We start from the raw sequence: 57,671 nt of genomic DNA, 5'->3' as shown, positions 1-57,671 counted from the left end.
ACCGTGGGTGCCGCGCAGCCCGCCGCTGCCGCCGGCGGCCTGCAGCAGGTCACCGGCTTCGGCACGAACCCCGGCAACCTGCAGATGTACGAGTACGCCCCCGCCGATCTGCCCGCGGGCGCGCCTCTGGTGATCGCCCTGCACGGCTGTACGCAGACGGCCAACGACTACTACACCAACTCGGGCTGGCCGAAATACGCCGACCTGTGGAAGTTCGCCGTGGTCTTCCCGCAGACCACGTCCGCCAACAACGCGCTCTCCTGCTTCGGCTGGTTCGATCCGGCCGAGGACACCCGGGGCAAGGGCGAAGCCGCCTCCATCGTGCAGATGGTGGAGCACGCTAAGCAGCAGTACGGCTCCGACGGGCGGCGGGTGTACGTCACCGGACTGTCGGCGGGCGGCGGGATGACCGCAGACCTGCTGGCCGCGTACCCGGACGTGTTCGCGGGCGGTTCCGTGGCGTCCGGCCTGCCCGCGCAGTGCGCCACCAGCCAGGCCGCCGCCTCCGGCTGTCAGACGGGCCCGCAGAAGCTGACCCCCGCCCAGTGGGGCGCCAAGGTCCGCGCCGGTTACCCCGGCTACACCGGCCCATGGCCGCGGGTCGCCATCTGGCAGGGCACGTCCGACTACACGGTGTACCCGGCCAACGCCACCGCGCTGCGGGACCAGTGGACCGATGTGTGGGGCATCGGCCAGACCCCGTCGAGCACCGACACCCTTCCCGGCAACACCACCCGCAGCGTCTACAACGACGCCTCCGGGAACCCCGCGGTGGAGACGTACTCCATCTCCGGCATGGGCCACGGCCTGGCCGTCTCCCCCGGCTCGGGGACCGATCGGTGCGGGTCCACGGCCGCGTACTTCCTGAACTCGATCTGCTCGTCGTACTACACCGGCGTCTTCTGGGGGCTGGACCAGGGCGCACCCGGCGGCGGCGAGAACCCGCTCCCGGCCCCCTCCGGTCTGACGGTCACCGGTGTCACGGGCACCGGTGCCTCGCTGTCCTGGAGCGCGGTGACGGGAGCCTCCTCGTACGCCGTCTACCGCAACGGCACCGAGGTCGGCCGGCCCACGTCGACGGCGTTCACCGACACGGGGCTGTCCGCCGGGACCGCGTACCGCTACACCGTGGCGGCCGTCGACGGATCGGGGGCGGTCGGTACCGTCTCGGCCGCGGTGACGGCGACCACGACCGGCGGGACGGGCGGCGGCGCCTGCTACACGGCGACCAACTACGCCCAGGTGGCGGCGGGCAGGGCGCACACCACGGGCGGCTATGTGTACGCGAACGGGTCCGAGCAGAACATGGGCCTGTACAACGTGTTCGTCACGCACACCCTGCGGGAGTCACCGGCGGGCTACTTCGTGATCGCCGACACCGGCTGCACCGCGTAGTACCCGTCCGTCGACGGTGCGGCCCGACGGTCCCGCGTCGGGCCGCACCTCGCGCTCACGCTCCCGCCAGGGGGCGGAGGCTTAAGGGCTGTCCCGCAATCCCCGGCGGGCCCACGACGACAGCCACGGCGCCTCGCCGCGTCGTCGGAACGCCCGAATACGACCGGCACGAAGACGCCCCTCCGCCTCGCGATGCACCGCGTCCGACGCCGCGCGCCGATCCACCAGGGATTACGGGACAGCCCTCAGTCCTCCGGCGGGAACACCACCTCGCCGGAGTCGAGCAGCGTCAGCGTGATCGCCTCGACGGGACACCCCTCCGCGGCCGCGAGCACCTGCTCGTTGGCGTCCGTCTCCGGGACGTCCGGGTGCGACTGCCGGGCGGAGTCCAGCCGGAAGCCGTCCGGGGCGTGGTTCACGCACATCCCGGAGCCGATGCAGACGCTCCGGTCGACCTCCACGTGCCAGCGGTCCCCCATCACGCCTCCTGCGGTCCGGGCTGCGCCGGCTGGTACCCGGCGGGCAGATGGATCATCTTGTGCTCGAAGTACTCGCCGTACCCCTCGGGGCCGAACTCCCGTCCCAGACCGGAGTTCTTGTAGCCGCCGAACGGACCGAGCATGTCGAGACTGAACGTGTTGACGCTGTACGTGCCGGTTCTGACCCGGCGGGCGATGTCGATGCCGCGCTCGGTGTCGGCGGTCCAGACGCTGCCGCTGAGCCCGTACTCCGAGTCGTTGGCGATCTTCACCGCCTCCGCCTCGTCGCCGTACGGCAGCAGGCAGATGACCGGGCCGAAGATCTCCTCGCGGGCGATGCGCATGGAGTTGTCGACGGATCCGAAGAGGGTCGGCTCGACGTACCAGCCACGCTCCTGGGAGGCCGGACGGCCGCCGCCCGTAAGGATCTTGGCGCCTTCCTCCTGGCCGATCCGGATGTAGTCGAGGGAGCGCTGCTGCTGACGCCGCGCGACCAGCGGGCCGAGCTCGGTGGCGGGGTCGAGCGGGTCGCCGACCTTCAGCGCGCCCGCCGCGGCGGCGAACGCCTCGGCGATCTCGTCGTAGCGGGAGTGCGGGACGAGAATGCGGGTCTGGGCGACGCACGCCTGGCCGTTGATCATCCAGGCGAACGGGACGATGCCCGCGACGGCCGCGCCGAGATCGGCGTCCGGGAGGATGACGGCGGCGGACTTGCCGCCCAGTTCCAGGGTGACCCGGGTGAGGTTGCGCGAAGCGACCTCCATCACCCGGCGGCCGGCCGCGACGGAGCCGGTGAACGACACCTTGTCGACGCCCGGATGCCCGACGAGGTACTCACTGACCTCGCGGTCCGCCGGGAGGATCGACAGCACGCCCTCGGGGAGCCCGGCCTCGGCGGCGATCTCGGCCAGGATGTAGGCGTCAAGGGGCGATTCGGGCGAGACCTTGAGGACGGTCGTGCAGCCGGCCAGCAGCGCGGGCGCCAGTTTGGCGGCGGCGGTGAACTGCGGGACGTTCCACGGCACGACGGCCGCGACGACGCCGACCGGCTCCCGGCGCACCAGCAGCGGCCCGAGGACGCCGTCGCGCCGTTCCTCGTACGGGAAGGTACGGGCGACGGTGATCGCCGCGTCCCACACCATCATCGCGGCGAGTGCCTGCACCATCACACTGGAGCTGTACGGGGTTCCGTTCTCGGAACTGATGACGCGGGCGATCTCCTCGTACCGCACGGCGAACGCGTCCTTGATCCGCGTGATCACCTCGATCCGCTCGTCGAGGGAGGCCCGGGGCCAGGGCCCTTCGTCGAAGGCCCGGCGGGCGGCGTCGACAGCGCGGTCCACGTCCGCCTCACAGGCATGCGGCACCCGGCCGATGACCTGCTCGGTGTGGGGCGATATCACCTCGATGACGTCCTGGCCGAGCGGATCGACCAACTCCCCGCCGATGAACAGTTTTCCGTGTTCGACAAGCTCGGTCATGGCTGCTGCCTCCCGCGACCCGGCACGTACCGACTCCGCACCTGACTCCATACCTGACTCCGCGTCAGAACTGATACCAGTTCCAGTTCCAGGAGTCCACGGATCCGACGGCGATCGACCTCGGGTGAATAGTCGACCAGGGCTACTACTGGAACGAGTTCTCGTTACAGTGGATGCGGCGCAGCACAGCCGCATGCCGGGACGAGAGATGGGGACCTCATGACACAGGTGACCGAGCACGGCGGCGGCGTGTGGTCCATCAAGGTCCCCATCCCGGACAACCCGCTCGGCCACACTCTGGTGCACGTCCTGGACACCGGCCGCGGCCCGGTGCTGATCGACACCGGCTGGGACGACCCGGAGGCCTGGGACACCCTGGTCGCGGGCCTCAGCACCGTCGGAGTCGCCATCACCGACATCCATGGCGTGGTCATCACCCACCACCACCCCGACCACCACGGCCTCTCCGGCCAGGTCCGCGAATCATCCGGGGCGTGGATCGCGATGCACGCCGCGGACACCGCGATCGTGCGCCGCACCCGCGAGTCCGAACCGGGCACCTGGCTCACCTACCTGGCGACGAAACTCACCGCGGTCGGCGCCCCCGAGGAGCACCTCGCCCCACTGCGCGCCGCCCGCGCCACCGGCCGGATGCGCACCCTGCCCGGCCTGCGCGCCGCACTCCCGGACCGCGAGATCGTCCCCGGCGAACTGCTCGACCTGGCGGGCCGCCGGCTCCGGGCGGTCTGGACACCGGGCCACACCCCCGGCCATGTCTGCCTGCATCTGGAGGAGGACCACCCGGCGAACCTGCCCGGTCGCGGCCGGCTCTTCTCCGGCGACCATCTGCTGCCCGGGATCAGCCCGCACATCGGGCTGTACGAGGACCCGGACGATGCGACCGTCACCGACCCGCTGGGCGACTATCTCGACTCGCTGGAGCGCATCGGCCGGCTGGGGGTCGCCGAGGTGCTGCCCGCCCACCAGCACGCGTTCCCGGACGCGGCCAGGCGCGTACAGGAACTCCTCGACCACCACGAGGAGCGGCTGACCGGCCTGCTCGCGCTGCTCGCCACCCCGCTCACGCCGTGGCAGCTGGCGGAGCGGATGGAGTGGAACCGGCCGTGGGAGCAGATCCCGCACGGCTCACGGAACATCGCGGTCTCCGAGGCCGAGGCGCACGTCCGCCGACTGGTGAAGCTGGGGCGCGCGGAGGCGATGACGGGGAGCGACCCGGTGACGTACGTCGCCGTGTGAGGGGTTCGCCGACCGGCGATCCCCTCCGGCACCGGCCTCTCCCACCGCCGCGTCCCGCCCGGCCCCACGGGTGACGTACGTCGCTGTTCCGGGCGGCCCTCCGCCCGGAGGGGCGGGCTACGCACCGGTAGAGTGTCGGAGTCGTCATCATGCCCGTTCAGGGGGAAGCCGGTGCGAATCCGGCACTGACCACGCAACCGTGAGCCGCTGACACAGCGGTGAGTCGGAATGCCCTGTCCGCGGTCGTGACCGGCTCGCGTCACCGGAACCCCGGTGACCGGCACCGTCGAGGCATACGGGGCCGGAGCCTGGTGCCTGAGTGTGCCTGTGCCCGGTTCCCACCGCAGGAGAGGCCCAGCCCACCATGACCGTTCGCCGCACCGCAGCAACGCTCGCCGCCACCGCCACCGTGCTCTGTGCGGCCGCTGCCCCGGCCGCGGTGGCGGCGCCGTCGCCGTCGCCCACCCCGTCCGTCGCACTGCCGTCCGGGCTGTACGGCACCAAGGACCCGACGTACGACGGGGTCTGGAGGCAGTCGCTGGCCTTCATCGCCCAGCGGCTCGAAGGGGTCACCCCCGCGGCCGCGGCCGTCGACTGGCTGGTCGCCCAGCAGTGCGACAGCGGCGCCTACGCCTCGTACCGCGCCGATGCCGGAAAGCCGTGCGACGCGAAGACCATGACGGACACCAACGCCACCGCCGCCGCGGTCCAGGCACTCGCCGAGGTCGGCGGACACGGCGACGCCGCCGACAACGGGGTCGCCTGGCTGAAGTCCGTGCAGAACGAGGACGGCGGCTGGGGTTACAACCCGGGCTCGCCCAGCGACGCCAACTCCACCTCGATCGTGATCGGCGCCCTGGCCAAGCGGGGCGAGCGGCTCGGCGATGTGACGACCAAGGGCGGCAGGACGCCGTACGACGCGCTGCTCGCGCTGGCGATCCCGTGCGGCGGCAAGGACGGCGGCGCGTTCGCGTACCAGCCCGACAAGGCCGGCAAGCTCGTCGCCAACGCGGACGCCACCGCGGCCGGTGTGCTCGGTTCCATGGGCAAGGGGCTGGCCGCCTGGAACAATTCCGCGTCCGAGGACAAGGCGCCCACCTGCCACAAGGGCGCCGTCGTCAAGCCCGAGCAGGCCGCCCAGAACGGTGCCCACTATCTCGCGGGTGCCCTCGCGAAGACCGGCCACCTGAACCAGCCCCCGATGCCGGGCACCACCGACACCACCGAGCAGCCCGACTTCGGCAACACCGCGGACGCGGTCGTCGCCCTGGCCGCCGCAGGCCACCAGGACAAGGCGGCCGACGCGCTCGGCTGGCTGAAGAAGAACGCCGCGCCCTGGGCGGCCGAGAACGGCCCCGCCGCCTACGCCCAGTTGGTCGTGGCCGCCCACACGACCGGTGCCGATGCCCGCGACTTCGGCGGTGTCGACCTCGTCGAGCGGCTGAGCGCGACCGGACCGAAGCCGGCCGCCGTCCACACACCCTCGCCGGCCAGCAGCGACTACGCGGCACAGGACGGCACCAGCGACGACGCCGGGCTCGGCGTGTGGTGGCTCGTCGGTATCGGTCTCGCCGCCGGTGCCGGCGTCGGCTTCCTCATCAGCAGCCGCCGGAAGACCCCGCAGCTGTGAACCGGGCGGGGAATCGATCCGGGTGGCCGGCGACGGGCGCCCTGCTGCTCGTTCTCGGCGCCGTCCTGACCGTGCTCGGCGCCGGCACCGCGCACGCGGCCGGCTACCGCTACTGGTCGTTCTGGGAGGGCAAGGGGACGAACTGGGCGTACGCCACCCAGGGCCCGTCGCTGGTCCGGCCCGACGACGGTGCGGTGCAGGGCTTCCGGTTCTCGGTGAGCGAGGACTCCCAGGACTCGGCGAAGCCGCGCCGCGCCCCCGAATTCGCGACGATCTGTGCGGACACCCCCGCCAAGGACGGCACCAAGCGGATCGCGCTCGTCATCGACCCCGGCACGGCCGCGGACGCACCTGACGGGGAGACGCCACCGGCGCCGCGTACCGCATGCGCGCAGGTCGCCGAGGACGCGAGCGCCGCGGAGGCCCTCGCTTCCGTGGCCAAGCCGCTGCGCTACAGCAGCGAGGCGCTGCTCTGCGCGATCTCCGGCTATCCGGCCTCGGGCTGCGGTGACCAGGTCTCCGGCACTGGGCACGCCGACGGTACGTCGCAGGCGCCCGCGAGCCCGTCCGCCTCGGCCCGCCCGGGGAGCGGCCGCGGCGGTCCGTCCGCCGGGGTGCTCGCCGGTGTCGCCGCCGTCCTTCTGCTCGGCGTCGCCGCGGTCGTGCAGGCCCGCCGCCGCCGAGGATGACCGTCTCCGCCGGCCCGGCCCGGCCGGTCCCTGCCCTGCGCGCCCCCGAGGCGACCCGCAGCAACGCCGTGCCCGCCGGGGCCTGGTGGCTGTGGGCGCTCGGGCTGGCCACCGCCGCCTCCCGGACCAGCAATCCACTGCTGCTCGGGCTGCTCGTGGGGGTGGCCGGCTACGTCGTGGCGGTACGCCGGACCGATGCGCCGTGGGCCCGTTCGTACGGGGCGTTCATCAGGATCGGGCTGTTCGTCGTCGGCGTGCGGCTGCTCTTCTCCGTGTTTCTCGGTTCGCCGATCCCCGGTACGCACCCGGTCCTCACCCTGCCCGAAGTCCCGCTGCCCGACTGGGCGCAGGGCGTGAGGATCGGCGGCCGGGTCACCGCCGAACAGCTGCTCTTCGCGCTGTACGACGGGGCGAAGCTCGCCACCCTGCTGATCTGCATCGGCGCGGCGAACTCGCTCGCCAACCCGGCCCGGCTGCTGAAGTCGCTGCCGGGCGCACTGTACGAGGCGGGCATCGCGGTCGTCGTCGCGATGACGTTCGCACCGAACATGGTCGCCGATGTGGTGCGGCTGCGCACCGCACGACGGTTGCGGGGCCGCCCTGCCGGTGGCATCAAGGCCGTCCTGCAGATCGGACTGCCGGTGCTGGAAGGTGCGCTGGAGCGGTCGGTGGCGGTGGCGGCGTCGATGGACGCACGCGGATACGGGCGTACGGCACAGGTGCCGCGCGCCGTCCGGCACACCACGAACGTCCTCACGCTCGGCGGGCTGCTGGGCGTCTGCGCCGGTACGTACGCTCTGCTGGCCTCGCAGGGTGCGGTGTACGGGCTGCCGCTGCTGTTCGCCGGGCTCGTCGCCGCGATGGCCGGGCTCCGGCTCGGCGGTGCCCGCTCGGTCCGCACCCGCTACCGGCCCGACCGGTGGGGGGCGAGGGCCTGGCTGGTGGCCGGGTCGGGTGCGGTGGTCGCGGCGGCGATGATCTGGGCGGGCAGCGCCGACACGGAGGCGCTGCACCCCGGAGTCGTACCGCTGGCGGCGCCGGTGTTCCCGCTGTGGCCCGCGGCGGCGGTGCTGATCGGGCTGTTGCCCGCGGTGGTGGCGCCCGCGCCGCCCGTTGTGGCCGCCGCGAACTCCGAGGAGAGCCAGTGATCCGGTTCGAGCAGGTGTCGGTGCAGTACGAGGGGGCGGCGCGCCCGACCCTGTCCGGGGTCGATCTGACCGTCCCCGAGGGCGAGTTGGTGCTGCTCGTCGGCCCGTCGGGGGTCGGCAAGTCGACGCTGCTGGGCGCCGTCTCCGGTCTCGTACCGCACTTCACGGGCGGCACACTGCGCGGCAGGGTGATGGTCGACGGCCGTGACACCCGTACCCACAAACCACGCGAACTCGCCGATCTGGTCGGCACGGTGGGACAGGACCCGCTCTCCCACTTCGTCACCGACACCGTCGAGGACGAGCTGGCGTACGGCATGGAGTCGCTGGGACTCGCCCCCGACGTGATGCGCCGGCGGGTAGAGGAGACCCTCGACCTGCTGGGCCTCGCCGGGCTGCGCGACCGGCCGATCGCCACGCTCTCCGGCGGCCAGCAGCAGCGGGTCGCGATCGGTTCGGTGCTGACCCCGCACCCCAAGGTCCTGGTCCTCGACGAACCGACGTCCGCGCTGGACCCGGCGGCGGCCGAGGAGGTCCTCGCGGTGCTCCAGCGGCTGGTGCACGATCTGGGGACGACGGTCCTGATGGCGGAGCACCGCCTGGAACGCGTCGTCCAGTACGCGGACCAGGTCGTCCTGCTGCCGTCGCCCGGTGCCGCACCGGTGATGGGCGCCCCCGCCGACATCATGGCGGTCTCCCCGGTCCACCCGCCGGTGGTGGCCCTGGGCCGGCTGGCGGGCTGGGACCCGCTGCCGCTGTCGGTACGCGACGCACGGCGCCGTGCGACGGATCTGCGGGAGCGACTGGCCACGGCCGAACCGCCGCCGCCCGCTCCGTCGGCGCCCGCCGCCCCGACGCCGCTGCCCGCGGCCGCTCCCGTCCGCCGTGGTCTGTTCGGGCGGCTGCGCACACCCGCCCCCCGGCCCGCTCCCGAAGCTGCGGTGGAGGCGATCGCCCGGGTCGAGGGCCTGGGGGTACGGCGCGGGCGCGTCGAGGCACTGCGCCGGGTGACGCTCTCCGTCGCACCGGGCGAGACCGTCGCCCTGATGGGCCGCAACGGCGCGGGCAAGTCCACGCTGCTCGCCGCCCTCGTCGGCCTGGTCGGGCCCACCACGGGCACGGTCCTCGTCGGCGGCCGGGCCCCGCACCGCACGCATCCGCGCGACATGGTGCGCCGGGTCGGGCTCGTACCGCAGGAACCGCGCGATCTGCTGTACGCGGACACGGTCGCCGCCGAGTGCGCGGCGGCCGACACCGACGCGGGCGCGGCGGCGGGCAGCTGCCGGGCCCTGGTCTCCGAGCTGCTTCCCGACGTACCGGACGACACCCACCCCCGCGATCTCTCCGAGGGGCAGCGGCTCGCCCTGGCGCTGGCCGTCGTGCTGACCGCACGGCCCCCGCTCCTGCTGCTGGACGAGCCGACGCGCGGTCTGGACTACGCCGCGAAGGCCCGGCTCATACGGGTGCTGCGGGGTTTGGCGGCCGAGGGCCATGCGATCGTCCTGGCCACGCACGACGTGGAGCTCGCCGCCGAGCTGGCCCACCGGGTGGTGATCCTCGCGGACGGGGAGATCGTCGCGGACGGCCCGACCCGGCAGGTGGTGGTCTCGTCACCGGCGTTCGCGCCGCAGACCGCGAAGATCCTCGCCCCGCAGGAGTGGCTGACCGTGACGCAGGTGCGCGGGTCGCTGGAGGCAGGCGCATGAGCGGCCGCCGAAGCCGCCCCGTACGACTGGGCCCCCGCGCGATCGCCGCACTCCTCCTCGTCAGCGCGATCGGCGTCGTCTCCATCGGCTGGCCGCTGCTCGCGGACGCGGACTCCGGTCTCGCCCACTCCCAGGACGCACCGTGGCTGTTCGCCGCACTGCTTCCGCTCCTGGTCGGTGTGGTCGTCGCCACCATCGCGGACTCCGGCCTGGACGCGAAGGCGGTGGCGATGCTGGGTGTGCTCGCCGCCGTCGGCGCCGCACTGCGTCCGCTCGGCGCCGGTACGGCGGGCCTGGAGCCGATGTTCTTCCTGATGGTGCTGAGCGGCCGGGTGCTGGGCCCAGGCTTCGGCTTCGTGCTCGGCTCGGTGACCATGTTCGCGTCCGCCCTGCTCACCGGCGGGGTGGGCCCATGGATGCCGTTCCAGATGCTGTCGATGGGCTGGTTCACGATGGGCGCCGGCCTGCTGCCGGCCCCGGACCGGCTGCGCGGGCGGGCCGAGCTGCTGATGCTGGCGGCGTACGGCGGTGCGGCGGCGTTCGCGTACGGCACGGTGATGAACCTGTACGGCTGGACGATCGTGCCGGGCCTCGGCTCGGGCATCTCGTTCCACCCCGGTGACCCGCTGCCCGAGAATCTGGTCCGGTTCTTCGCGTACTGCCTGGCCACCTCACTCGGCTGGGACCTGGGCCGGGCCGTGCTGACCATGGCACTGACCCTCACCATCGGCTCCACGCTGCTGAAGGCGCTGCGAAGGGCCACGCGCCGCGCATCCTTCGAGGCCCAGGTCACATTCGACGGTCCCGAAGGCGTGAAGGCGCCCACAGGACCTTAGTCCTCCACTACCGGGGGTAGTAGCGTTTCCGGCCGCAGATGGAACCCACTTCACCGCCTCCGACCTGCTATGGAACCTTTTGGGGTGGTTAGGGACTTTTGGTCCCTGATGCGAGGCAAGACCGTATCAGGGGTCATTGCCACGGTTGAACGCCGCGGCTAACACTGGTCACGTCGCCGAGCACCGCAAGCGTTCACCGGAACGGAACGCGGTCAACGAGCACCGGGTCCCGCACTGTTGGACCCGGTCCGCGACTCCCCCGTCCCCAACGGTTAGGTTCGCCTGTGTCGTTCGTCCGTAACCTCCTCGCCCAGCCCCGCACCGCTCGCCGCAAGGCCGTCGTCGCCGGAGCCGCCGCGGTCCTCGGCGCCACCGGTCTGGGCCTCGGCGTCACCCCGGCCATGGCCGCACCGGCGTCCGCCGCCACCGGCGTACAGGGCACGGCGCGAGCGATGATCGGCAACGAGGCGCAGTTCCAGTGCTTCAGCAACATCGTTTCGCACGAGAGCGGCTGGAACCCCAGCGCGACCAACGCCTCTTCGGGCGCCTACGGCCTGGTCCAGGCCCTGCCCGGCTCGAAGATGGCCTCGGCCGGCGCCGACTGGAAGACCAACCCCACGACCCAGATCAAGTGGGGCATGGACTACATGAACTCCCGCTACGGCAGCCCGTGCGCCGCCTGGACGTTCTGGCAGGCCAACCACTGGTACTGAGCCGGTGGCAAGCAGCTTCACACGAAGGCCCCGACCGGGTTCCGGTCGGGGCCTTCGGCCTGCCCGGACGGCGTGACCCCCGGCCGGGGAGCACCTGACAACACCCCCGGCCGGGGGTCGCCCTCAGAGTCGCTGGATGATCGTGCCGGTGGCCAGCGCCCCGCCCGCACACATGGTGATGAGCGCGAACTCCTTGTCCCTGCGCTCCAGTTCGTGCAGTGCCGTGGTGATCAGACGGGCCCCGGTGGCGCCCACCGGGTGGCCGAGCGCGATGGCCCCACCGTTGACGTTGACCTTCTCCAGATCCTGGTCGAAGACCTGCGCCCAGCTCAGCACCACCGACGCGAACGCCTCGTTGATCTCGACGAGGTCGATGTCCCTCAGCGACATCCCGGCCTTGCCGAGCACCGCACGGGTCGCGTCGATCGGCCCGTCGAGGTGGAAGTGCGGGTCGGAGCCGACCAGCGCCTGGGCGACGATCCGGGCACGCGGCTTGAGCTTGAGCGCCCGGGCCATCCGCTTGGAGGCCCACATGATCGCGCAGGCGCCGTCGGAGATCTGCGAGGAGTTGCCCGCGGTGTGGATGGCGGTGGGCATGACCGGCTTGAGCCGGGCCAGCCCCTCCATGGTGGTGTCCCGCAGCCCTTCGTCGTGGTCGACGAGGCGCCACATGCCCTGCCCCGCCGCCTGCTCCTCCTCGGTGGTCGGCACCTGGACCGCGTACGTCTCCCGTTTGAAGCGCTCCTCGGCCCAGGCCACGGCCGCCCGCTCCTGCGAGATCAGCCCGAGCGAGTCCACGTTCTCCCGCGTGAGGCCCCGTTTGCGGGCGATGCGTTCGGCGGCCTCGAACTGGTTGGGCAGATCGACGTTCCACTCGTCCGGCCACGGCTTCCCGGGGCCGTGCTTGGAGCCGCTGCCCAGCGGTACGCGCGACATGGCCTCGACACCGCAGCTGATACCGACGTCGATGACTCCGGCGGCGACCATGTTCGCAACCATGTGGGAAGCCTGCTGCGAGGAGCCGCACTGGCAGTCCACGGTGGTGGCGGCGGTCTCGTACGGGAGTCCCACGGTGAGCCAGGCGTTGCGCGCCGGGTTCATGGACTGTTCGCCGGCATGGGTGACCGTGCCGCCGACGATCTGTTCGACGCAGTCGGCATGGATGCCGGTGCGGCCGAGGAGTTCACGGTAGGTCTCACCCAGCAGATAGGCGGGGTGCAGATTGGCGAGCGCGCCTCCACGCTTGCCGATGGGGGTGCGTACGGCTTCGACGATGACGGGTTCCGCGGCCATGAGCTCGTCCTCTCCTCGCACTTCCGCAGGGGGCGTCCCGGCGCCCACGGAAGGAACTAGTACGCGTTCTAGTTCTGCAAGCAGTCTTATGAGGCTTACCCCCGGTACGCAAGAGCCGTGCACGCACCTTGCACCCACTTCCTGCCTGGCGCACCGGCCTTCACGCAACAGATCCGGCCATGACCCTTGCGAGTTGTAGAACTCGTTACTACCTTTCCGGCAACTTCTGATGGGTCGTCAGGCATGGCTCGGGCGGCCCTCGGACCGACCTGGAGTTGCCGATGCCCTGCCCTCATCTGCCCGAAGGGTTCGACTTCACCGACCCCGACCTGCTCCAAGCCCGCATCCCGTACCCGGAGTTCGCCCGGATGCGGGAGACCGCCCCGGTCTGGTGGTGCACCCAACCGGCCGGTATCTCCGGTTTCGACGACGAGGGCTACTGGGTGGTCACCCGGCACGCGGACGTCAAGTACGTCTCCACACACCCTGAGCTCTTCTCGTCCTACACCAACACGGCAGTCATCCGCTTCAACGAGTCGATCAGCCGCGACCAGATCGAGGTCCAGAAGCTGATCATGCTGAACATGGACCCGCCCGAACACACCCGGGTCCGCCAGATCGTCCAGCGCGGCTTCACGCCCCGTGCGATCCGGTCCCTGGAACAGGCCCTGCGCAGCCGCGCCCGCTCGATCGTCGAGACGGCGCTCGCCGCGGCCGACGACGACGGCTCCTTCGACTTCGTCACCAACATCGCCGTCGAACTCCCGCTCCAGGCCATCGCCGAGCTCATCGGCGTACCGCAAGGGGACCGGTCGAAGATCTTCGACTGGTCCAACAAGATGGCCGCGTACGACGATCCCGAGTACGCGATCACCGAAGAGGTCGGCACCGAGGCGGCCATGGAGATCGTCTCGTACGCGATGAACCTGGCGGCGGATCGCAAGGAGTGCCCGGCCAAGGACATCGTCTCCCAGCTGGTCGCCGCGGAGGGCGAAGGCAACCTCTCATCCGACGAGTTCGGCTTCTTCGTCATCCTGCTCGCCGTCGCCGGCAACGAGACCACCCGTAACGCCATCAGCCACGGCATGCACGCCTTCCTGACCCACCCCGACGAATGGGAGCTGTACAAGCGCGAGCGCCCGGAGACGACCGCCGAGGAGATCGTGCGCTGGGCCACCCCCGTGGTCTCCTTCCAGCGGACCGCCACCCAGGACGTCGACCTGGGCGGGCAGCGGATCAAGAAGGGGGACAGGGTCGGGCTGTTCTACTCCTCCGCCAACAACGACCCCGAGGTCTTCGAGAACCCGGAGGCCTTCTCCATCTCCCGGGACCCCAACCCCCATCTCGGCTTCGGTGGCGGCGGCCCGCACTTCTGTCTCGGCAAGTCCCTCGCCGTCATGGAGATCAACCTGATCTTCAACGCGATCGCGGACGTGCTGCCGGACCTGCGACTGGTCGGCGACCCGAGGCGGCTGCGCTCCGCCTGGCTCAACGGGATCAAGCAACTGCAGGTCAGCACATCGGACAAGGCCGGTACGCCCACCGGCTGACCGGTTCGCGGATTCGGGCGGCGGGGGTCTTCCCCCCTACGCCCCGGCCCCCGCCGCCCGTCCGCGCCCCGCGTCCGGTCCGCAGCCGCTGCCCGTCCGCCCCCACCGCCTGCCTGCACCACCCCGCTCCGGGAGGCGCAGGGGCGTACGAGGATCATGGCGGCCATGCACGCCCTGCTCTCCGGCTTCGCCCCCATCTGGACGCTCACCGGCATCGGTTACGTGGTCGGCCGCAGCGGCCTCCTCGGCGAACAGGCGGAAGCAGTGCTCGGCCGGTTCGTCTTCCACGTGGCCATGCCCGCGGCTCTGTTCGTCATGGTCTCCGGCGCACGCCTGGACGCCTTCGCCAACTCCTCGATGGTGGCCTTCGCCGCAGGCACGGCGCTCGTCTCCGCCCTCGGCTTCGTCCTGGCCCGCCGCCTCTTCGGCCGCAAGACCGCCGACCAGGCGATCAGCAGCATGGCGTCCGGCTACGTGAACTCCGCCAATCTCGGCATCCCGGTGGCGGTCCAGGTGCTGGGCGACGCCTCGTTCGTCGCGCAGATCATCCTGTTCCAGGTGCTGCTGGTCTCCCCCGTGATCCTGACACTGCTGGACACGGGGACGGGGGCCGTCTCCGGAAAGGGCGTCACCTTCCGGAGGATGCTGACCATGCCGGTCCGCAACCCGATCATCATGGCCTCGATGTTCGGCGTCGCCGTCTCCGCGATCGGGCTGCGACTGCCGACCACCGTCACGCACTCCTGCGATCTGCTCGGCGCGGCAGCGGTTCCCACGGCCCTGATCACCCTCGGCCTGTCGTTGAACGGACGCCCGGCGGCGACCGGCGCACGGTCGGAGAGCGTGGCGGATTCCGGGGAGCGTGCGGAGGTGGGAGTCGCCGTCGTGCTGAAGACGCTGGTCCAGCCGCTGATCGCGTTCCTCGTCGGCGGCCCGCTGCTGCGGCTGCCGGACCATCAGCTGCTGGCCGTGGTGGTGTGCTCCGCGCTGCCGACGGCCCAGAACGCCTTCATCTACGCCCGCCAGTACGGTCTGGACACCAGGCTCGCCCGCAACTCCGTCGTCGCCTCCACGGTCGCTTCCATGGCCACCCTGTCGTTCGCCGCCTGGGCGCTGGGGCCGTCCCACTGACCGCCCCTTGGGCTGTTCGAGTGAGGGGTGAGCTGTTCGAGTGGCGGGCTGCCCGGGACAGGCGGATGCTGGGTAAGCGGCGATCCACGCCGAAGGGGTGCCGGACGACACAGGTCGTTCCGGCACCCCTTCGGCACACGTGCAGCCGCTCGCTCAGGTCTTGCTGCCCACCGTCTCGCCGGTCGCCTCCGGGGAAGCTGCCCGATCCGCCGCGGACGGGTGCCGTTCCGCCCCGGCTGCCCGGTCCACCACCGGTTGCAGCTTCCGTGGTCCCGCGAGGACATGAGTGAGCACGAAGCCGAGCGCGATGACCAGCGCCCCGCCCACCGCGTCGAGCACCCAGTGGTTGGCCGTGGCGACGATCGCCGAGACGGTGAACAGCGGGTGCAGCAGCCCGAGCGCCTTCATCCACAGCTTCGGGGCCAGCATCACGATCATGACGCCGCACCAGAGCGACCAGCCGAAATGCAGCGAGGGCATCGCCGCGTACTGGTTGGTCATCGAGGTGAGCGTCCCGTAGTCCGGCTTCGCGAAGTCCTGGACGCCATGGACCGTGTCGATGAAGCCGAGCCCCGGCATCAGCCGCGGCGGCGCCAGCGGGTACAGCCAGAAGCCGAGCAGCGCGACCAGGGTGGCGAAGCCGAGGGTGGAGCGGGCCCAGCGGTAGTCCGCTGGGCGTCGTACGTACAGCACACCGAGGATGGCCAGCGGCACGATGAAGTGGAACGTCGAGTAGTAGTAGTCGAAGAAGCTCTTCAGCCAGCCGATCTGGACGACCGTGTGGTTGGCCCAGTGCTCGATGTCGATGTGCAGCCACTTCTCGAGCGAGTGGATCTGCCGGCCGTGCGCCTCGGCGGTGGGGCGACCGGCCGTCGCCGCCAGCCTGACGTGCGCATACGCCGAGTAGACGACCCGGATCAGCAGGAGTTCCAACAGCAGGTTGGGACGGCTGAGCACCCGTCGCCAGAACGGCAGCAGCGGCACGCGGCTCCAACGGGCCGGAACCGGGACGGCGTAGTCCGTGGGGACCGGCCGCTGCCAATACGGCGAGGTGCGCGGCAGGAACGGCGCTGCGCAGGCGGCGCCCAGCGCAGCGAGGAGGAGCACGTTGTCCCGCACCGGGAAGGCGACCGGGGTGTTCGGCAGAAGTATCTTCCCGGGCAGCGTGATCACGAGCACCACGATGGCCGGCCACACCAGCCGGTCTGAGGCCCGCTCACCGGCCCGGCCGACCACGGCAAGGAGCACCCACAGCAGCTGGTGCTGCCAGGCGGTCGGCGAGACGGCGACGGCGACACAGCCGGTCACGGCGACGGCGAGGAGCAGCTGGCCGTCGTTCGCGTACCGCACGGCGCGCCGCAGCCCGACGTAGCAGACGGCGGCGGCCAGCAGCAGGAACAGCACTACCTCGAGCGGGCCCGCCAGGCCGAAGCGGAGCAGCGCACCGTGCAGCGACTGGTTGGAGAGGCTGTCCGCGCTGTCGCCGAGTCCGGCGCCCGCGACATGGTGCACCCAGTACGACCATGAGTCGTGCGGCATCACGGCCCAGGCCAGCGCGGTGCAGGCGGCGAACGCGGTGCCGCCGGTCACTGCGGCCCGGCGGCGGCCCGTCAGCCAGAGCAGGACGGCGAAGAGCAGCACGGTCGGCTGGAGCGCGGCCGCGATCCCGATCAGTACGCCGGACGCGCGTTCTCCCCGGGCCACGAAACAACCCAGCAGCACCAGCAGGACCGGCAGGATGCTGGTCTGGCCGAGGTGGAGGGCGTTACGGACCGGCAGGGACAGCATCAGCAGGCTGATCGCGACGGGGGCGGCCAGCAGGGCGGTGCGACGGGAGACGGGCCCCGGCAGGGCGCGGGCCGCGACCAGGCCGAGTGCGGCGACGAGCAGCAGCGAACCGAAGGTCCAGGCAACGCCGAGGCTCTGTTCGGCCGTCCGCGCCAGCGGTTTCAGTACCAGCCCGGCGAAGGGGGTGCCGGTGAACCGGTCGCTGTCGTAGAGCGATCCCGTCACATGCAGGACCCCGTTCTCACCGATCCACGTCTCCAGATCGGTGAGCCGTTCGCCCGGCGGCTGCCGCAGCACCACCGCCATCTGCCGTCCCGCAAGCAAGGCGACAACCAGCCAGAGCACAGCCCGGGCTGCCCCGGTCCTCGCCCCCGTCGCCGCGTTTCCGCGCACACTGTGCTCCGCATTCGCCACGCTGCGCCGACCCTCCCACCGTTCATCCACCGTCCTCGTCCCAGGACGTGCTGTGAAACCTTCGCATTGCGCTATGAGGTAGACACAATCAACCCCCTCTGCGCCTGACTGTCACCCCGCTTTTGTCCGAAGGAATGCTCGGATCGCCGATCGGCCCCGGACGCAGCGGCCGGAACCGGATCCTTCACCCGTACGTCTGTCCCCGTGATCGACGGGCGCACGGTCACGACGGTCTCGGTCTCGAAACCCTCACCGCGCCGGTCCCGGCCACCCGGCACCACTTCTGGCCACGCTCCGGGGACTGGCCGTTCGCCGGTTCGGGTGACGGTACGGCCGCGTCCGCACCGTCCGCGGCCGCACCGCCGGTGACGGTCGTCGGCAGGGAGCAGCTCGGCCCGTTCGACGTGGCGCGCCTGGCGGCGACCGACCCCGAGGCGCTGCAGACGTGGCTGAAGCGGAACGGTTTCGAGCTGCCCGACCGGCTGGCGACCGCGCTGCAGCCGTACGTCGACCAGAAGTGGGAGTACGTGGCGGTCCGCCTCGCTCCCCGGGACGAGGACGCGCTTCTGCTGGGCGAGCTCGACCCGCTGCGACTGCGCTTCGCCAGCTCCCGGCTGGTCTACCCGATGCGGCTTTCGAAGCTCGCCTCGACGCCTCAGTCGCTGGGCCTCTACGTGCTGGCAGCGCACCGGATGGAGCCGGGCGGTCCGATCGGCGGGGACGCGCCCCGGGTGACGTACGCGGAGAAGTTCACCCCGTCCACTTCGCCCGCCACCTCGACGGAGGCGATCCGGAATCTGGCGGCCGGCCGGCCGGTCTTCATCACCGCCATCGAGCAGTCCTTCCCTCGCCCGGAGCTGATCGACGGCGATCACGAACTGCACGCGGCCGCCGCCGACACCCCGTACCGGACCATGACGTACCGCAACGAGCTGCTGACCGTGGGCGGCGTCCCGGCCTGGGTGCTGTCCCTCCTCGGCGCCGTGCTGGTGGCGGCTGTGGCGGCGCTGTCCGTCTCCCGGTCGCGGCGGCGACGGCCGGTGCCGCCCCCGCCGCCGGTCACCGTGCCGCCACCGTTGGCGTGAACGCGGCCACGAGGGGATCACGAACAGCTGTGCGCGGGGTGAAGCGCGGTACGGAGATCCGGCACCGCCCCATCCGCGAGACCTGCCGCGCGGGCGGACCGCGGTCAAATCGTTTGGCTCCCGATCATGCACAGGTCACAATCACGCACATGACCTGGATTGTCGCCCCGGACCGCTTCGACTCCCCCGACTCCACCGCGCTGCGCCGGGACTACTACGACGAGGTCGCCAGCCGGTACTGGGGGCGGCCGGCGACCGCCCGGGAGATCGACGAGGGACTCGCCGACGACGGTGTCGAGCGGCTCGTCCCACCGACCGGTGAGTTCGTCGTCGGCAGGTTCGACGGGAATCCGGCGGCCTGCGCCGGGCTGCTCCTGATCGACGCGGACGTGGCGGAGCTGACCCGGGTGTTCGTGCGCCCGCAGTTCCGCGGCACGGGCGGCGGCGGGCTGCTGCTGGCGGCCGTCGAGAGCGCCGCGCGTGCGTTCGGCGTACGGCGGATCCGGCTGGACACCCGCAACGACCTGGTGGAGGCGCGCGGACTGTACGCCAAACACGGCTACTCGGAAGTCCCGGCGTTCCACCGGAATCCGTACGCGGAGCACTGGTTCGCCAAGGAGCTGTAGGCCGGGCGAGGCCGCCCCGGATCGGGTGACGCCTGCCGGGCCGCGCCGGGATCGGGCCGCCCGGCTCAGGCCGCGTGGTCCCGTCTCGGCTCCGGACCGTGCGGCTGTTCCTCTTTCGATCCACACGTCTCGGCGGTCAGCTCCTCCACGAGTTTGCGCAGATCGCTCGGCCGTTCCGGCCCCCACCAGTCGCCCAACAGCTCGGCCAGCGACTCCTCGCGGGCCTGCGCGAGCTTCATCACGACCTCCGAGCCCTTGTCGGTGAGCACCAGCTGCACCCCTTCACGCCGGGCCAGACCTCGCTCCTCGAGCTGCCGCGCCGCGTCACTGATCACGCGCAGCGGCACCGGGATGGTGTCGGCGAGCAGCCCGGGTTCGACGGTGCCGTGCCGTTTGACGCGCAGCAGCATCCAGCTCGCCGCGGGCAGCAGGTCGTACCCCGCACGCTCGGTGATCTTCACATAGGCATCGCGTCGCCCCTCGCGGGTCGCGAGCACCGACAGGGCCCGCGCGCACTCGTCGTACGAGGACCGCTCGACCGGGTTGGACGCCAGGGTCTCGGTGCTGTCGGGGGCCGTCACCGAGCCGCGCAGCTTGTCCTCCTTGAGGAACCAGGCGAAGGCGAAGGCGACCAGGACGACCGGGGCGGCGTACAGGAAGACATCGGTGATCGACGTGGAGAACGCATGGAGCACCGGGGGCCGCAGTGCGGGCGGCAGTTGGGCGATGGCGCGCGGGTCGTCGGCCAGCCGGCCCGCGTCGACGCCGGGTGGCAGGGTGATGCCGGAGAGCGCCGCGCCGAGTTTGTCGGTGAGCCGGTTGGTGAAGATCGTGCCGAAGATGGCGACACCGAACGAGGCGCCGATGGAGCGGAAGAACGTCGCCCCGGAGGTGGCCACGCCCAGGTCCTCGTAGGTGACGGCGTTCTGCACGACCAGCACGAGGACTTGCATCACCAGACCGAGCCCGGCACCGAAGACGAAGAAGCAGGCGCTCATCTGCCCGGTGCTGCTGAACTCCGTGAGCCGGTGCAGGAGCATCAGCCCGATCGCCGTGATGCCGGTGCCCAGGATCGGAAAGACCTTCCAGCGGCCGGTACGGCTGACGATCTGGCCGGACACGGTCGATGTGACGAGCAGGCCGGCGACCATCGGCAGCAGGTGCACACCGGACATGGTCGGCGTGATGTTGTGCACGACCTGCAGGAACGTCGGCAGATAGGTCATCGCACCGAACATCGCGAAGCCGATGACGAAACTGATGACGGCGACGAGACTGAACGTGCGGATCCGGAACAGCTTAAGCGGCAGGACGGGTTCGGCGGCGCGCCGCTCGGCGTACACGAATGCGATCAGCAGCAGCACGCTGACGACGGAGAGCCCGATGATCTGTGCCGAGCCCCAGGCCCACGTGGTGCCGCCCAGTGAGGCGACCAGGACCAGACAGGTGGCCACGGCGGCGATGAGGAAGGTGCCCAGGTAGTCGATGACGTGCTTGGCCTCGCGGACCGGGATGTGCAGCACTGCGGCGATGACGAGCAGCGCGACGATGCCGATCGGCAGGTTGATGTAGAAGACCCAGCGCCAGCTGAGGTGCTCGGTGAAGAGGCCGCCGAGCAGCGGTCCGAGGACGCTCGTCATGCCGAAGACCGCACCGAACAGGCCCTGGTACTTGCCACGTTCACGCGGGGGGACGAGGTCGCCGACGATCGCCATCGAGAGCACGATCAGACCGCCGCCGCCGAGGCCCTGCAGAGCACGGAAGCCGATCAGCTGCGGCATGTTCTGGGCCATGCCGCAGAGTGCGGAGCCGACGAGGAAGATGACGATGGCGATCTGGAAGAGCTTCTTGCGCCCGTACTGGTCGCCGAGCTTGCCCCAGAGCGGGGTCGCGGCGGTCGACGCCAGCAGATAGGCGGTGACCACCCACGACAGGTGCTCCAGGCCGCCGAGATCGCTGACGATGGTCGGCAGTGCGGTGGAGACGATGGTCTGATCGAGTGCGGCGAGCAGCATGCCGAGGAGCAGGGCGCCGATGGCGACAAGGACGGTCCGCCGGGAGCGGGTTTCGCCGGGAGCCGGCGCCGGGGGGCTCAGCTGGTTGGCCATAAAACTCTCCTCGGGTCCGCTACATCCCCATCCTGGCCGCAGTGGACCGTTATGGCCTGTTGGGGCGTCATCGCGGCGGGCTGCATAATCGCAGGCAGTTCAAGGGGAGGGGACCCACGAAATGACCGGACAGGTATGCCCGGAGTGCGGTACGGACAACAGATCGACGGAGAGACCGGACGGGACACCGGAGGGGAGACCCTCCGCCGGGCCCGGCTGCGGATGCGCGGAGCGGGCGGCGCGACGGGCCGCCGCGCAGGCGGAGACGGCGGCGGCGGAGGACTTCGATCCGCTGCGGATCAGGCCGTACGTGTCGCTGGGGGGCGACGGGACGGCGGCCGACGCGATGACGGCCGACCCGCCGTCGGGGAACGACGCGGCCACGACGATGCCGCTGTTCCTCGACCGCGAGGCGATGGCAGGTCCGGCGCCCGCACCGCAGGGGAGCGCCGGAGGGCCGGAGCCGCGCTACGGGACCAGGGACGCCACGGACACCATGGACGCCCTGGGCGGGGTGGATCCGGTGCAGCCGCGCCGTCGCCGCCCGTTCGCGGCGGTCGCCGTGGGCGCCGCCGTGGTCACGGTGGTGGGCACTGCGGCGTTCGTCGGCGGACTGTTCAGCGGGGACGGCAAGGGGGGCGCCGACGGCGAACAGGCCCTGCCGAGCACCGTGGTGTCGGCCGCCCCCGATGCGTCCCCCTCACCCGATGTGTCGACGTCGGCGTCCGCGTCTCCGTCCGCCTCGCCCTCGGTCTCCGCATCGCCGTCAGCATCCGCCTCCGCATCGGCGTCGGCGAGCGCCTCGCCCTCCCCGTCCGCCACCTCGTCGCGCCCGGCCGCACCGTCGGCCCCGGCCTCCCCCGAGGAGTCCGCCGGAACGTCGTCGGCCCCGTCGATCGCGCACCCGCACGGTCGCACGCTGCAGCACGGCGACCACGGCCCCGCGGTGGCCGAGCTGCAACGGCGGCTGCAGGAGGTGTGGCTGTACCGGGGGCGCGACGACGGCGACTACACGGGCCAGGTCGAGCACGCGGTGAGCGTCTATCAGTCGTACAAGTCCATCGAGGGCGATCCGGCCGGCGTCTACGGTCCGAACACCCGGCGCGCGCTGGAGGCGGAGACGACCGGCCGCGGCCGGTCCTGACGGCAGGAGGGTCCCCCACGGCGGGGATTCGCTTTCCCGGGCAGCTTTTTGTATCGTGAGGGAACAAAGTAGCCCTCGCCCGCACTCCCTGACCGGCGGGCGGGGCTGCTTGTTCCCTTCACCCGCTTGTTCGCGTCACCCCGCGCTGCCCTCCTTCCCCCCGCCTGGAGACCGCCGATGCCGGCCACCGTCCTCACCGCACGTGCCCTCCTGCTCGACATGGACGGCACCCTCGTGAACTCCGACGCCGTGGTGGAGCGCTGCTGGCGGCGGTGGGCACTGCGGGAGGGCCTGGACCCGGAGGCCGCGCTCAAGGTGGTCCACGGGCGCCAGGGGTACGCCACGATGGCGGTACTCCTCCCCCACCGCCCGATGGAGCAGAACTACGCGGACAACCGTGTGATGCTCGCCGAGGAGACCGCCGACACCGACGGAGTGGTCCCGATCGGCGGCGCCCCCGCTTTCCTGGACGCGATCGCCGCGCTCCCGCACGCCCTGGTGACCTCGGCGGACGAGGCGCTGGCCCGGGCCCGGATGACGGCAGCCGGACTGCGGATGCCGAGCATCCGCGTCACGGCGGAATGCGTCGGCGCCAGCAAGCCCGACCCCGAGGGTTTCCTCAAGGGCGCGGCCGAACTGGGCTTCGCTCCGGCGGACTGCATCGTCTTCGAGGACTCGGAGGCCGGCATCGCGGCGGGCCGGGCGGCCGGCATGCGCGTCGTGGGCGTCGGCCCGCGCGCCGCGGCGCTGGCGCCGGACGCACACGTCGTGGATCTGACACAGATCCGCGTGGCGGCGTCGGCCGACGGCTCGATCCAGCTGCACATCAGCGCCCCTCAGTAGCGTCCGGCCGATCGGCCGGGGACATCTCCTGAGCCTTTCCCCGGGCGGGCTCAGTCCCGGTACATCCGTCCGCGCGCCACGAGTTCAAGGACCGTCGCGACGGCCACCGCCTGTACGGCCATCAGCGCGACCAGCACGAACAGCTGCACGGCCCCCGCCTGAACCGGTGAGGCGCCGCCCAGCAGCATGCCCACGAACGCCCCGGGCAGCGTGACGAGCCCCACCGTCCGCGTCTGGTCCAGCCCCGGCAGCAGCGCCTCCGACGCCGCGGGCCGGGCGATCTCCATCCGCGCGTCGCGGTCGAGCAGCCCGAGCGCCATCCCCGCCTCCACCTCCCCGCGCCGCATGGTCAGTTCGTCCAGGGCGCGCCGACCGCCGAGCACGGTCGCGGTGAGCGCACCTCCGATGAGGATGCCCGTGACCGGGATCAGCGCGAGGCCGCGGACCGGCAGGAGTCCGGTGAGCAGCAGGACGCCGACCACCGGCGCGACCCCTGCGGCGATCGGCAGGGCCGCCCACCACCAGGTGCGGTTCGCGGTGATCCGGCGCCCCGCGGTCCGTACCGCGACCGCGTACATCAGCACCAGGAAGCCGAGCAGCGCCGGCAACGAGCGGACCACCCAGCCGATGAGCAGGGAGACGGCGGCGAGTTGGACCGCGGCCCGCAGCCCGGCCAGGGCGATCTCGCGCGACCGGCCGAGCGAGGCCACGGCGGCGACGACGGCGGCCGCCGCGAGCAGCAGGGCGAGGACGACACCGAGCGTGATGTTGACCGGAAGCAGCACGCGGCCACCATAGGACGGCCCCACTCCGGCTCCCGGTACGAATCGGCCTTCCACATCCCCGAACTGTCGGTGCGTCAGCCCTGTCACACCCCTTGATGTGACGTGCACATGTCGCCACTCTGTTACCTGGCGCCCACCCCGCAGAAACCTGGCGCCGCCACGATGGCCGGGTCCACGGGTCGCCCGTCCAAGATCCCCCCACATCAAGGGAGTTCGCATGTCAGGTGTCTACGCGCGTCGCATCGGCGTCGTCGTCGCATCCGCCGCACTCGCCGCAACCAGCGGACTGCTCACCGCGCCCACGGCACAGGCAGCGATGCCCACGCCGGTCGCCGCGTCCACCGCCCGCACCTACCTCAGCCAGCTGACCGTCAAGGCGGAAGGCTCGTCGAGCGGATACAGCCGGGACCTGTTCCCGCACTGGATAACCCAGTCGGGCGCCTGCGACACCCGTGAGGTCGTCCTGAAGCGGGACGGCACGAACGTGACGCAGAACTCCAGCTGTACGGCCGTCAGCGGCAGTTGGTACTCGGAGTACGACGGTGCCACCTGGACCGCCGCCTCCGATCTGGACATCGACCACATGGTCCCGCTCGCCGAGGCCTGGCGCTCGGGCGCGAGCAGCTGGACCACCGCGCAACGCCAGTCCTTCGCCAACGACCTGACGCGCCCGCAGCTCATCGCGGTCACGGACAACGTCAACCAGTCCAAGGGCGACCAGGATCCGTCGACGTGGCTGCCGTCCCGCACCGCCTACCGCTGCACGTACGCGCGCGCCTGGGTACACGTGAAGCACTACTACAACCTGACCGTCGACTCGGCGGAGAAGAGCGCGCTCCAGTCCGTTCTCAACGGCTGCTGACCGGAACCGCTCACCCCTCCCCCGCCGTTCCGTACGGTACGGAGCCCGCTCGCACGCGACGGGCTTCGTCCGTACGCGCACGGGCCCCGTCCGTACGGAACGACGCGAGGAGGACACCTCATGGCCGGACTGCGCCTGGGACCACTACTGCGGTACGTCGACTGGGAGACGGGTTCCACCGCGACCGTCTGGGTCGAGGCCGACCGGCCGACCACGGCCGAAGTCCGGTGCGCGGACGGCGCGTCGGGCTCCTCCCGGACGTTCGCGATCGCGGGTCACCACTACGCGCTGGTGGTGGTGACGGGCCTGACACCGGGTTCGACCACGGCGTACGAGGTGCTGCTCGGCGGCCGTAGGGTCTGGCCGCTCGAGGACTCCGGCTTCCCCGCGAGCACGATCACCACACCCCCGATATCCCCCGCGGCGGACGGGAACGCGGAGCCGACGCCCGTCCGGATCGCCTTCGGCTCCTGCCGCTGGGCCGCTCCCCCCATCGGCGAGCGCGACGCCGCCGGCCCCGACGCGCTCGACACGCTTGCCGCCCGGCTCGCCGCCGACCCCGGCGCCGCACGCCCTGACGTACTGCTCCTCCTCGGCGACCAGGTGTACGCGGACGAGACGTCGAAGGCGACCCGCACCCGCCTCGCCGCGCGCCGGGACCTCGCGGAGCCGCCCGGCGCCGAGGTCGCGGACTACGAGGAGTACACCCACCTCTACGACGAGTCCTGGCGCGACCCCGAGGTGCGCTGGCTGCTCTCCACCGTCCCCAGCTGCATGATCTTCGACGACCACGACGTGGTGGACGACTGGAACACCAGCGCCGCATGGCTGGCCTCCGTACGTTCGACCCCCTGGTGGCACGAGCGGATCGTCAGCGGACTGGCCTCGTACTGGGTCTATCAGCACCTCGGCAACCTCTCCCCCGCCGACCTGGCCGCCGATCCGGTCTACGCGGCCGTACGCGCCGATCCGGACGGCACCGAGGTGCTGCGCCGTTTCGCCGCCGAGGCGGACGCCGACCCCACACGCACCCGCTGGAGCTACCGCCGCGTCTTCGGCCGAGTACGACTGCTCATGGTGGACACCCGGGCGGCCCGCGTACTCGACGAGGAGCGCAGGTCGATGCTCGACGACAAAGAGGCGCACTGGGTACGCGAGGAAGCCCTCGCCGACCCCGGTTCGTACGACCACCTCCTGATCGGCACCTCGCTGCCGTGGCTGCTGCCCCCGCTCATCCATGACGCGGAGGAGTGGGACGCCGCGCTGTGCCGGGGCGAGCGCGGCGGGCCCGACGGGCGATGGGCACGGTTCGGCGAGAATCTGCGGCGCCGCTCCGACCTGGAGCATTGGGCGGCCTTCCCCGACTCCTTCCGCCGGCTGACGGAGCTGATCAGGGAGGCGGGAAGCGGCCCGGACGCCCCGGCGACGGTTTGTGTGCTGTCAGGCGATGTGCACCATGCGTACATCGCGGAGCCCACGTGGCCCGCCGACGCACCGGGCCCCGGCCCCGGGGCGCGCATCCTGCAGCTGACCTGCTCTCCCGTGCACAACTCGGTCCCCGCGCTGCTCAGAACGGGGTTCCGTTTCGGCTGGAGCCGGGCAGGGCGGCGGCTCGGCCGGCTGCTGGCGCGGCACGGCCGGACGGGCCCGGCACCGATCCGGTGGCGGAAGACCGGCGGACCGTGGTTCGGCAATCAGCTGATGACGCTGACGCTGCATGGCCGGAATGCTGCGCTGACATTGGTTCAGGCCAGAGAGAAGGCCGCGGGTGCACAGTTGGAGACGGTGCTGGAGCAGACGCTGGCCCCCGGCGAGTAGGCAACTTTCAGCCAGTCGGCAAAATGTTGAACTTGCAAGCACTAGTGAGGTCACCCTGACCTGAGGCGCTCAATCGGTTCCCGTCCCCCACCGACCGAAGGAGCCCTCCCCCCATGTACGCACGTCTGAACCGTGCACAACCCCACGCCCTCGCCCTGTTCCGGATCGTCGTCGGCCTGCTCTTCGCCTGCCACGGCGCCGCCTCGCTCTTCGGCATCCTCGGCGGCGCCATGGGCGGCGGCTCCATACCCACCGGCACCTGGCCGGGCTGGTACGCGGCGCTCATCCAGCTCGTCGGCGGCGCCCTGATCGTCCTGGGCCTCGGCACCCGTATCGCCGCCTTCGTCGCCTCCGGCTCCATGGCGTACGCGTACTTCAAGGTCCACCAGCCCGAGGCGCTCTTCCCGCTGCAGAACGGTGGCGAGCCGTCCGCGGTCTTCTGCTGGGTGTTCCTGCTGCTGGTCTTCACCGGCCCCGGCTCCCTGGCCCTGGACCGGCTGTTCGCACGGCGGAGTGACGCGGGGCCCGGCGAGGACCGCGCCCGCGAGCAGGCACCGGCGGTCGCGGCCTGAGCCTCCGGCGAGTCCCGTGTTGCCGCGCCTGCCCCACCGGCCCCCGAGGCCTGTGAGGCAGGCGCTTCGCATGTGACACGTGAGGTGCACAACATCCCCCGCGCGTAGTGATGTGCAGGTAAACGGCAGGCGTACGCTGTACAGCTGGCCCTGCCGCCCCTGCCGCTCCCCTGCGACGTCGCGGCGTTGGAACGAACGGGGAGTACGCAAGGTGCTCGAGAGTATGGGTGCGCTGACCGGCAGCCCATGGATCTATGCGGTGGTCGCCCTCTCGGTGCTCCTGGACGTCTTCCTGCCCGTGCTGCCCAGCGGGGTCCTGGTGATCACGGCGGCCACGGCGGCCGCCGCCGGCACGACCTCGGTCGCAGGCGCGGCCGGCTCCGCCGGAGAGGTCCCCCAGGTTCCGTCGCTCCTCGCGCTGATCCTGAGCGCGGCCACCGCCTCGGTGCTCGGCGACCTCGTCGCGTACCGCCTGGCCTGGCGCGGCGGCGACCGGCTGGACCGCGCCATCGCCCGCTCCCGCCGCCTCACCACCGCGCAGGAACGTCTCGGCGCGGCCCTGAGCCGCGGCGGCGGCATCCTCGTCGTCATCGCCCGCTTCGCCCCGGCGGGCCGCTCGGTCGTCTCCCTGGGCGCGGGCGCGGCGCACCGCAAGGTGAAGGAATTCCTGCCCTGGTCGGCCCTGGCCGGCGTGGCGTGGGCGGGCTACAGCGTGGGCCTCGGCTACTTCGGCGGCCAGTGGCTCGGCGCAACATGGCTGGGCACGGCGGTCTCGGTGCTCGCCCTGTTCATGGCCGGCGCGCTGGCCGCGTACCTGATGCGCCGCCCCGCGGAGGCGGCCGCCAGCCACGCGCCGGCCACCGCCGCGGCTTCGGCGCCTAAGGCGTCCTGACGGGCGCCCCTCGCACCTCAAGACGGTCCAGCAGTCGGGCGGTCGCTTCGGCGATCTCGTCGACGGCCCGGTCGAACACCTCCTGATTGTGCGCGGCCGGAGCCCGGAAGCCGGACACCTTGCGTACGAACTGCAGGGCGGCGGCCCGGATGTCCTCCTCGGTGGCCTCTTCGGGGATGGCGGGCGGGCGAAGGGTCTTGATGCTGCGGCACATGCCTCCAGTGTGAACCGACCCACTGACATCGCCCCGGCAACCGGGCGCCCCCGGACCGGCTTCAGTTCCGCTCGACCGCAGGGATCTCGTAACTGCCGTCGAACACCGCGCGCCCCGGCGCGTAGAGCCTGAGCACGAGCCGGAAGTCCCCCTCGGGCGCGGGCAGCCAGTTCGCCGCCGCGAGGTCCGCAGGACGCTCCTCCCCCAGGTGAACGGTCAGCGACCCGTCGTCCGCGCGCACCAGCCCGGGCGTACGGTCGCCGATCGCGTGCCGGCCCGCCGGGCTCTCGGCGAGGCGTCCGTCCGGGGCGTCGTACATGGTCAAGGACCAGAACGCCTCGACCGGCGGCGGCTGCTCGAAGCGCAGCACATAGGAGTGGGCACCGTTCAGCCGATGGCCGTCGGCGTCGTCGGAGGTGTGTGCGGCCACGGCCTCGTAGCCATGCGCCCCCCACGGCGCGATGCCTGCCGCCACCGCCCTGACCAGGTAGGACGCCTCCCGGTCGGCCATCTTCCACTCCGGCGAGTCGATCGTCCCCACTCCGAAGCGGTCCAGGTTGTAGTCGAAGAGGTGCGGATCCATCACCCACCGCCCACCGCCCGCCGCATCCGGCCGCGCCGCCTCCGCCACGCGTGCCCTGCCGCGCTCCATCCCCTCGGCGAGTGCGCGTACGAGGACGGGGTCGGCGGAGACGTACGGCGAAGGCCCCTCCTCCAGCAGCCCCAGCGGCTGGAACCTGTCCTGGTACGCGCAGTCGGCGGCAGCCGGCGGGAAGTCGGCCATCCACACCCTGAGCTGCTCGAAGAAGCGCAGCTGCTGCGGTACGTCGGTGTCGGGTGCGGGCAGCCCCGTACGGTGCGTCCCGGGTTCGAGATGCGTGAGCGTGAGCTGTTTCTGCAGCTCACGGACGCGCTCCACGTCGTCGGGGCCGTCACACGCGATGCGGCCGATCACGGAGACCACGGAGGTCGGCGCGTCGATCACCCCACGCATCCCACCGGGCTCACTGCCCGCCCAGCCCGGCGGCACGACGAGCCAGTCGCCCTCATCCGTACCGGTGGCGCGGCTGCCGACGTACGCGAAGTTGTTGGTCCAGGTGTCCACGAACTGCAGCACGTAGTACGCACCGTCGGTGTCGGGGACATGCAGCCGGACCGGCCCGCCGGAGAGGTCGAGCTGGGCGACCGAGCGGAGCGTGTCGTCACCGACGGAGGCCCGGTGGGTGCCGGGGTCCGCCGATCGGCCCGGGTGCGCGAAGTGATTGAACGGGGTGGGCGCCAGCGGGCCGACACCCACCTGCGTGAAGTCCTCGGCCGTCGAGAGGTCGAAGACCAGCGGATACCCGTAGACGTACGCCTCGGCGGCAAGAGCGACGAGCTCTTCCGACGGATCGGATGCAGCAGTCATGAGTGCACGCCCTCCGTCACGACCAGCACTCAGACGAGCGCCTTGGAACGGTCCGTGCACAGGGCCCAGATGACGAACGTGTCGATGGCGATGGAGATGATCGCCCAGATCGGCACGTACGGCAGCCACATGAAGTTGGCGATCATGTTGAGCGCCGCGATCACGATACCCAGCACCCGAGCCCACCCGGCGCCTTTGAGGATGCCCAGACCGATCACGATGAGAATCACGCCGAGAACGAGATGGATCCACCCCCAGCCCGTCACGTCGAACTTGAACGTGTAGTTCCTGATGCGTGCGTAGACGTCGTCGGACGCGATGCCGGCAATGCCCTTGATCACCCCCAGGACGCCGTCCACCATCAGCAGGACACCGGCGAACATGACCCCACCGGCCGCCCAGGGATTGCTGCCGTCCCCCGGGCCGGAAGGACGGGCGGACGTGCCGGGCGTGGGCGCTGTCTGTGCCATGGAAACTCCTGGGCCGGAACGGAATGAAGCCGGACAGAACCGACCCTGCGCGGCACGTTCCCGTGCGACCACCTATACGCATCCGTTCGGGTGACGGCACCGCGGCCCCGACTGCCGGCCCGGATCCCCCGTACGGGTGGGAAGTGCGGGTCAGCACATCGAACCACCGGCCGCCGTACCACGCTGACCTCCAATCGACGCAGGAGGACGCCGTGGTGCACCAGTCACCGAACTGCCCCCACTGCCTGGATCACCGGGCACTCTGGCGCGACACCAGTCGCACGACACCGGCCGCCCCGTACCTGTGGCACTGGTACTGCTCCGGATGCGCTCGGACGTGGGCCCCCAGCCCCGGAGAGAAGGCGAGACACCACCATGGGGCACCAGGAAGATCACGCCATCACGTGTAGCTCCGACTGCGGCGTCCCGCCACCGACAGCGTCACGACGCACACGACGACCACGGAGGCCGCATCGGCCGAAGTCGGCGGACGCACCACGAGATCCTGACCGCGGCGAGGGATGTCGGACCCCTCTGGCATCCTCCTCCTCATGCCGCACGACAGCGCCCTCGACCTGGTACAGATGACGGACCCGCGCGATGTCGCCCCTGCACTCCGGCGGGAGTTGATCGACTGCTGGATCACGGTCACCAACGCCGGCGGCGCCGCGGGATTCCCGTTCCCGCCTGTGGGCGAGGACGACGTCACGCCTGTCGTGGACCAGCTCCTCAGCCGTCTCGACCCGCACCGGAGCAGACTCCTTGTCGCCCGGGCCGACGGCCTCCTCGCCGGATGGGTCGTCCTCGACCGCGATCCTTACCACCTCGTCGGGCACTGGGGCACGGTCCACCATCTGCAGACCCGCCCCGCCTTCCGCGGACGCGGCATCGGATCCACCCTCGTCCACGAGCTCCGGAAGATCGCCCGCGATGAGCTGGGCCTGGAACAGCTGCGCCTCGCAGCCCGGGGAGGCGAGGGGCTGGAGGACTTCTACGGACGGCTCGGATGGCGAGAGATCGGCCGCTGGCCCGCAGCCCTCCGACTCGCGCCCGACGACACCCGTGACGAGGTCCTGATGATCCTTGCTCCGCTCTGACCGCAGCTCCGCTCCGCCCGCAGAGGCATTCGCTTCTCGTGTCGCCGCTCATCGGTCAGGCGTCCGACCGTTAGGCTCGCGTCGCCACAATGGTCCCGATCTTCACGGAGGGCAGGACGACGGGGATCAATCGAGAGCGCATCGTCAGGACGCTGACGTTCTGGCTGCGGCCGGCCTTCGCATTGCGGGTCATCAACCGGTTTCAGAAGATCGTGGGTTTCGACCGCTCGATGGCCCTGGCGTCCAGCGCCTTGACGGCACTGGTCCCGCTCTCCGTCCTCCTCGGCGCCGTCCTGGGCAACTTTGTGCACCTCGACGCCGCAGAGCGGATCATCAAGCGCTACCACCTCACCGGAGCAGGCGCCACAGCAGTCAGGTCGCTGTTCTCCCCTGCCGAGGCGACCAGCGCAAGCGTGGGCATCTTCGGCGTCTTGTTTCTGACGATCTCGGTGCTGAGTTTCGCGCGCGCCGCACAGCGACTCTTCGAACAAGCATGGGAACTCAAGCCCCTCAGTGTGCGCAACACACGCAACGGCTTGTGGTGGATCCTCACCCTCGGAGGCTACGTGGTGATCACCACGCTGCTCTCCGGGCTCCACAGCGGGGGCGCGCTGGGTCTGGCGACCGCCACCGTGTGTGGCGTACTGGTGACCGCTGCCTTCCTCGTCTGGAGCGGCCGGATCCTGTCGGCGAGACGGATCAGCTGGCGGGACCTGCTTCCCTTCGGCATCACCGGTGCCGTCCTGACTGCGGCCTATTCAGTGGGCGCGACCATCTACATGCCGCATCTCTTCAACTCGTCCGCAGCACGCTACGGGGTGGTAGGTGCTGTCTTCGCGATGATCTCCGCCCTCTTCGCAGCCATGCTCGTCCTGGTTGCATCGGCGGCACTGGGACGAGAAGTACGGGACGAGCTCAGCCGGATCCGCCAAGGCGACCGCCCTTCCGACCATGAGGTCCGCCGGCAGTGGGACAGCGTGGTCGAGCAGACTCGGTCACGGTGGCGTACGGCGCGGGAACAGGTCTCTCATCATCGGATCAAGGGCTCGAACCATCGGACCAAGGGCTCGAACCATTGATGGGCACGGCCGGCCACCACACGACGCGGTGAAGGACCGATCGCATTCAGCTCTCCGCCACCTGGATGATCGTCCTGCCCGGTGTGCGGCGGCCGCCTCGGGTGAACGCTGCGGGCGCTTCGGACAGTGGCCGCACATCCCCGACGACCGGCTTGAGCCGTCCGTCCCGGACACGCTGGACGACGTCCGCGAGGCGGACCCGGTCGGGCTCGACGACGAAGAAGACGGCCCTGCCGTTCTCGGGCTGGATTTCGGGCGGCACGGCGATGGTGACGAGGGTCCCACCGGCGCGTACCAGGGCGGTCGAGCGTTCGAGGATGTCGCCGCCCAGCACATCGAATACGAGGTCGACCTCGCCGATGTCCTCGAGCCGGTCGTTCTGCAGGTCCACGAAGGTGTCCGCGCCGAGACCGAGTGCCGTGTCCCTGCCGGCGGCCCGCCCCGTGCCGATCACTCGGGCGCCCGCCTCGCGTGCGAGCTGCACGGCGATCGACCCGACACCGCCGGCGGCACCGTGGATGAGGACCGTCTGGCCTGTCGTGAGGCGGCCGTGGTCGAACAGGCCCTGCCATGCGGTCAGCCCGGAGATCGGCAGCGCGGCGGCCACCGTGTGACCGACGTCCGTCGGCAGCGGAGCGAGATTGCGGGCCTCCACCGCGGTGTACTCGGCCAGTGATCCGTTCCGGGCCCAGTCGGCCAGTCCGAACACCCGCTGGCCGACGGTCAAGCCCGTTGTTCCGTAGCCCAGTTCGGCGACAACGCCGGAGAGTTCGTGCCCGGGCACGCTAGGCGTTCGGTCGCGGCCGGCGCGGTCGGACCAGGTACCCGGCCAGTCGAGCTCTCCAGGGGTGAACCCCGCGGCATGCACCCGCACGACGACATCGTTCTCAGCGGCGTGGGGGTAGGGCAAGTCCATGAGGGAGAGCCCACCGACACCCGAGTCACGGTCTCGAACGGCGATGGCTTGCATGATGGGTCCCTTCTGGAAGAAATTCTTCACCCACGCCGGCGGAGACCAGCACGGTGAAGCCGGCGCCTCGTCCGGGACTACGGCCGAGGCGAGGACGACTTGCGTGTCTCACCACCTTGTCTTTCATAACTCTCGGTTCAGCTCGGCCAGGGCGCGCCGATGATGCGCTCGACCGTTGTCGTGCGACGGAAACCCGGTACAAAATGCTCCAGCACGTCCGCATTCACGGTTCCGTTCGTGGTTTCCGGACGGTGCTCCAGTCCGTCGACGCAGGCCTGCAGGAATTCGTTCTTGAAATCACCCCGCGGATGGACGGCGGTGATCTCTTCCACCTGGGAGCGATCCAGCTCGTCCAGACCTGCGCCGAGCACGTCGGTCAGAACGCCCAAATTCGTGATGGCGATCTCCGGACCCATCCGGCCGGGAATTCCCGGCGTCGTGTGCAGCGCGATGGCCGTCCAGACCACATCGGCCGCGGCGGTCGGGAAACCTCGGTCGGTCATGAACTTGCGTGCATGATCGGCTCCATCGACCTCGAAGCGCTGTTCCACATCGGAAAAGGGCGTCAAGAGACCGGTGTCGTGGAACATGGCGGACAGGTAGAGCAGCTCCGGATCGGGCTGCAAACCGAGCCTGCGGGCATGAATGACGCCGAAGACGAAAACGCGCCGGGAGTGATGGTAGATGAGGGGTCTGGTCATCTTCTGAATGAGGCCGGTGGCCTCATTCACCGCCTCTGTCTCAGGAATCTCCACCCCTGCGATGATCTCAGTCATGACCTCTGCGCTTTCCGGTATCGGTGTGTTACGAATGAACGGTGAGTCCGTCTTCCACACTGCCGACCACCGGGCCCTCGGCGCCACCTCGGTCCCGCCATGAGTCACCTGAATCCGGACAGGCTCGGAACGGGGGCGCGGGCTCCGCCACGCATCGGGTGGTGATCCTCGTCTATGACGGGGTCACGCTGCTGGACGTCGCCGGTCCCGCGGAGGTGTTCGCCGAGGCGAACCGGTTCGGTGCCGACTACCGGATCGTGCTGGCGTCACCGACCGGCACCGACGTCACCTCGTCCATCGGGATCCGGATAGCGGTCGACGCCGCCGCGTCGCAGCTTGCTCCCGACACCTTCCTGGTGGCCGGCGCGGACCTCTACCCGCGCAGCCCTGTCGCCCGTGACCTGGTCGAGGCCACGCGCACCCTGGCGCTCCGGGCCGACCGGGTCGCGTCCATCTGCACCGGAGCATTCGTCCTCGGCGCCGCCGGCCTCCTCGACGGCAAGCGTGCGACCACGCACTGGAAAGTCGCGCAGGAACTCGCCACCCGGTGCCGGGCCAGCCACGTCGAACCTGATGCGATATTCGTTCGCGACGGCACCACATACACCTCGGCGGGTGTGACCGCCGGCATCGACCTGGCGCTGGCGCTCGTCGAGGAGGATCACGGCCCTGATCTGACCCGCGATGTCGCCCGCGCCCTGGTGGTCTATCTGCAGCGTTCCGGCGGCCAGTCACAGTTCTCCGCCCCGCTGCAAGGACCGCCACCCCGATCTCCGGTCATCCGCAGGATCACCGACCTGGTGACGGCTGATCCCGCGGGAAATCACTCACTCGGCGAGCTCGCCAAGCACATAAATGTGAGCTCTCGGCATCTCACTCGACTCTTTCACGACGAACTGTCCACCACGCCGGCCCGGTACGTGGAGATGATCCGGTTCGACATGGCAAAAGCTTTGCTCGACCAGGGGCACACCGCGACGCAGGTGGCATCCCTTGCCGGATTCCCGAGTTACGAGAGCATGCGGAGAGTTTTCGTGAGGAAAATGTCGATCAGCCCCGCCGCCTTTCAGCGCCGCTTCAGCACAGCGCACCGCGCCGACACGGCGTAGCAGCAGGCGAAGTCCCTGGAGCACGCCCGGGAGTGCGGGTGGATCGGCCCGACGCCCCGCAAGGCTGTCTTCTTCATGTTTCACCGGCCCAGAGGCCGGAGTGAACTGAATTGTCCCACCAGTGGCGCGCCGGGGCTTCAGAAGCCCCGGCCACGTCTGGCTCGACGGGGACGATTCGCGTAGGGGTGCTGCACGTTGACAACCATCATCTCGTACGGCACCGACCAGCTCCCGCAACGCCTTCGCGTACATTTCCCATCCCTCGACTCCACTTCACCTGTTTCCCGTCGCGCGACTGGGTGGTGCCCGGTGAGTGGCCGCCGGAGGCAACTCCTGAGCCATGACTGGTTGAATCCGGAAGATCCTTCCGCGCGACATCCACGAGGAGAACGCGCAAGGTGTTAGGGCGGGGGGTTCAACCTGGAGTACACGGAGTTGCTTCTGCCGGTCCCACCCCCTACGTCAGCGTCACGCCGGAGCCGCGGTGGATACGGCCCGCCGCTCACGTCGGCACGCGACTGGGATCGCAAGCACAGTGTCGAAAAGGAGAAGACCATGAGAGGAAAGATCGCCCTGAGTGCCGCCGCGACAGTTGCGCTTGTCGGAGGGATGGCCGCGATCACCGTCGAGCCCGCTTCCGCTGCCCCGAACCAGAATTGTCGGGTGGTAGCAAGTAGCCTGACCGGAGAGAACTTCGCCCCCAATGGGACGTTCGCACTCTCGCCTACCGGGACGATGGTGCGCTCTTCCTCCGACGGCCGCATCGGACCGACCTCCGTTACGGGAACGGGCAACTTCTCCGTAGGTTCCACGGCCTGCACCGGCGCGGCAGCGGCAACGACAGCGGCAGCGAGCAAGACAGCTACAGCCGCCGCCACAGCCGCCGGGACGAATGCGGCACAAGCGGCGATACGTAGAGGCGCCTCCCCGCAAGCTGCGAAGGCACAAGGCATAGCAGTGGCACAAAGCACGGCGAGGAGCCTTGGGTTGCCGCAGACGCTGATAACCCAGGTCGTCAATCAGACAACCACCAACATGACCCAGATCCAGAATTCCAGCGTCATCAATGCCCCCGTCACGACGACGGGCACGCCCACCACGACGACGGGCACGCCGACCACGACCACAGGCACCCCGACCACGACGACGGGCACGCCGACCACCACGACAGGCACCCCGACCACGACGACGGGCACGCCCACCACGACCACGGGCACGCCCACCACCACAACGGGCACGCCCACCACGACCACCGGTACGCCCACCACCACCACGGGCACGCCCACCACCACCACGGGCACGCCCACCACCACAACGGGCACGCCCACCACCACAACGGGCACGCCCACCACGACCACGGGCACCCCGACCACTACGACGGGCACCCCGACCACCACCACGGGCACCCCGACCACCACCACGGGCACCCCGACCACCACCACGGGCACCCCGACCACCACCACGGGCACCCCGACCACCACCACGGGCACCCCGACCACGACCACCGGTACGCCCACCACCACAACGGGCACGCCGACCACGACCACGGAAACCCCGACCACCACCACAGGCCTCCCCGCCACCAACCAGTGATGGAGCAGGAGCCGTGTGGACACTCCGCTGGCTTCCTGCGCCCGTAGTCGATCGTGATCCTCGATCGGTCATGAGCCCTCATCGATCTCTTGATGAGGGCTCATGCGCCTGGATGGTCAGGATTGACCGTGGTTGACCGCACGATGTGGCACAGCTGTGGCACGCGAGCGGTTCGCCCCAAAGTGATATGACGGGGAACCACGGTGTCTGACGGACAGCACGTGGCGACAGTTCGGAAGACCCCTTACGTGACGCGCCATTGACCTGGAAGAGGGCTGACCTGCTCGGTCCTGGCTGATTCCCCGTAAGCTTCCCTTGTCTCCCCCTGGGATGCCGCTTTGCCGGGCATGCAGCGGGCACGACTCAGCGCTTCAGGGCCCTGTAGCGCTTGAGGAGAGCCGTGATCTTCCCGTAGTCGGCCGTGCCGTTCAGTTCGGCGAGGAGATCATCAGGGCAGAGTTCGTAGTGGTCGCCCCACCACCGGCGCCCCTTGTTGTCCCAGATGCGGTACCCACCCGGGACCCCTCTGGCCACGTACCGTCTCCGACTCACGCCGCGCTCCCCCTGTGCTGCCCTTCTTGCCGGCACGGTACATGTACCTGCCCGATTCCTCTCGGCAGGGAGCGCAGGGCCCGGCAGTGAGCCGGGGAGCGCGCGACCAGCGGAGCAAGGAGCCCTGAGCCCGTAGGGACGATCTCTACTCACCCAGCCCACCGCCACCCGGTACGCCTCAGGGACTGCCGTCAACTTCCACCGTCAACTCCCTCGCAGCGGCTCACCGCGTGGGCGTTCCGGCTGGTGGGCGCGGACGGTTTCGAACCGCCGACATCTGGTCTGCAAGCCTGGCGCCGACCGCTGGACGGGCTTGGCGGGTCCGTCCACAGCCGCACAACAGCGCCAAACTTGCCGTCACTTGTCTGTACTGCCCCACACCCCCATCGACCGTGACCGATCGCTCGATCCGGCACGGTTCCGGCACCGGCACGCGCGGCGCCACCACCCAGGGACTCACGAGACGGCCGGCCGCCGGGCTGCCCATCGATGCGAACTACGGGCGGGAGGGTCGCGGAGGTCTGCTGGGCTGGTCGAGAGCTGCGAGGATCACGGACGGCTGTTGCTGACCGGCACGGTTGCTGTACTTCACACGGCTCGTCGGTGTGTTGTCCGGGCGGGCGTGTCGCACGTGGGGCGCGTTGACCTGCCCACCGCATATTTTTTGCGTGCACACAGGCATAGCGGGGGCCCGCCGCAGACGTCATCAGGGACAGCAAGCCCGCCGAGGAAGATCCCAGAACAACAAGAGAAGGTGACGATGGATGCCGAGGGCCATGAAAACTTCCGGGAGTTCGTGGAGAACAGGTCGACCGCGCTGCTGAAGACCGCCGTCCTGCTCAACGGCGGCGACCGGCACGCGGCCGAGGACCTGCTGCAGAACGCACTGATCAAGGCCGCGGGCCGCTGGCACCGCATCGACGAGCCCGAGGCGTACGTACGGCAGATCCTTTACCGGCAGCAGGTGAATCGCTGGCGGCTGAAGTGGCCGCGGCGCGAACTGAGCGTCCCCGAGCCGCTGGAGAACCCCGCCGCGCACCACGGCGCTGACGACGGCCCTGGCGCGGCCGACCTGCGCATCGTCATGCGCGCCGCACTGGCCCGGCTCACCGCCCGTCAGCGCACCGTCCTCGTCCTGCGCTACTTCGAGGACCTGCCCGAGGCCGACGTCGCCCGTCTCCTCGGCTGCTCGGTCGGCACGGTGCGGTCCACCACGCACCGGTCTCTCGCCCGGCTGCGGCGCCTTGCCCCCGAACTGGCCGCGCTCGGCCCCGCGGACGCCGAACAGCAGCCGTCCCGTGACTTCTCGCCTGTGGAGGTACGTCCGTGAACGCCGACGAGCTGGTGCGCGCCTCGCTGCGCGAACAGGCCGCCGAACAGCCGGCACTGGGGCCGGGCTTCGCCGAGCGGGTGCTGACGGTCCGACGGCGTCGTCGGACCCGTGCGCTCGCGTCCGCCGCCGCGGCCGCCGCCGCCGTGGTCGCCGTCGCCGTGGCGGTCCCGCTCCTGGGCTCCGGCAAGAACGACGCGCACCTCGCGAGCGAGATGAACCCGAGCGACATCGTCGCCCACCCGGACCAGACACCGCCGCGCGACCTGATCGCGGCGGGGGACGTCGCGCTGGCCGCCTACTACACCTGGAGCAACGTCAAGCAGACGGACGACCGCGCCGTCGCCGTCCGCAACTACCTTCTTCTCGACCAGAAGACGGGCAAGTACGCGAAGGCGACCAAATGGTCCTTCATCGACGTCGCTCCGGGCATGCGGACCGCCGCCGTCCTGGAAAAGGACCTGCCCGCCAAACGGATCGGCCTGCTCAACCTGCTCACCGGCGAGGTCGAGCGCTGGATCCCGGTCGACCGCGGCGTCGCGGGCGTCGAGTTCTCGCCCGATGGCAGCAAGCTCGTCGCGACGACGTACAGCAAGAACCCCGACCTGCGGTACAAGGCGGACTACGACAGCGACGGCGACGGCAAGAAGAACGACTGGATGCCGCAGTACGGTCAGTCGAACCGGACCGGCTTCTACGTCCTCGACGTGGACTCCGGCAAAGGCTCCTGGAACGAGGTCACGTACAACAGCGACGACCTCAACGTCCGCCAGGACTTCGCCTTCAGCCACGACGGCAAGCTGGTCTACTCCGGACTCACGACGGATCCCCAGATGCAGTACTACGACTTCGAGGGCAACGAGGTCTCCAAGCCCGCGAACGAGGAGTACGTGCACTGGTTCGACGACGCGGGGCTGTCCCCGGACGGCAAGCTCGTCGCGGGCGGCTACGCAGGCAACAACAAGAAGTCCGCATCCGAGCTCCTCGACCCCAACACCGGCGAGCGGGTCACCAAGGTGAACGGGCAGCAGCTGCTCGCCTGGGTCGACGACAAGCGGCTCATCGCCTGGGACATCGCACCGGGCTCTAACGAGTTCCACAACCGGCTCGTGCTCGTCACGATCGGCAGCGACAAGGTCGTACCGCTGAGCGGTTTCCGTAAGGGAAACGACGGTGCGACCGGGCGCTGGACGCCGCTCTTCGCCGAACGCTGATCAGGCGGCCACCAGCCGCTCGTACGTCGCCAACATCCCGTCGGCCACCTCCCGACCGGCGGGCCACAGCGGTGCGCTGGATCGGGCACGCGGGCAGCCCGAGCGACCCGAGCAGCGCCCCCGGCGGACTCGAACCTGCGATGGCCCGCTTCAGAGCTGCTGCTGTCCCCCGTGGTGTTCTCGGGGGCCCGATCCAGCACACGTACGGCACCCAGCAGGGGACGGGCATATCGCGACCCTACGAAAGGCGAACGTAGAGTGCTCCGCCAATCGGCCAACCCACGGACCCGCCGGCGCGGTGGTCCCTGATGCCGATCCAAAGTAGGAGGGCGGACAGGGGCAGCACTGCCCAGTCGAGGGCTCTACTCAATCTCACGGTAATCGAAGGCTCGATCACAGCCTGATCCTGGCAGGCGCTTGCCCCCACCGGATACGAGCGCACTTCAGGCGTAGCCCCACTGGCGACCGGTGCACCCGTTCGGAAGACGCCGTGTGCGGGCGACGGCTGACCTGCGACGTCCCTGACCTGGGCAGGACCGATCCGCGTGAGTCCCTGCTGCGTCCCGCCGGAACGGGCACTACCTCGCGCAGTGCAGCAACCACGGTGTGGGCCTTCGTGGGAGCCGTTCTCATCGTGCTGGCGGTGGACTGGTACATCCGGATGAATCTCACCTGAGGCGCGATCCAAATTTTTCGGAGTTCGGCGGTCCGGGGATGTCGAGAACGTGCCACCGGCTCCGTCCCAGGGGCATCGGCGGCCACCACCGGCCGCACGAGAAAGAAGGAGAGACCGGCATGGCGATTCAGCGGATGGACAACGTCGGCATCGTCGTCGAGGACATGGATGCCGCCATCGCGTTCTTCGTGGAACTCGGTATGGAGCTGGAGGGCAGGGCGGAGGTCGAGGGTCTCTTCGCCGACCGGTGCACCGGACTCGACGGCGTCCACTGTGACATCGCGATGGTCCGGACCCCGGACGGTCACAGCCGGCTCGAGCTGGCGAAGTACCGCAGCCCCGCGGTGATCAGCGCCGGGCCGCGCAACCGGCCTCACAACATTCTGGGCACGCACCGCGTCATGTTCGCCGTCGACGACATCGAGGACACGGTTGCCCGCCTGCGCCCTCACGGCGCCGAACTCGTCGGCGAGATCGCCCGGTTCGAGGACAGCTATCTGCTCTGCTACATCCGCGGCCCGGAGGGCATCATCGTCGGACTGGCCGAGCAACTGCGCTGAGAAGGAGGAACCGAACCATGCACGATGCCCGGCACGGCTGCGCGACCTTGCTCACCGCCGCCGGCGTCGCCCCCCGCGTCGTGATGGACATCCTCGGGCACAGCCAGATCGCCGTCACGATGAACATCTACGCCCACGTCGTCCAGGACACACAGCGCGAGGCCGTGGGTCACCTGGACCGCATGCTCAAGCGGCGCCCCGGCCGTGAGCGACCGCCCCAACCGAGGCACTCCTAGTCCCGGGAGCCTTGCCAGTCCAGGCAGACCACGGTGGCGTCGTCATGCAGGACACCTTGCTGGGCACACAGGACGGCCTGGGTAAGCGTGTGAACGGCCTCGCGAGGGTGCAGGTCGCGGGTGCCCTCAATCAGAGCCGGAAGGTCCTCGGCTGCGGCGTTGCGCTCGAGCATGCCATCGGTAACCAGGATGAGGCGGTCACCTGATCGCAGTTGGAGCGACTGGACGCGGTGCGGGTGCGACAAAGGGGCACCGAAGGGCGGATCGATCTCGGGAACGATTCGCTCGAGACGTCCCTCGCGCAGAAGCCAGGGCCAGGGGTGACCAGCATTGACGAAGCCGACGCTTCCCGTCTGCAGATCGATGCGCAAGAGCTGGCCGGTGACCAAGGGGCCATGCAGGCCGTGGTCGAGCAAGGCCTGATGAGCCTGATGGGCCTGGTCGGCCAGGTCTGCTCCTCCGCGCCGCGCGCTGCGCAGCGCGCCAACAAGCAGAGTGGCGATGAGAGCGGCATGGACATCGTGGCCCATGGCGTCGGTGATGGACACATGCAACGTGCGGCGGTCGAGGGAGTGATCGAAGGTGTCACCGGCGATCTCTTCGGTCGGGATCAGCTCCCCGGAGACCGTGAACTGCGGTGCTTCACAAGTGAGGCTGTCGGGAAGGAGAGTGTTCTGGATCTCAGCGGCCAGGTTCATGGGGAGGGTTCGGCGGCCCCACTGGTACAGGTCGGTGAAGCGGCGGTTGGCGATGAGGATGTAGGCCAGGGCATGGGCCGATTCGACGATCGTCTGCACAGTTGCAGGTTCGGGGGCATGTGGGAGGAGGACTTCAAGAAGCCCGATGGCATCCCCCCGGTTGGTCACCGGGGCAACGATCTGGAACTGCCCGTCGGGGAGCCCGCCTCGGCGGACGGACACCCGCTGTTCGCGAAGTACCTGCCCGTAGACGGTGCCGGGCAACTTGATGCGCTCCCGCTCCTCACCTGCGTCGGCGTTGCTCAGGCGTACAACGGCGTTGCCGGTGAAGTCAGTGATCAAAAAGGAGACGCACCGGGCCTCCAGACGCCTCGCCAGCTCGAACGCGATCACCTCAGCCGACTCGACAGGCATCCGGCCCTCTGCCGCAGCGAGCAGTCCGGCCAGCCCCGCAGACCTTTCAGTCATCTCCGGTTCCTCTCGCCGGATCCGCTCAAAGATCCACTCTCACGACAGCACCGACGAGCTGCACCCGTGACCGACGCAATACAGGGTGACCTGGCCAGAGAGTGCAAGGCCCCATTACGCCACCAGCGGCATGTCACACACCGTCGTCCAGCGTGCAGCAAAGCGACCACGCGGTGGCGTCCCGACCGTGAGCGACCGCACCCGTTGATGTCAAAAGTAGATGTCAAAGGCCCCCAACCATGATCGGTTGGGGGCCTTTGCACTGGTGGGCGCGGACGGTTTCGAACCGCCGACATCTGCTTTGTAAGCGCGGCACCGACCATCGCGGCGTCGCTGCTGGTCACCACACGTATGGCTGTGCTGCCCGGCAGCCATGCGACCGCACTGTCATTCGCTCCCGTTGTCCGTGACTGACCGCTCTATCTGGCACGGATCTGGCACGCACGCCTCTGCTGACACCTGCAAGGATCGCAAACATGCTCACCATCGACGTCGGTACTGCGACCGACGAGCGCGAATTGCATGCAGTACTTGCGCAGGCACTCCGCTTCCCTGGTTTTTACGGTCTCAACTGGGCCGCCTTCTGGGATGCGATCACCGGCTTGGTCCAGATCCCAGACCATCTACGCTTCGAAGGCTGGAACCAGCTCAGCACCCGTGTCCCGCACGGAGCCACCATGCTCCGACAGGCACTAGACCGGTATCAGCAGCAGTACCGGCCGCAGTTCCTCGCCGAATACGCGTAGAGCACCGTAAGCCCCTCGATGCGAACTATCGGCACGACGGTCACTGAGGTCTGCCGGCCTGGCAACACGGGCTGTAGGGATCAGCCACGGTTGCTGGTAGTCGGTGTGGTTGCTGTACTTCTCTGCTGTACTGCTGGCCCTGGGACCGACGGATACGGGACGGTGGAACGGTGAGCGTGGGCAGTCGCGGAGTGCTGGCAGTCGTAGGCGCGGCAGCCGATGGAATCGAGATCCTGCGCGCCGGACTGGTCGAGCCAGCCGTCGCCCTCGGCTGGCAGGTAGCCGTGACCCTGACGCCGAATGCCGGCCGATGGCTGAGGGCGAACGGCGAGCTGGACCGACTGGAGGCACTGACCGGCCTACCGGTGCGGGACACACCTCGTCTGCCGACTGAGCCCCGCGCCCACCCGGTCGCCGACTGCTATGTCGTCGCCCCCGCGAGTGCGAACTTCATCGCCAAGCTCGCGACGGGCATCGCCGACAACCAAGCCCTGACGCAGGTGAGCGAGGCGCTCGGCACGACCGGCGTCCCCGTCGTGGTGTTCCCCCGGGTCAACGCAGCTCACGCAAGGCATCCGGCATGGCAGGGGCACATCGATGCGCTGCGGAAGGCGGACGTTGATCTTGTCTACGGTCCTGACGTCTGGCCACTGTACGAACCTCGCGAGGGCCCAGAAGTTCGAGAGCTGCCCTGGACCACGATCATGGAGTCCATCCAGAAGGTAGCGACCGGTGCTTCGCGCCGGTTTGCGGTGTGATCATGCCGTGCAGGTACGGCGAGCGCTTGCCAGGGCCTGCCGGTCATGAGCAGTCGAAGCCGGTGAAGACAGAAGGTACTAGGGCGCGTCCATCTGAACGGAGGCACTGCATGCACATCCGTTCGTCACATAGAGTGCTGGCGTCACTCCGAACGCCTCTGGAGCTGCATGCCTCCGATACCGCCATTCGATCCGGACACCCTCTGTCCGCCGCCTGGTCGCTATCCCCTGACCTGGGACGAAGTCGAGAGCCGCTTGGTGCGGGCACCGGAGTTTCTGCAGTCCGGGACCCGCTCCGACTTGTGGGATGAGCTGCAGTTTCATCGCGCGCAGGCTGAATGCCTGTTTGGCGAGGTGAGACGTATCTGGCTGGCAGGAAGCTTCGTAAGCGGCAAACTAGACCCCAGCGACGTAGACCTTACTTATCTGATTGGCGCTGACGCCTTCGGGGCAGTCACGGAAGCAGATGACCTCGCCAACCTTGCCAACCTCACGGACCGGGAGTGGTGTGTGAAGCACGAGATGCGGATCGACGCCTACTTCCTGCCCCTGCCAGCCACAGTGGCGTTTGAGGACCTGGGCATCACTGGCGCGATGGCACCGGGAGACGCTGACGTCTTCCAATCACTCGGGCTGTACGACGAGATCTGGCAGCGGTGTCGCGACTCTCGCGAGCAGCGTCGAGGGTACGTGGAGGTGACACTATGACCGCAAAGCACCAGTTCCCTGACATCGCAGACAAAGCAGCTTTGCGCGCATGGATGGCAGCACGCCGAACTGAAACGCCCCATAAGCCAGCACCTCGCACCCTGGCAGAGTTTCGGTCGAATCAGCTCAAAAAACTTGCACGCACACTGCAAGGTGATTCCGATTCCCTTGACGCGACACAAGAGAGGGATCGACCCGTTCTAAAATTCGCACTGGATGGAAAAACAGTGCGCAATCATCATGCCGAAGCCTCTGTGCTTGGCGACTGGCTACACACATTGCAGACAGCTGTTCAATCAGTCGCCTACGCCCTCGACGATCTACGCCAGAGGCGAGAAGCGGGACCCGTACCAGGAGAAATTAAGCGCGCCACACGGCTATTCTCCGGCCCAGTATTCGCTTCGTCTTACGGAATGGTTCTACAAGGCGCTCCAGATCTAGGACAGGCCGAACTCCCCGGAAGTGGGACAGAAGCACTGCTAGATAAGGCTATCAATCGCATTTTCGACGTCACCGATCGCGCCAGCAAGGAATCTGACGCAGAAGAGGCCATCCTAGACGCCGTGCTACCACTAGGCCGACGTGCGATTAAGCAGCTATCCGACCTTTCTCACATTCTGGCGTCAACTGGTACCGATGTTACGCTGACCTGGGAGTCCAAGAGCACTACCCACAGAACGTCGACCTTTACTTCAGCCAGCGCCGCTCGCTGCCGGAGGACACTGCAAGACGCGAAAATTGAGGACGCCAGCGAACGACTAATCGGATTGCTCGTTGGTGGCAGCAAGTTGCGCGGATTCATCGAGCTCGAGCTCGAAGGCAAGGGGCTCATTGTCGTCCGAACCGCTAAGGACGATGTGACAGGAATTCTCGCAGCGCATACGGAGAAGGAAGTAGAGGCTGATGTACATGTCCTCATCGCACGTTCTCCTGGCGGACGCGAGCAACGCAGCTATGTACTGATCGACCTGCAAGACAGGAGATCGGGCACCTCTAACGGTTAGCCCTCATGGCTCGTGCCAGGTTTCCCGGCACACGGTCGGCATCGCCCAGCACAATGCGCAGGTCTCGTAGGCACCCCCGTGTGCGCGAAGGGGCCGCATGAGGGCCAGTCCATTGCCATACCTGCCCCGTAGGCAGGCCGGCGAAGGCACCACCAAGCTGGCGGACCTCGCACTGATCTGCTCCAACTGTCACCGCATGAGACAGACCGGGAATCGAGAAGCAGGCTTGCCTGGACCACGCTCGGGGGCCACGGCCTCTGGCATATGACGGTTTTACAGACCGTGCAGGCCACCGCCTCTGAGCTACAATTTCCTGCCCGCCCAAGCCTGTTGCCCCCACAGCCGTCCCGCACGGCATTGATGCCTCACGTCCGCGCGCGAGCGGCGCGCCGGTCCGGGCCTAGCTAGCGGCAGCAGCTTTACAGGGGGCTCCCTCTCACCTGCAGCTTCTCCATTGCTGGACACCCCTGGGGCACAGCTGGGGGAAGGGGCTCCGACAACATCGCTTTAGGCAGCGAGTGAGAGTAGATGGCCGGCCAGCGTTCTGAGCCCTGTGACGCTTGCCTCGACGACGACCCTGCCACCAAGGTTCTGGAAGTCGATACGGGTGCCCTCCTCCCAGGTGAAGACCTACGCGACCCCACCGGGCACAGTCGTGACTTGGGTGCTCTCGGCTGAGTGCTGCTGGATTCGTAGGCCATGCAGACCATCATCCCGCTTCGCGCACACGCGGCTCCGGAGGGCGCTTGCATCCCGCGCATTACAGCAGGTCAACGTCCTGTAGCTGGATCAACCGCGGTCGTGGTCCACGAATAGGCCGCGAACTCGATGGCGGCCTCAAGTGTGCGACCTGCACCGCTGCCCCCATCGCGCGCTCTTGCGGAGCTCGGGGCTCGCGACGGTTCCACACCGTTCCGGTCATTCCATGGGGGACTGACCAGTAAAGTTCTATCGGTTTCTGGGGTGAACTTTGCGGCTCGTACTCGTGGGCCGCTGACTGGATGGGGTGCGAACCGCATGGCTGCAACCACTACGACCGTGCACGACGTACTCAGGGCCATCCGTGACAGCGCCACCGTGAACCGGGACCGAGGGACTCGCTTTGAGGAGCTCATGGTCCAGTACCTCAGCACTGATCCGCAGTGGACTGAGCAGTTCACCCGGGTGTGGATGTGGGCCGACTGGCCGGGCGCGGAACGGGACAAGCGGGACACCGGCATCGACCTGGTGGCACAGGACCGAGAGACTGGCGGTTTCTGTGCCATCCAGTGCAAGTTCTACGAGCCGCATCACACGGTCCGTAAAGAGGACATCGACTCCTTCTTTACGGCCTCCGGCAAGGGTGCCTTCACCCGTCGGATGATCATCTCCACCACGGACAAGTGGAGTGTCCACGCGGAGGAGGCGCTGAACGACCAGCAGATCCTCGTCACCCGGATAGGACTGTCCGACATCGCGGACAGCGCTGTCGAGTGGCACCTGCCCGCAGTCGGCGTCGACCACGAAATCCAGATGACGCTGCGGGACAAGAAGAGCCGCCGCCCCCACCAGGAGGCGGCGATCGACGACGTCTTTGCTGGCTTGGCCGAGCGTGATCGCGGCAAGCTCATCATGGCCTGCGGCACCGGCAAGACCTTCACCAGCCTGAAGATCGCTGAACGGCTTCAGCAGGAACGGGCCGAGGCTGGGCATGGCGAGCACACCACTGTCCTCTTCCTGGTCCCCTCCATCGCCCTGCTTTCGCAGTCGCTGCGTGAGTGGTCGTACGAGGCTGAGGTCCCGCTGCGTCCCTTTGCCGTCTGCTCCGACGCCCAGGTCGGCAAGCAGAAGGCTCAGGGCGACGACAAGGACATGTCCACCCACGACCTCGCTCTGCCGGCGACTACCAGCCCTGACCGGCTGATCGCGCAGATGGCCAGCGTCGAGGCAGCCCCTGGCCTGACCGTCGTGTTCTCGACTTACCAGTCGATCGCCACCATCTCCGCCGCTCAGAAGCAGGGTTTGCCTCGGTTCGACCTGATCCTGTGTGACGAGGCCCACCGCACTACCGGCGTCACCCTGTCTGGCAACGACGAGTCCGCGTTCGTCCGCGTCCACGACAACAGCTTCATCAGCGCCGACCGCCGTCTGTACATGACCGCCACCCCGCGCGTGTACAGCGATGACACTAAGCAGGAAGCCAAGGGCGCAGCCGCGGCCGTCGCCTCGATGGACGACGAGACCAAGTACGGTCCAGAGTTCCACCGCCTCGGCTTCGGCAAAGCTGTCCAGCAGGGACTGCTCACCGACTACAAGGTCCTCATCCTCACCATTGACGAAGACGTGGTCGCCAAGACCCTCCAGGAAGGTTTTGCCGGCGGCGACTCCGAACTGCGGATCGACGACGCAGCGAAGATCATCGGCTGTTGGAACGCACTGGCCAAGCGCACCGGCACCTTCGCCGACGGCTCCGGCTTCGGTAAGGACGAAGCACCGATGAAGCGAGCCGTCGCGTTCTCCCGCTCTATCGCCGACTCCAAGGCCATCATGGAGCGGTTCAACGAGGTCGTCGATGCGTATGACGATGCTGACGACGAAGTGCTGCACTGCGAGGTTGAACACGTCGACGGTACGTTCAACACCCTGCGACGCAACCAGCTCCTCGACTGGCTCAAGCAGGACCCTGGCCCGAACAATGCCCGCATCCTGTCCAACGCCCGCTGCCTGTCCGAAGGCGTGGATGTCCCCAGCCTCGATGCGGTGCTTTTCCTCAACCCGCGCAATTCCGTCGTAGACGTCGTCCAGTCTGTTGGCCGCGTCATGCGCGTCGCGCCGGGCAAGAACTACGGGTACATCATCTTGCCCGTCGCCGTCCCCGCCGGTGTTTCCCCGGAGAAGGCCCTTGCGGACAACCAGCGCTTTAAGACCGTCTGGCAGGTCCTCCAGGCGCTGCGCGCCCACGACGACCGCTTCAACGCGACTGTCAACCAGATCGAGCTGAACAAGAAGAAGCCCGAGATCATCGGCATCGGCCACATCGGCGCCGACGACGAGACGGTCGGTGACAAGGACGGCTCCAGCACCGAGGACAGCGCGAAGGCCGCCAGGGAGAAGGAAGCCCAGAGCGCCCAGCACGTCCAGGACGCCCTGTTCTCGATAAGCGACTGGCGGGATGCCATCTACGCCCGCATCGTCGACAAGGTCGGTGAGCGCCACTACTGGGAGGCCTGGGCCAAGGACATCGCCCAGATCGCCGACCGTCACGTCACCCGCATCAAGGCCGCCCTGAACATCCCGAACAAGCAGGCCGCCTTCCAGGAGTTCGTCGCCGAGCTGCGCGCGACCATAAACCCTGACGTCTCCGACGCCCACGCCATCGACATGCTCGCGCAGCACATCATCACCAAGCCGGTCTTTGACGCGCTCTTCAAGGACTACGCCTTCACTGACCACAACCCGGTCTCCCAGGCAATGCAGCGCATGCTCGACGTCCTCGACGACCAGGGACTCGACGCCGAGGTCAAGACGCTGGAGGACTTCTACCAATCGGTCCGAGTCCGCGCCGAGGGCATCGACAACCACGAGGGTCGCCAGCGCGTCATCGTTGAGCTGTACGACAAGTTCTTCAAGACCGCCCTGCCTAAGACGGCCGACGCGCTTGGCATCGTTTACACCCCGGTGGAGGTAGTCGACTTTATCCTGCGCTCCACTGAGCAGGCCCTGAACAAGCACCTCAGCCGGTCCCTATCCGATGAAGGCGTCCAGATCATCGACCCCTTCGTGGGCACCGGAACTTTCCCCGTCCGTCTTCTCCAGTCCGGCCTTATCCAACCCGACGATCTCCTGCGTAAGTACGCCAGTGAACTGCACGCCAACGAGATCGTGTTGCTCGCTTATTACATTGCGGCCGTCAACATCGAAGCAGCCTTCCACGACGTCGTCGGCGGTGATTATCGGCCGTTCGAGGGCATCGTTCTTGCGGACACCTTCCAACTTGCTGAGGGCACGGCTCAACTAGAGGGCATGGATGTCCTGGAGGGAAACAGCGAGCGCGCCAAACAACAACGCAAGCAGCGGATCACCGTGGTCGTTGGAAACCCGCCGTACTCGGTGGGACAGGAGAACCAGAACGACGACAACCAGAACGTGAAGTATCAGGTTCTGGACGAGCGCATCCAACAGACCTATGTCGCGCGGTCGACGGCGACGAATAAGAGGTCGCTGTACGACTCCTACATCCGTGCCATCCGGTGGGCTTCGGATCGAATCGACGGGGACGGCGTAGTTGCGTACGTTTCCAACGGTGGTTACATTGACGGTAATACGGCGGACGGGCTGCGGAAATCTCTTGTTGAGGAATTCGACGCCATTTACTGCTACAACCTCAGGGGAAATCAGCGCACCTCCGGTGAACTGTCCCGCAAGGAAGGCGGCAAGATCTTCGGTTCGGGCAGCCGCAACACCGTTGCTGTCCTAATCCTCGTCAAGGACGGCGCGCGTACGGACCGTGAATGCCAGCTGTACTATCGAGACATCGGCGACTACCTCTCGCGCGAGGAGAAGCTACGCATCGTCGGGGCGCAGGGCATCGAATCGGTGCAGTGGCAGCGGATCACCCCGAATAAGGACGGGGACTGGATCAACCAGCGCGACGAACGGTTTATAACCTTCCAGGCCGTCGGCGAGAAGGATAAGAACGCACGCGACAAGGCTGTTTTCGATCTTTATTCGAGTGGGCTCAAGTCAGGCCGTGACTCATGGATCTAGTAACTTCTCTGACGCTAAGCTCCAGGAAAACGTCGCGTCGATGGTAGATTTCTACAACGCACAGGTCGACGGATTTGCCGAGCACTGTCGAACTCAGAGGATCGCGGAACCGAAGGCGGCCGACGCCGATGATTACATCGATTTCGACCCGAAGAAGATCAGCTGGAATCGTGCTGACAAGGTGAACGTCGCGAGGGGCACGAAGTATGCCTTCGATGCCCAGCGTGTCTTCACCTCTGCTTACCGCCCTTTCGCGAAACAGTGCGTAGTCTTCGACGGCCGCCTGAACGACATGGTCTATCAGATGGCCCGGATCTTCCCGGCACCCACCTACAAGAATGTCGGTTTTTATTTGACCGGGCCGGGTGCGCCTAAGCCGTTCTCGGCGCTGATGGTCGACCAGCTCCCGGACCTCAACTTCTGGGGCGAGGGCGGTCAGTTCTTCCCCCGTTTCACGTACCGCAAGCTGGCGATCGACGGCGGCTTTGACTTCGGGGAGGACGAGGGATACGAGCGCGTCGACAACATCACCGACGCCGCCCTCGCGGGATACCGAGATGTGTACAACGATCCCACCATCACCAAGGACGACATCTTCTACTACACATACGCCCTGCTCCACTCCCCGGAGTACCGGGAGCGCTTCGCCGCCGACCTGAAGAAGTCCCTTCCTCGCATTCCCAAGGCCCAGAACTTCCACGGCTTCGCCACTGCTGGCCGTGCTCTCGCCGACCTGCACCTTAACTACGAGCAAGCCCAGCTGTATAAGGGCATTGTCGAGACGGAGACCGGCGACCCGTCTGCCACGCCGCCGAGTGAGCTGTACCGAGTCGCCAAGATGAAAATCCCGAAGGTTAAAGGCCAGCCCGACCAGTCGACGATCGTCTACAACACCCGGGTCAAGCTCACCAACATCCCGGAAGAGGCGTACCGCTACCAGATCGGCGCTCGGTCCGCGATCGAGTGGATCATCGACCGCTACCAGGTCAAGGTCGATAGGGCGTCGGAGATCGTCAACGACCCGAACGACTGGTCGGATGACCCCCGCTACATCATCGACCTGCTCAAGCGGATCGTGACGGTCAGCCTGGAGACGATGACGATCGTGGATGCGCTTCCTCCGCTCGAGATCCTCGAGTAGCGGATGAGGCGTTGAGCCATGAGATCGGTAAAGAGCCAAATCAATCTCTGAACGATCTTGAAAACCGTCGTGGCAGCGATGTCACCGTGGGTTCAAATCCCACACCCACCGCAGATGAGCGGCCCCTGACCAGGTGAATCGGTCGGGGGTCGTGCCCATGCGTGCTGTCCGTCAGGCGCCGTGGTTCCCCGTCAGTTCCCGCTCGATCGGGCACGGGAGGGGCACGGGTGCTTCTGCTCTGTAGCTCTAGCGAGATCGGTCAGCGACGGTCATCCGTCCGCTATGGGGGGCTGCGGAGAGACGGTATCGACCGAGGGCGGTTGCTGGGGTTGCGGTACCGCGCTGCTGTAGTGCTGTGCTCAGAACAGGAAAAGACGGAGCTGATCAGCGATGGGGAGGGAGCCAATCACGATGAATACCCAACCCGTCAGGACGGCTGGACCCCGGTAGCGCTTCTCGTCCTCGGGCGTGTCGTATGAACGGCCGGCGAAGAAAGTCCTGAGCCCCCTGTAGTCCTTCGCCAGCGCTACCCCAAGCGCGATGATTGGGAGGCAGAACAGAAGCAAGATCGGGAAGTCCATGCGGCCAACGTAGTCTCGGTATCACTGCCCTTGAAGAGGCCGTGTCGATAATGTCGAACAATCGCCCGGACTCCTCGGCTGACCATCCGTTGGCATTCGGCGTCGGTCGGCGCTGTCCGCACCTGTTGGTCGCTGATGTCAACTGACCGGCGGTCCCGTGACGGGTTCGCTCCTACCTCGCGTACTTGAAGATCACTGCGACGGTGGCCCCCACAGTGAAAATGGCTCCCATCCACGCCGCCATTAGTCCTACGTACCGGAAGGTCGCGTAGGTCTTGAAATAGTCAACGTTCCAGACCCCCTCGTGCGCCTTGGCCGCCGCATCCCGCCACCCCCGGTAGTCAGTAGCCAGGACGATGCCTATGAGCGACATGATCAGGGGGCCCAGGATGATCATCACGGCTGCTGTCACCTGGAAATTATGCGGCGCACAAGCACCATGGGGAAGCCAGTTGGCTTCCCCTCAACCCACCACTCTCCCAGCTCCCATCCCGTCCGCCTTCGGCCCACACACCGTGGAGCGGGCGTGGTTCAGGGCGTCAAGGTGGAGCGCGCCACTGTACGTACGACCTTGACGCCCTGGGCCGCGACTGCTCGGCTCTGCCTGGGTCGAAGGTGGTCGGGATGGGAGCCCACGACGCTCGCCACGAATCCGCCGGCACTCGCGGACGGCGCCCCGACCCATCCCGGAGTCTGAGCGCCCCCGCCGGAGGCACTGTTTGTGCCTTGCGGTTCCCTTCGTCCAGGTTCTCTCGCTCTAGTTGCGCGACCGGCGTAGCCGGGGCCCAGAGCGGGGCGGAGACAGGAGCGCAGGGCCCCGGCGGTGAGCCGGGGAGCGCGCGACGAGCGGAGCGAGGAGCCTTGAACCCGTAGAGAAGGTTTCTACTCACTCCGCCCCACGGGCTTTATCGAGCAGTAGTAGTGACGTCACTTGTCGATGTACGACCCCTGACCGGCCAAGATGAGCACATGGCCAGCGAACCCCTGCACATCCCGCTCGACCAGCTCCGGCATGCCTTCGATCTGGTGCTGCGGCACGTTGAAGCTTCGGCCGGTAACACCGTCAGACTCGAACACGACTACTTCTGGTGTGTTCCCGGCGATGAACTGTACGACGTCCCCAACGAGCCGAGAGCAGTCACGATCGGGCAGCTCTCGGAGTCGTGGCAGCACCTTGAGGGCCTGCTCGCCGACGAGGACCAGGCGGTGGCCTACCACCTGGTCTGGCTTGCCGACGTCATGCGTGCGATCGGTCATGCCACTGCCAGCTAGCCATTGCGAATGGGGAGGCGAGCCGCCACACAGGCGCACCAGCCGATGTCCCCGGTGACTACTTGCCGTCGAAAAAGGCACAAAGTGCAACGCCAGGCACCTCTAGCCCGTCAAGAATGTTCGCATGAGGACCACTTCGCAGGCTCGCTCGTTCGACTTGGCTGCCGCCAGCTACGCGGCGAACCGCCCTTCATACCCGCCCGCCTTGCTCGACGCGGTCGAGGAACTCACCGGCTGCCCCCTGAAGGGCGCCCGTGTCGCGGACGTCGGAGCCGGCACCGGACTCGCGACGACGCTCCTCCGCACCCGCGGTGCGAACGTCATCGCGGTCGAGCCCGGCCCCGGAATGGCCTCGCAGTTCCGCCTTGCCCTGCCCGACGTCCCGCTCGTGATCGGTGACGGCAACAACCTGCCACTGGCCTCCGGCTCCATCGACATCCTCACGTATGCCCAAGCCTGGCACTGGACCGATCAGCGCAAGTCCGTACCGGAAGCTCTCCGAGTCCTTCGCACCGGTGGTGCACTCGCCCTCTGGTGGAACGACTCAGACAGCACTGTTCCGTGGATTGCCGACCAGGACGCCCGCCTGCGTCGACTCTTCGGCGCCGACGACACCGCCCCCGACCCCATGGCTCGATTCCGCGGACTGCCCTCCGAACTCGACTTCGTCCATCGGCACGTGCCGTGGACCCGGAGCGTTCCTCTCGATAAGCATCTAGCCAACCTCTCCAGTTACTCCGACTTCCTCGTCCTCGGCAAGGAAGCGACCAACACGTTCCTCGTCCAGGAACGCGACCTCCTCGCCGAGGTCTTCCCGAACGGAACCGTCGAGGAGCACTACGTGGTCAGCTTGGCCGTTGCTACCCGTTGACACAGCACTGCGAAAGGCTGACGGCCTTCCCCTGACGGCGAATCCCAGTGGACCAGTTAGTCGAACTGCCGCTGGCGCAAGCGCTGTCGCTGGGTGGAGGAAGCCAATGGGGAGTTGGCGCGTGATCGTCACCTGTTGATGGTCAGACTTGACGGCTACGCTGGTGCCGGCCGGTTGATAACAGCAGGGAGCGTGCTCAGGGGATGGGACCGAAGTCGGCGCGGGTGTACCGCACGATTCGCGAGTGGGTTGCGTCGGGGAAGTTGCAGCCCGGCGAGAAGCTGCCCTCTGAGCGCACTCTGGAGAAGGACCTCGACATCGGCAGGACCCAGCTCCGCACAGTGCTGGCCAAGCTCGTCGCGGAGAAGGTGCTTGAGTCGTACGCCCGCAGCTCCTACCGGGTGCCATCCCATGACGTGAGCATCGAGCGGCCGGGCAACTTGGAGCCGTGGCAGATTCATGGCGAGCGGACGGTCTACGACAACCGCTGGGTGAAGCTAACGCTTGTCGACGTCGAGCCGCCGGGTGTCGAGCGCTTCGAGCATCACGTCGTACGGCTCCATCACGTCTCGATCGCCGCGGTACTTGATAACCAAGACCGCGTGCTCATGCTCTGGCGCTACCGGTTCGTCGCCGATAAGTGGGGCTGGGAGCTTCCCGGCGGCATCGTGGATGAAGGTGAAGATGCCCGCGCGACGGCGTTCCGTGAGGTGGAGGAGGAGACCGGCTGGCGGCCCGACTCCCTGGATCACGTGGTCACCTTTCAGCCCATGATCGGCATGGTCGACTCGCCACATGCAATCTACGTCGGCAAAGGCGCACGGCATGTGGGCGACCCCACCGACATCGAGGAAGCCGGACACGTCGCGTGGGTGCCGCTCTCGGATATCCCCGGGCTGATGGCGAGAGGTGAGCTGATGGGCGCGGGCACGTTGGTTGCCTTGCTGCATGTCCTCGCTTCTCGCGGAGAAGGCGCCTCTACAGCTTCTGCGTGAGTTGCTCGATACGTCGGCGGTAGCGCACAGACCCGGTTCGGTTTGCCAACAACCGCGCCTGCTGTAGATGCACCTGCGCCTCGGCACGTTCCTCACGCGCCAGATGCGCCTGGGCAAGGTCGCAGCGCAGACCTGACGTGGCACGGATGAACGTCGGGTCCACTCTGTCCAGCGCCTCGTACAGGCTGCTAAGCGCGTCGCCGTCTCCGAGCAGCGCAAGTGCGTTCCCGCGCCATCGCGCCAGATGCCCACCGTTCAGGAAGATGCTCAACATGTCTGGGTCGCGGGCTTCTTCGCCTTCGGGGAGGCAAGCGGCGGCTCGATCGAGTGCCTGTCGGCAGTCATCCGGCATGCCGGCTTTGGCGCAGAGCTCTGCCTCGGCCGCGTACAGCCATGCCCGCAGTCGTGGCGATATCTGCTGACCGCCCAAACGCTGAGCCTCACGCACGAGAGCTACAGCCGTCTCGGGGCGGCCTGCTTCGTTGAGTACGTATGCCTGCTCCGCCATGGCATGTGCGAGGTACATCGGCTCACCAGCCTCCTGAGCGGCGCGCTTCCCTAACTCGTAGTTCCGCCAGGCCCGTTCGACTCCTCCGGCATCGAGTGCTTGCCAGGCAGCGAGGGTAGAAGCTCCGGCCAACGCCAGAGCAACGGGTCGACGTGTCTCGGGGAGCACTGCGAACGTGAGCGCGTCTTCCAAAGTCGTGAGGTGGCCCGTCATCTGATCTATGAGGGATGCGGCGCCCATCTGGCGATCCTGGGTACGTAGTAGCTCCGTCTGGTCCATGAATGTCTTCACCATGGTGAGACTGACGCTGCGCGCCGAATCGATCCGGTTGATCAGGTCGTCGTATCCGTCGACCGCGGGGGGCGCCTCTGCGGGAGCCTGCTGGCCGAATAGCTCCTCATCGGTGACACCCAGCACCGGCCGCAGGATCTTCGCGTAGCGCTCGCTGATCGAGCGTCTGCCGTTCTCCCACTCCGAGACGTAGACGCGCAGGCTGGCGGTCGAGCCGATGTCGAGCGCATGCCGTCGTGCGTATTGCTCAAGCTCGTGGATGAGCCGCGCTTGTGACCACTCTCGCGCACCTCTGGCTTCCCGTAGCCGGTTGAGCACCTGCACCGCCGCCCCTGCACCTGGTCCGTCAACTCTTCACAGCAGCATGCCTCACATCGGCGCAGGTCGGCAGGGGTTAACACCGAGGTTAACGAGATCGCGGTGAACCTCTGTTGTCTACCGGTCAGTTGAGAGAGGAGCTTCTCTAGAAGCGTCAGAGCAAAGCGAGTTGAGGCAGACCATCGCATCAACCGCTTGACATCTGGTGCGCACCAGTTGCAACCTATTGGTGCGCACCAGATGGGAAAGCGAAAAGCCCCGCGGCTGTTGCCGACAGGGCTCGAAGAACTCAAACGCAGGAAGCGGCGCCCTACCGCCAAGCAAGTCGCCGCTTCCGCCCCTACAAGGGAGCTTCCATCATGTCATCGTTCAAGATTGATCTTTCTAGCGCCGTTGTCTTCGTCGCGGTGGAACCGAAGCTCAAGGTGATCAACAAAGAGACGGGCGAGATCGCGGTCGACCGCGAGACGAAGGCCAAGATGATGACGGTCGGCCTGACGATCGCGGACGAGGGTGAGGCGAACCTCTACACCGTCTCGATCCCGGAGACGGGTATCCCGGCCGGCGTCACGCTCGGGATGCCGGTCAAGGTCGTCGGCCTCAAGGCCCGTGACTGGGAGAACACGTTCAACGGTGAGAAGCGCTTCGGCATCGCGTTCCGCGCCGTCGCCCTGGTCACCCCGTCCAGCGCCCAGGCCTGATCACCATGTCGGGAAACGTCCTGCTGATCGTCAGTCTGCTCCTGGTCGCCGCCGTGCTGGTTCTGCGGTCGAAGCGTCCGGCTTGGTACTGGATGACGTTCGGCGTCGTCTTCGCGATGGTGCGGGTGTCCTTCCGGTACGCGTCGGTCATGGATGCGTGCGGGCTGACGGTTCCGCCGTCCCGACTGCGGCTGACGTGGGCCAGGATGACCAACCGCCCGGCCCCGGACTCCCGTCCGCCGCGGATCCTGCGGATGCGGCCGACCCGTACCGGGCTGGTGCTGCGGCTGAAGATGCGGCCCGGTCAGGACGCGTTCGACTTCATGGCATCCACGG

General features: G+C 68.4%; 53 protein-coding genes and 1 riboswitch (2 of these 54 only partly in view). Of the genes, 36 read left to right on the top strand and 17 right to left on the bottom strand.

The features are described from left to right. On the top strand, positions 1–1,395 hold the 3' portion of the coding sequence (locus OG963_RS30850) for a PHB depolymerase family esterase (protein WP_093774634.1). 81 nt of this gene lie to the left of the window's left edge; 1,395 of the gene's 1,476 nt are visible here — the last part of the coding sequence; its start codon lies off the left edge, out of view; the stop codon is at positions 1,393–1,395. Between the two features lie 245 nt (positions 1,396–1,640). Here the strand turns inward: OG963_RS30850 and OG963_RS30845 are convergent, their stop codons facing one another. Continuing rightward, positions 1,641–1,874 carry a ferredoxin gene (locus OG963_RS30845; protein WP_030926029.1) on the bottom strand — a complete coding sequence of 78 codons (234 nt, stop codon included), beginning with the start codon at positions 1,872–1,874 and terminating at the stop codon, positions 1,641–1,643. Beyond that, complete coding sequence (locus OG963_RS30840) at positions 1,874–3,355, bottom strand: aldehyde dehydrogenase (protein ID WP_093774632.1); 1,482 nt, start codon at positions 3,353–3,355, stop codon at positions 1,874–1,876. Before OG963_RS30840 ends, OG963_RS30845 begins: the two co-directional genes overlap by 1 nt. 219 nt (positions 3,356–3,574) lie before the next feature. Here OG963_RS30840 and OG963_RS30835 point away from each other — a divergent pair, with 219 nt between their 5' ends. From OG963_RS30835 to OG963_RS30805, 7 genes are all read left to right on the top strand, one after another. Beyond that, a complete protein-coding gene (locus OG963_RS30835; RefSeq protein WP_093774630.1) occupies positions 3,575–4,612 on the top strand; it encodes an MBL fold metallo-hydrolase in 1,038 nt (345 codons plus the stop codon). 121 nt (positions 4,613–4,733) lie between these two features. Beyond that, a riboswitch (cobalamin riboswitch) is annotated at positions 4,734–4,867 on the top strand. Positions 4,868–4,976: 109 nt separating this feature from the next. Next, a complete protein-coding gene (locus OG963_RS30830) occupies positions 4,977–6,242 on the top strand; it encodes a prenyltransferase/squalene oxidase repeat-containing protein (protein WP_319324921.1) in 1,266 nt (421 codons plus the stop codon). A 41-nt stretch (positions 6,243–6,283) separates the two neighbouring features. Beyond that, positions 6,284–6,931 carry an SCO2322 family protein gene (locus OG963_RS30825; RefSeq protein ID WP_093929703.1) on the top strand — a complete coding sequence of 216 codons (648 nt, stop codon included), beginning with the start codon at positions 6,284–6,286 and terminating at the stop codon, positions 6,929–6,931. Further along, on the top strand, positions 6,928–8,079 hold the full coding sequence (locus OG963_RS30820; protein WP_093774626.1) for an energy-coupling factor transporter transmembrane component T: 1,152 nt from the start codon (positions 6,928–6,930) through the stop codon (positions 8,077–8,079). Before OG963_RS30825 ends, OG963_RS30820 begins: the two co-directional genes overlap by 4 nt. Then, positions 8,076–9,785, top strand: a complete 1,710-nt coding sequence (locus OG963_RS30815; protein WP_371799695.1) for an ABC transporter ATP-binding protein — start codon at positions 8,076–8,078, stop codon at positions 9,783–9,785. The genes OG963_RS30820 and OG963_RS30815 overlap by 4 nt, the downstream gene beginning before the upstream one ends. Next, positions 9,782–10,621 (top strand): ECF transporter S component, encoded by an 840-nt coding sequence (locus tag OG963_RS30810; RefSeq protein ID WP_093774622.1) that lies wholly within the window; start codon positions 9,782–9,784, stop codon positions 10,619–10,621. The genes OG963_RS30815 and OG963_RS30810 overlap by 4 nt, the downstream gene beginning before the upstream one ends. A gap of 284 nt (positions 10,622–10,905) precedes the next feature. Beyond that, on the top strand, positions 10,906–11,334 hold the full coding sequence (locus OG963_RS30805; protein WP_030926012.1) for a transglycosylase SLT domain-containing protein: 429 nt from the start codon (positions 10,906–10,908) through the stop codon (positions 11,332–11,334). A gap of 123 nt (positions 11,335–11,457) precedes the next feature. Here OG963_RS30805 and OG963_RS30800 read toward each other — a convergent pair whose 3' ends face one another. Further along, complete coding sequence (locus OG963_RS30800; RefSeq protein WP_093774620.1) at positions 11,458–12,627, bottom strand: steroid 3-ketoacyl-CoA thiolase; 1,170 nt, start codon at positions 12,625–12,627, stop codon at positions 11,458–11,460. Between the two features lie 281 nt (positions 12,628–12,908). On the opposite strand from OG963_RS30800, the gene OG963_RS30795 reads away from it, so the two are divergent. Continuing rightward, the gene (locus tag OG963_RS30795) at positions 12,909–14,177 is read left to right on the top strand and encodes a cytochrome P450 (protein WP_093774618.1); all 1,269 of its coding nucleotides are present in this window, start codon (positions 12,909–12,911) and stop codon (positions 14,175–14,177) included. 156 nt (positions 14,178–14,333) lie between these two features. Further along, complete coding sequence (locus OG963_RS30790) at positions 14,334–15,308, top strand: AEC family transporter (RefSeq protein ID WP_319736341.1); 975 nt, start codon at positions 14,334–14,336, stop codon at positions 15,306–15,308. Between the two features lie 153 nt (positions 15,309–15,461). Here the strand turns inward: OG963_RS30790 and OG963_RS30785 are convergent, their stop codons facing one another. After that, a complete protein-coding gene (locus tag OG963_RS30785; protein ID WP_371799694.1) occupies positions 15,462–17,489 on the bottom strand; it encodes a bifunctional glycosyltransferase 87/phosphatase PAP2 family protein in 2,028 nt (675 codons plus the stop codon). A 155-nt stretch (positions 17,490–17,644) separates the two neighbouring features. Between OG963_RS30785 and OG963_RS30780 the strand changes: the two genes are divergently transcribed. Then, positions 17,645–18,595: a DUF2330 domain-containing protein gene (locus tag OG963_RS30780; RefSeq protein WP_371799693.1), complete on the top strand. Its 951-nt coding sequence runs from the start codon at positions 17,645–17,647 to the stop codon at positions 18,593–18,595. Between the two features lie 149 nt (positions 18,596–18,744). Beyond that, complete coding sequence (locus OG963_RS30775) at positions 18,745–19,221, top strand: GNAT family N-acetyltransferase (protein WP_371799692.1); 477 nt, start codon at positions 18,745–18,747, stop codon at positions 19,219–19,221. Between the two features lie 65 nt (positions 19,222–19,286). On the opposite strand, the gene OG963_RS30770 is transcribed toward OG963_RS30775, so the two are convergent. Beyond that, positions 19,287–21,329 carry a DHA2 family efflux MFS transporter permease subunit gene (locus OG963_RS30770; protein ID WP_093774610.1) on the bottom strand — a complete coding sequence of 681 codons (2,043 nt, stop codon included), beginning with the start codon at positions 21,327–21,329 and terminating at the stop codon, positions 19,287–19,289. A 121-nt stretch (positions 21,330–21,450) separates the two neighbouring features. On the opposite strand from OG963_RS30770, the gene OG963_RS30765 reads away from it, so the two are divergent. Beyond that, the gene (locus tag OG963_RS30765) at positions 21,451–22,473 is read left to right on the top strand and encodes a peptidoglycan-binding protein (RefSeq protein WP_371799691.1); all 1,023 of its coding nucleotides are present in this window, start codon (positions 21,451–21,453) and stop codon (positions 22,471–22,473) included. 177 nt (positions 22,474–22,650) lie between these two features. Then, positions 22,651–23,316 carry an HAD-IA family hydrolase gene (locus OG963_RS30760; protein ID WP_093774606.1) on the top strand — a complete coding sequence of 222 codons (666 nt, stop codon included), beginning with the start codon at positions 22,651–22,653 and terminating at the stop codon, positions 23,314–23,316. A gap of 50 nt (positions 23,317–23,366) precedes the next feature. On the opposite strand, the gene OG963_RS30755 is transcribed toward OG963_RS30760, so the two are convergent. Then, positions 23,367–24,101 (bottom strand): ABC transporter permease, encoded by a 735-nt coding sequence (locus OG963_RS30755; RefSeq protein ID WP_093774604.1) that lies wholly within the window; start codon positions 24,099–24,101, stop codon positions 23,367–23,369. Positions 24,102–24,318: 217 nt separating this feature from the next. Here OG963_RS30755 and OG963_RS30750 point away from each other — a divergent pair, with 217 nt between their 5' ends. The 4 genes from OG963_RS30750 to OG963_RS30735 all read left to right on the top strand — a co-directional run bounded on the left by OG963_RS30750 (position 24,319) and on the right by OG963_RS30735 (position 28,245). Then, the gene (locus OG963_RS30750) at positions 24,319–24,963 is read left to right on the top strand and encodes an HNH endonuclease family protein (protein ID WP_093774602.1); all 645 of its coding nucleotides are present in this window, start codon (positions 24,319–24,321) and stop codon (positions 24,961–24,963) included. A gap of 120 nt (positions 24,964–25,083) precedes the next feature. Continuing rightward, positions 25,084–26,781, top strand: a complete 1,698-nt coding sequence (locus OG963_RS30745; protein WP_371799690.1) for an alkaline phosphatase D family protein — start codon at positions 25,084–25,086, stop codon at positions 26,779–26,781. Positions 26,782–26,894: 113 nt separating this feature from the next. After that, positions 26,895–27,353 carry a DoxX family protein gene (locus OG963_RS30740; protein WP_030925991.1) on the top strand — a complete coding sequence of 153 codons (459 nt, stop codon included), beginning with the start codon at positions 26,895–26,897 and terminating at the stop codon, positions 27,351–27,353. A 211-nt stretch (positions 27,354–27,564) separates the two neighbouring features. After that, positions 27,565–28,245, top strand: coding sequence for a DedA family protein (locus OG963_RS30735; RefSeq protein ID WP_256328136.1), 681 nt, complete (start codon positions 27,565–27,567; stop codon positions 28,243–28,245). On the opposite strand, the gene OG963_RS30730 is transcribed toward OG963_RS30735, so the two are convergent. The 3 genes from OG963_RS30730 to OG963_RS30720 form a co-directional block, all read right to left on the bottom strand. Next, the gene (locus tag OG963_RS30730; RefSeq protein WP_030925989.1) at positions 28,232–28,459 is read right to left on the bottom strand and encodes a DUF2277 domain-containing protein; all 228 of its coding nucleotides are present in this window, start codon (positions 28,457–28,459) and stop codon (positions 28,232–28,234) included. The genes OG963_RS30735 and OG963_RS30730 overlap by 14 nt on opposite strands. Positions 28,460–28,520: 61 nt before the next feature. Beyond that, positions 28,521–29,867, bottom strand: coding sequence for a DUF1254 domain-containing protein (locus tag OG963_RS30725; protein WP_093774594.1), 1,347 nt, complete (start codon positions 29,865–29,867; stop codon positions 28,521–28,523). Between the two features lie 29 nt (positions 29,868–29,896). Beyond that, positions 29,897–30,337: a hypothetical protein gene (locus tag OG963_RS30720; protein WP_030925986.1), complete on the bottom strand. Its 441-nt coding sequence runs from the start codon at positions 30,335–30,337 to the stop codon at positions 29,897–29,899. 551 nt (positions 30,338–30,888) lie between these two features. On the opposite strand from OG963_RS30720, the gene OG963_RS30715 reads away from it, so the two are divergent. Continuing rightward, positions 30,889–31,434: a GNAT family N-acetyltransferase gene (locus OG963_RS30715; RefSeq protein WP_093774592.1), complete on the top strand. Its 546-nt coding sequence runs from the start codon at positions 30,889–30,891 to the stop codon at positions 31,432–31,434. Between the two features lie 89 nt (positions 31,435–31,523). Beyond that, positions 31,524–32,513, top strand: a complete 990-nt coding sequence (locus OG963_RS30710) for a YhjD/YihY/BrkB family envelope integrity protein (protein WP_256223463.1) — start codon at positions 31,524–31,526, stop codon at positions 32,511–32,513. A 46-nt stretch (positions 32,514–32,559) separates the two neighbouring features. Here OG963_RS30710 and OG963_RS30705 read toward each other — a convergent pair whose 3' ends face one another. After that, the gene (locus OG963_RS30705) at positions 32,560–33,483 is read right to left on the bottom strand and encodes an NADP-dependent oxidoreductase (RefSeq protein ID WP_371799689.1); all 924 of its coding nucleotides are present in this window, start codon (positions 33,481–33,483) and stop codon (positions 32,560–32,562) included. 137 nt (positions 33,484–33,620) lie between these two features. Then, the gene (locus OG963_RS30700; protein ID WP_371799688.1) at positions 33,621–34,259 is read right to left on the bottom strand and encodes an HD domain-containing protein; all 639 of its coding nucleotides are present in this window, start codon (positions 34,257–34,259) and stop codon (positions 33,621–33,623) included. A gap of 158 nt (positions 34,260–34,417) precedes the next feature. On the opposite strand from OG963_RS30700, the gene OG963_RS30695 reads away from it, so the two are divergent. Then, on the top strand, positions 34,418–35,368 hold the full coding sequence (locus OG963_RS30695; protein ID WP_218133093.1) for a GlxA family transcriptional regulator: 951 nt from the start codon (positions 34,418–34,420) through the stop codon (positions 35,366–35,368). Between the two features lie 1,019 nt (positions 35,369–36,387). Here OG963_RS30695 and OG963_RS30690 read toward each other — a convergent pair. Next, the gene (locus OG963_RS30690; RefSeq protein WP_327423494.1) at positions 36,388–36,933 is read right to left on the bottom strand and encodes a hypothetical protein; all 546 of its coding nucleotides are present in this window, start codon (positions 36,931–36,933) and stop codon (positions 36,388–36,390) included. 391 nt (positions 36,934–37,324) lie between these two features. Beyond that, positions 37,325–37,513, bottom strand: a complete 189-nt coding sequence (locus OG963_RS30685) for a hypothetical protein (protein ID WP_030925972.1) — start codon at positions 37,511–37,513, stop codon at positions 37,325–37,327. A gap of 760 nt (positions 37,514–38,273) precedes the next feature. On the opposite strand from OG963_RS30685, the gene OG963_RS30680 reads away from it, so the two are divergent. The 4 genes from OG963_RS30680 (at position 38,274) to OG963_RS30665 (ending at position 41,529) form a co-directional block, all read left to right on the top strand. Further along, positions 38,274–38,843: a SigE family RNA polymerase sigma factor gene (locus OG963_RS30680; RefSeq protein WP_093774586.1), complete on the top strand. Its 570-nt coding sequence runs from the start codon at positions 38,274–38,276 to the stop codon at positions 38,841–38,843. Next, positions 38,840–40,057, top strand: a complete 1,218-nt coding sequence (locus tag OG963_RS30675) for a WD40 repeat domain-containing protein (protein ID WP_371799687.1) — start codon at positions 38,840–38,842, stop codon at positions 40,055–40,057. The genes OG963_RS30680 and OG963_RS30675 overlap by 4 nt, the downstream gene beginning before the upstream one ends. Before the next feature lie 795 nt (positions 40,058–40,852). Beyond that, a complete protein-coding gene (locus tag OG963_RS30670) occupies positions 40,853–41,293 on the top strand; it encodes a VOC family protein (protein WP_327423491.1) in 441 nt (146 codons plus the stop codon). Then, positions 41,236–41,529: a tyrosine-type recombinase/integrase gene (locus tag OG963_RS30665; RefSeq protein ID WP_371800329.1), complete on the top strand. Its 294-nt coding sequence runs from the start codon at positions 41,236–41,238 to the stop codon at positions 41,527–41,529. The genes OG963_RS30670 and OG963_RS30665 overlap by 58 nt, the downstream gene beginning before the upstream one ends. On the opposite strand, the gene OG963_RS30660 is transcribed toward OG963_RS30665, so the two are convergent. Beyond that, positions 41,526–42,620: a PP2C family protein-serine/threonine phosphatase gene (locus OG963_RS30660; RefSeq protein ID WP_319736329.1), complete on the bottom strand. Its 1,095-nt coding sequence runs from the start codon at positions 42,618–42,620 to the stop codon at positions 41,526–41,528. The two genes, OG963_RS30665 and OG963_RS30660, sit on opposite strands and share 4 nt — an antisense overlap. A 551-nt stretch (positions 42,621–43,171) precedes the next feature. Here OG963_RS30660 and OG963_RS30655 point away from each other — a divergent pair. The 6 genes from OG963_RS30655 to OG963_RS30630 all read left to right on the top strand — a co-directional run bounded on the left by OG963_RS30655 (position 43,172) and on the right by OG963_RS30630 (position 51,798). Continuing rightward, positions 43,172–43,441, top strand: a complete 270-nt coding sequence (locus OG963_RS30655) for a barstar family protein (RefSeq protein WP_327421824.1) — start codon at positions 43,172–43,174, stop codon at positions 43,439–43,441. A 170-nt stretch (positions 43,442–43,611) separates the two neighbouring features. Further along, positions 43,612–44,199 (top strand): flavoprotein, encoded by a 588-nt coding sequence (locus tag OG963_RS30650; RefSeq protein WP_371799686.1) that lies wholly within the window; start codon positions 43,612–43,614, stop codon positions 44,197–44,199. 168 nt (positions 44,200–44,367) lie between these two features. After that, on the top strand, positions 44,368–44,907 hold the full coding sequence (locus OG963_RS30645; protein ID WP_371799685.1) for a hypothetical protein: 540 nt from the start codon (positions 44,368–44,370) through the stop codon (positions 44,905–44,907). Continuing rightward, entirely contained in the window at positions 44,904–45,911 is a 1,008-nt protein-coding gene (locus OG963_RS30640; RefSeq protein WP_371799684.1) for a hypothetical protein, read from the top strand. The genes OG963_RS30645 and OG963_RS30640 overlap by 4 nt, the downstream gene beginning before the upstream one ends. Before the next feature lie 1,113 nt (positions 45,912–47,024). Beyond that, positions 47,025–50,657 (top strand): DEAD/DEAH box helicase, encoded by a 3,633-nt coding sequence (locus OG963_RS30635; protein WP_371799683.1) that lies wholly within the window; start codon positions 47,025–47,027, stop codon positions 50,655–50,657. After that, on the top strand, positions 50,623–51,798 hold the full coding sequence (locus OG963_RS30630; RefSeq protein WP_371799682.1) for a type ISP restriction/modification enzyme: 1,176 nt from the start codon (positions 50,623–50,625) through the stop codon (positions 51,796–51,798). The genes OG963_RS30635 and OG963_RS30630 overlap by 35 nt, the downstream gene beginning before the upstream one ends. A gap of 359 nt (positions 51,799–52,157) precedes the next feature. Here the strand turns inward: OG963_RS30630 and OG963_RS30625 are convergent, their stop codons facing one another. Both OG963_RS30625 and OG963_RS30620 read right to left on the bottom strand, forming a co-directional pair. Continuing rightward, positions 52,158–52,379: a hypothetical protein gene (locus tag OG963_RS30625; protein ID WP_371799681.1), complete on the bottom strand. Its 222-nt coding sequence runs from the start codon at positions 52,377–52,379 to the stop codon at positions 52,158–52,160. A 172-nt stretch (positions 52,380–52,551) separates the two neighbouring features. Then, complete coding sequence (locus OG963_RS30620; protein ID WP_371799680.1) at positions 52,552–52,791, bottom strand: hypothetical protein; 240 nt, start codon at positions 52,789–52,791, stop codon at positions 52,552–52,554. Positions 52,792–53,348: 557 nt separating this feature from the next. Between OG963_RS30620 and OG963_RS30615 the strand changes: the two genes are divergently transcribed. From OG963_RS30615 to OG963_RS30605, 3 genes are all read left to right on the top strand, one after another. Next, entirely contained in the window at positions 53,349–53,651 is a 303-nt protein-coding gene (locus tag OG963_RS30615) for a hypothetical protein (RefSeq protein ID WP_362271940.1), read from the top strand. 124 nt (positions 53,652–53,775) lie between these two features. Next, entirely contained in the window at positions 53,776–54,522 is a 747-nt protein-coding gene (locus OG963_RS30610) for a methyltransferase domain-containing protein (RefSeq protein WP_362271938.1), read from the top strand. A gap of 203 nt (positions 54,523–54,725) precedes the next feature. Next, complete coding sequence (locus OG963_RS30605) at positions 54,726–55,517, top strand: NUDIX domain-containing protein (RefSeq protein WP_362271936.1); 792 nt, start codon at positions 54,726–54,728, stop codon at positions 55,515–55,517. Here the strand turns inward: OG963_RS30605 and OG963_RS30600 are convergent. Then, complete coding sequence (locus OG963_RS30600; RefSeq protein WP_371800328.1) at positions 55,501–56,634, bottom strand: helix-turn-helix transcriptional regulator; 1,134 nt, start codon at positions 56,632–56,634, stop codon at positions 55,501–55,503. The genes OG963_RS30605 and OG963_RS30600 overlap by 17 nt on opposite strands. Positions 56,635–56,993: 359 nt before the next feature. Between OG963_RS30600 and OG963_RS30595 the strand changes: the two genes are divergently transcribed. Further along, positions 56,994–57,335: a hypothetical protein gene (locus OG963_RS30595; protein WP_362271934.1), complete on the top strand. Its 342-nt coding sequence runs from the start codon at positions 56,994–56,996 to the stop codon at positions 57,333–57,335. 5 nt (positions 57,336–57,340) lie between these two features. Beyond that, positions 57,341–57,671, top strand: partial view of an FtsK/SpoIIIE domain-containing protein gene (locus OG963_RS30590; RefSeq protein WP_362271932.1) — the start only. It continues 1,031 nt past the right edge of the window; only the first 331 of its 1,362 coding nucleotides appear in the window; it begins with the start codon at positions 57,341–57,343; its stop codon lies off the right edge, out of view.

Source organism: Streptomyces sp. NBC_01707 (assembly GCF_041438805.1).
Taxonomy (GTDB): domain Bacteria; phylum Actinomycetota; class Actinomycetes; order Streptomycetales; family Streptomycetaceae; genus Streptomyces.
The sequence above is the reverse complement of the archived record's forward strand: the minus strand, read 5'-3'. Positions and strand labels throughout refer to the sequence as shown.

Bases quoted from the DNA above. Each gene is read 5' to 3' on its own strand.
- OG963_RS30845 (WP_030926029.1), bottom strand. From the start codon at position 1,874: ATGGGGGACCGCTGGCACGTGGAGGTCGACCGGAGCGTCTGCATCGGC.
- OG963_RS30840 (WP_093774632.1), bottom strand. From the start codon at position 3,355: ATGACCGAGCTTGTCGAACACGGAAAACTGTTCATCGGCGGGGAGTTG.
- OG963_RS30835 (WP_093774630.1), top strand. From the start codon at position 3,575: ATGACACAGGTGACCGAGCACGGCGGCGGCGTGTGGTCCATCAAGGTC.
- OG963_RS30830 (WP_319324921.1), top strand. From the start codon at position 4,977: ATGACCGTTCGCCGCACCGCAGCAACGCTCGCCGCCACCGCCACCGTG.
- OG963_RS30820 (WP_093774626.1), top strand. From the start codon at position 6,928: ATGACCGTCTCCGCCGGCCCGGCCCGGCCGGTCCCTGCCCTGCGCGCC.
- OG963_RS30810 (WP_093774622.1), top strand. From the start codon at position 9,782: ATGAGCGGCCGCCGAAGCCGCCCCGTACGACTGGGCCCCCGCGCGATC.
- OG963_RS30800 (WP_093774620.1), bottom strand. From the start codon at position 12,627: ATGGCCGCGGAACCCGTCATCGTCGAAGCCGTACGCACCCCCATCGGC.
- OG963_RS30795 (WP_093774618.1), top strand. From the start codon at position 12,909: ATGCCCTGCCCTCATCTGCCCGAAGGGTTCGACTTCACCGACCCCGAC.
- OG963_RS30790 (WP_319736341.1), top strand. From the start codon at position 14,334: ATGGCGGCCATGCACGCCCTGCTCTCCGGCTTCGCCCCCATCTGGACG.
- OG963_RS30780 (WP_371799693.1), top strand. From the start codon at position 17,645: ATGCTCGGATCGCCGATCGGCCCCGGACGCAGCGGCCGGAACCGGATC.
- OG963_RS30775 (WP_371799692.1), top strand. From the start codon at position 18,745: ATGACCTGGATTGTCGCCCCGGACCGCTTCGACTCCCCCGACTCCACC.
- OG963_RS30770 (WP_093774610.1), bottom strand. From the start codon at position 21,329: ATGGCCAACCAGCTGAGCCCCCCGGCGCCGGCTCCCGGCGAAACCCGC.
- OG963_RS30765 (WP_371799691.1), top strand. From the start codon at position 21,451: ATGACCGGACAGGTATGCCCGGAGTGCGGTACGGACAACAGATCGACG.
- OG963_RS30760 (WP_093774606.1), top strand. From the start codon at position 22,651: ATGCCGGCCACCGTCCTCACCGCACGTGCCCTCCTGCTCGACATGGAC.
- OG963_RS30750 (WP_093774602.1), top strand. From the start codon at position 24,319: ATGTCAGGTGTCTACGCGCGTCGCATCGGCGTCGTCGTCGCATCCGCC.
- OG963_RS30745 (WP_371799690.1), top strand. From the start codon at position 25,084: ATGGCCGGACTGCGCCTGGGACCACTACTGCGGTACGTCGACTGGGAG.
- OG963_RS30740 (WP_030925991.1), top strand. From the start codon at position 26,895: ATGTACGCACGTCTGAACCGTGCACAACCCCACGCCCTCGCCCTGTTC.
- OG963_RS30730 (WP_030925989.1), bottom strand. From the start codon at position 28,459: ATGTGCCGCAGCATCAAGACCCTTCGCCCGCCCGCCATCCCCGAAGAG.
- OG963_RS30725 (WP_093774594.1), bottom strand. From the start codon at position 29,867: ATGACTGCTGCATCCGATCCGTCGGAAGAGCTCGTCGCTCTTGCCGCC.
- OG963_RS30720 (WP_030925986.1), bottom strand. From the start codon at position 30,337: ATGGCACAGACAGCGCCCACGCCCGGCACGTCCGCCCGTCCTTCCGGC.
- OG963_RS30715 (WP_093774592.1), top strand. From the start codon at position 30,889: ATGCCGCACGACAGCGCCCTCGACCTGGTACAGATGACGGACCCGCGC.
- OG963_RS30710 (WP_256223463.1), top strand. From the start codon at position 31,524: ATGGTCCCGATCTTCACGGAGGGCAGGACGACGGGGATCAATCGAGAG.
- OG963_RS30705 (WP_371799689.1), bottom strand. From the start codon at position 33,483: ATGCAAGCCATCGCCGTTCGAGACCGTGACTCGGGTGTCGGTGGGCTC.
- OG963_RS30700 (WP_371799688.1), bottom strand. From the start codon at position 34,259: ATGACTGAGATCATCGCAGGGGTGGAGATTCCTGAGACAGAGGCGGTG.
- OG963_RS30680 (WP_093774586.1), top strand. From the start codon at position 38,274: ATGGATGCCGAGGGCCATGAAAACTTCCGGGAGTTCGTGGAGAACAGG.
- OG963_RS30670 (WP_327423491.1), top strand. From the start codon at position 40,853: ATGGCGATTCAGCGGATGGACAACGTCGGCATCGTCGTCGAGGACATG.
- OG963_RS30655 (WP_327421824.1), top strand. From the start codon at position 43,172: ATGCTCACCATCGACGTCGGTACTGCGACCGACGAGCGCGAATTGCAT.
- OG963_RS30645 (WP_371799685.1), top strand. From the start codon at position 44,368: ATGCCTCCGATACCGCCATTCGATCCGGACACCCTCTGTCCGCCGCCT.
- OG963_RS30640 (WP_371799684.1), top strand. From the start codon at position 44,904: ATGACCGCAAAGCACCAGTTCCCTGACATCGCAGACAAAGCAGCTTTG.
- OG963_RS30635 (WP_371799683.1), top strand. From the start codon at position 47,025: ATGGTCCAGTACCTCAGCACTGATCCGCAGTGGACTGAGCAGTTCACC.
- OG963_RS30625 (WP_371799681.1), bottom strand. From the start codon at position 52,379: ATGGACTTCCCGATCTTGCTTCTGTTCTGCCTCCCAATCATCGCGCTT.
- OG963_RS30615 (WP_362271940.1), top strand. From the start codon at position 53,349: ATGGCCAGCGAACCCCTGCACATCCCGCTCGACCAGCTCCGGCATGCC.
- OG963_RS30610 (WP_362271938.1), top strand. From the start codon at position 53,776: ATGAGGACCACTTCGCAGGCTCGCTCGTTCGACTTGGCTGCCGCCAGC.
- OG963_RS30605 (WP_362271936.1), top strand. From the start codon at position 54,726: ATGGGACCGAAGTCGGCGCGGGTGTACCGCACGATTCGCGAGTGGGTT.
- OG963_RS30595 (WP_362271934.1), top strand. From the start codon at position 56,994: ATGTCATCGTTCAAGATTGATCTTTCTAGCGCCGTTGTCTTCGTCGCG.